Origin of the sequence: Bacteroides intestinalis (genome assembly GCF_003464595.1) — a bacterium.
In the GTDB taxonomy this organism is placed as follows: Bacteria; Bacteroidota; Bacteroidia; order Bacteroidales; family Bacteroidaceae; genus Bacteroides; species Bacteroides intestinalis_A.
In genome coordinates this window covers 1-57,671 of the sequence record NZ_QRZF01000026.1, presented here as the reverse complement: position 1 = coordinate 57,671, position 57,671 = coordinate 1, and the positions used below count along the sequence as shown (strand labels likewise).

The window sequence follows — 57,671 nt, the reverse complement described above, 5'->3', positions numbered from 1 at the left end:
GGCTTCCCAGCTGGATGGAGTGCAGGAAAAAATTACTGGTGATTGGTACAACTTTCGTAACGCCTGTTTCGGTAATTCACTTGTACTCACTGCAGAAGAAGGCAAATATCTGAAAAACAAACTGGGAAGGATTGCCAATGTAGATGTCTTACCGCTGGAAATGTCCGTTCCGGCTTCTCCTTCCATTGTTTCTGATATTCGGAAAAAGCGGGCAATCTTGCTCTATAATGACGGAAGCCGGGCGGAGAAACGGGTGATATGGAATGAAGAGGACTTGAAATGTCTTGCTTCGGCAACTCCCGGCGTCTATACTATCCGTGGAAAGATATTCCAATATTCATTCAACTATCCGATATCGATGTCGAATCGTGCCGACCCAAATATCCTGTACTATCAAGGTAAATATTACCTGGTGTCTACTTACGATGTAGAGTGGAACCGTATCCCTATCCGCTGCTCGGACACTTTAGACGGTCTGACGGATGCCAACCACCGTTGGCAAGAAACTGTGCTGATCCAAGGGGAAGGACCTCACTGGGCACCGGAACTGCATGTCATCGGCTCTCGTCTTTATATGTTGTTTGCTATCATCAAAGGAGACAAAGGTGTTCAGGCTTATATGATGCAGCTGAAAGAAAACGGTAACCCGATGAAACCGGAAGACTGGAGCGCTCCTATCCGCGTGGTGAAATCTGATGGAAACCCTATCTATAATGATGGAAACACAGGCGGGTTATCGTTGGATATGACTTATTTTGAGGATGGTGGAAAGTCTTATGTTTGCTGGTCAGACCGGAAGAAGTTTTTCGTAAAAGGAAAAGATGTAGATCCAGGACCTGTACTATGCATTGCCACAGTTGATCCGAAAGAACCCTGGAAGTTGACAAGCGCTCCATTTGTCATTGGTTCGGAAGCCTATAGTTGGTCGTTCTGTATTAGGCCCTTGCAGCTTGCCGAAGGTCCTTTTGTACTGGAAAGTAAAGACGACACTATTTATATGGTATATTCCGGTGGAGGTGTTACCGGAGGCAATTATGAGGTAGGTATGCTCACAGCCCGCAAAGGTAGCAACCTGCTGGATCCGGCATCTTGGAGCAATTCGCCACGTTCCTGGATGAACAACGGTTCACCGGTTTCTCAGGTTGGACCTGGACACAATTCATTTGTTAAGGATGAGTACGGGGATTTGTATAATGTCTATCACAGTGGTCATCGGCCACGCCATACCAGTGTGTGCCCCGTTCACTTCCGTTTCGATGGCTCACCTGTCATTGATATGGCACCCTACGAGGAGGTAAATCCTAACCTCAAAGAAGTGGAGATGCATGTTCGTGTGACTTCATCTTCAAGATGAAGTGATAATAGCTCATTAAGTTCCTTTTAAACGAAAAATATTGGACGAGCTGTCTAAAAAGCTTAAATAGAACCATACTTAGACATAAGCTATGACAAGCTCGCTCAATATTTAAGTTTATAAATAGTGGGCTTTCTTTCACTTTTATTGTGGCGGGAGGGCTCCACGACTTTTTATGAAATCCTTTGGTAATATTCCGAATTGTTTTTGGAAAATTTTAGAGAAGTAAGATAGAGAACGGATCCCTATAAGCATACATATTTCGCTGACCTGATAATTGCCTTCTGCTAATAATTCTGCTGCTCTTTTCAATCGTATTATACGTATAAAGTCACCGGGAGTCATATCTGTCATTCCTTTGACTTTTCTATGCAGGCTGGTGCGGCTCATGCACATTTCTTCAGCCAAGTTATCTACATTGAAATTCTCATTTTCTATATTCTGTTTGATGATGTCCGTCATTTTATTTAGGAAATCTTCATCGGCTTTGTTCTGTGCCATGGTGCTGGTAGCAATGTAGGGGCTATTGGCAAAATTCTGTCTGAGCCTTATTCTACTTTCCAGTAAGTTTTCTATTTGTACCAATAGGTATGGCATGGCAAACGGTTTCTCGATATAGGCATCGGCTCCGATTTTCAATCCTTCAATCTTATTGTCCAAAGTTGTTTTGGCCGTTAGCATGATAAATGGTATGTGGCATGTTTCCAGATTTGTTTTAATTATCTTGCAAAATTCCAAACCATCCATCAGGGGCATCATGACGTCTGAAATGATGAGGCTGATGATTTCAGTCTTCAATATTTCCAAAGCTTCTATTCCATTTCCCGCTTTGAATACCTGGTAATATTTGCTCAATTGGTTAGTAAGGAATATTTGTAATTCTTCATTGTCCTCCACAATGAGTACGGTTCCTTTAGTAGTGGATGAGGTCTTTGACATCAGAAATAATTCATCATCTTCTGCTTTGATATTCTCTTCTATCGATGGGGTGGTGTCGATGATCTGTGTATCGGTAGAAATGTTAGTGGGTATTTGTACCACGAATGAAGTATCTTCTGCCTCTGCGTCAAGGTATAGCATTCCATTGTGTAGTTGCACCAGTGAAGTAGCCAGTGTGAGCCCGATTCCAGAACCCGGTTGTGCAGGTTGACTGGCATCTCTTATCTGGAAGAAGGCTTCAAAAATGCTTTCTCTCATGTCTTCCGGAATCGGTTTTCCATCGTTTTTCACTGTTATCCGGAAACTGCTTGTTTCTTCATCGACCGAGAGTATGACTTTGATGTAGGAGGCAGAATATTTGATGGCATTATTAAAGAGGTTACTGCACACTTTTGTGATAGCCTCTTCATCGACAGAGGCAACAATGTTCTGTTCGGGACACTCTAACGTCATGTCCAGATGCCTTTGTCTGGCAGCCGGCATAAAGCGATTATAGGTATTAATCACTATGCTATTTATGTTTTTCACTTTTAGTGATAAAGTGAATACTTTTGATTCGATTTTCCGGAAATCGAGCAATTGGTTAACCAAAACCAATAGTCGGTCTGTATTTCTTTCCATCGTTGTCAAGTTCTCTTTTACTTCCTGCTCGTTAAGTCGGGAGTTCAAAATATAGTCGAGTGGTGCCTTTATCAGCGTAATCGGCGTACGTATCTCATGTGCGATGTTCGTAAAGAAGTCTATCTTTGCCTTATAAATTTCTTCTTTTCTCATTTGTTCCTGGTGTGCCATCTTTTCTTCTACCTGCTTCTTCTTTCTATTGGTATACAATCGCAGAATGACGAAAAGGATACAGCTTATAATGAAGATATATAATGCATAAGCCCAAGATGTTTGCCATAATGGAGGGATTATGTTAATCTTGATTTGAGTTTCTTCTTTGTTCCATTGATGGCCGTCCTTGGAATATTTGATACGGAAAGTATAATTGCCCGGTGGTATACTGTTGTAGGATATCCGGCTAATGTTATCTATATAAATCCATTTAGGATCAACTCCTTCCAGTTTATAAGCGTATTTTTCGTTCCTTTCGGTCGAATAGTTTAATGAGGAGAAACTGAAGCTGAAAGTGGCTTGGTCATAGTTAAGTCGGATAGCTTTTGCGTAGGGCATTGCTTTATCCATAATTCTGTGAATACTATCCACTTTGACTTCCTTATTGAAAACATAAAAACCGGTCAGGACAACAGAATATTTATTCTTGTTAGGCCGGAAATTTTTGGGGTTGAATGCAACGAATCCGTTTATACTTCCAAAATAGAGTGTACCATCCTGGGTTTTGATTCCTGAGTTATAGTTAAACTGTTTGCTTTGTAGTCCATTGGTCAGGTTATAGAGGGCTTCTACTGTCATTGTTTGCGGATTAAAATCTACCAATCCGTTATTGGTACTTAGCCAGAGGTGATGATTGTCATCCTCCAGAATCGTATAAATAACGTTGCTGGGTAGTCCATGTTGAGTTGTAACGCGGGTAAAGCTTTCGGTGGTATCATCGTATCGGCAGAAGCCGCCATCCTCAGAACCAAACCACAAATGTTGTTTGCTGTCCTCGAAGATGCAAGTGACACGGTCGTAACAGAGACTGTATGGATTCTCTTCATCGTATCGGAATTCTTTAATCTTTCCGTCTTTAGGATTATATCTGATTGCTCCTCTGTTGTAAGTCGTAAACCAGATGTGTCCGTTCTTGTCCTCTAATATATCGCTGATAAATGTTCCTCTGATTCCTTCAAATATCTTAAAACCGTCAATCTCTGGTATATAAGTGTATATGCCACTACTTGAGCATATCCATACTGTATTCCTCTTATCAGTATAGATGGCAAATATATCATTATTGTCAATAGAATTGGGTTGGTCGCTTTTTTCGTAGTGTTTGTGTTGTTTGGTTTTCAAGTCCAATACATCGATTCCTTTACTGAAAGTACCGATCCATAGTTTATCCTGTGACAGATTCAGGCATTGAATATTTGTGAAAGAAATGCTCAATGGTTTGCTTTGGGGAGATATGTGAGTGAAAGTACCGTTACTTACGTCATAATAGTTCAATCCATTATCCTCTGTCGCTATCCATAAATTACCGTGTTCATCGCTGACAAACTCCCTGACCCGATTGCCACTAACAGAATTTTTATACGCTATGGGATAGAAATTCTCAAAATAAGAATAATGCGGTGGAATATAATCTATGCCGCCGAAATAGCTGCCTATCCATATTCCGCCTTCTCTATCCTTGAAAATAGAATATATGGCATTGTCCGAAAGTGACTGGTCGTTAAATTCTTCATGGGCGATGTGCTGTGTTATGTCACCTTTCAGGATGTATATACCGCTTTCCGTACCAATCCAGTATTCTGATTCGGTTATCTGTTTAATGTCCCTTACAAAAAGGTTCGAATCTATGATCTTCGGATCGATGTTTTCGTTGACATCTACTTTTCTTGAGATACCTGTCGTTTTATCTATAACATAAAGACCGTTGTTCATGGTACCTAAAAGGATAGAGTCATTCTTGTAATCACTGATGACAGTCGGGGTATTATTATTTTTATGAATAAAGGTAATCTTCTCTGTTTCGGCATTATAGCTGAAAACGCCGGTTCTTGGGAAACCGATATATGCCAGTCCCTCATTGTTGATGTATAGTGCAGAGGGATTATGCGCATGATGTGTTCTGAACTTATCACTTATCCTGTATAGTTTGTTTTCTTTTATCTGATAGAGGAATAAATCCGGTCCTGCCAGAATCCATGCCCTGTTGTTTTCTTTATCGATAATGATTTTACTGACACTGCCTTCTATTCCTTCCTGATTTTCCGTTTTGACCTTGAAACCGGAGAAATTCTCAGTGAAGGGATTATAAAGGAAGATTCCTTTGTCAGTAGCAATCCAAAGAGTCTGATCCGAGTCTTCGGCAATGGAGTAGATCATACTGTTCTTTAGATCTTTGGGCGAACTGCCTCTCTGGTAGATTTTGAAGTCATACCCGTCGAACCGGTTTAATCCGTTCTTAGTTCCCAGCCAGATAAAACCTTTGCTATCCTGAAAAATACTCATAATCGTATTTTGAGATAACTTAGAATTAATGTTATAATGCTTGAAGTAGTAAGTGGTCTGTTGCGAAACAGCATTCTCAAGATAAAGTACTGAGAACAGCAGTATAAATGTGATGTACTTCATAGATATAAGTTTTTTTGTTACGCAAATCTATAGAAATTAAGCCAGATATTTTATGAATTGAATGGATTTAATGTGCTGAAATTCTGGATATAACGAATTATGAGAGAAAAAAGCTAAAAAGGATAGAATAGAGTTTTTAAAATAATAGATAATATTGATAAGTAAATAGATGAAAAAGGGCGAAAGGATAGGAAAGTGCTATTTTTTGACTCTAAAGTGTTAATTGTTTAGCTAAAAACCTGCATACATTTGCGATGTCAACCAGATAAGATTTTATAAGTTTGTCTTTTGGAAAGCAATTTCTAGGTAAAATAAAAAAGAAAGTTTCCTTGAAAATTACCCGATAGAATAAATATAATTTTTTTTGAAATAGATTCATTGAAAATCTTTATACGTATGAGAAAAAGTATTTTATTATTTCTGTTACTTGCGGTTCCTGTCCTGCTACAGGCACAAATGATGTTTGGGGATACTACTCGGATAGGCATCCCTTTCAGTAAAGATCCCCATGTTGTCAACTTTAAAGGGAGATATCTGATGTATTATTCAATTCCTCCTTATAAAGATAATCCTGCTTCCGGTTGGAATATAGGCATTGCTGAAAGTCATGATCTTATTCGCTGGAATAAGGTCGGGGAGATCACTCCGGTACCTGGAGAGGATTATGAAAAGAATGGGTTATGTGCTCCCGGAGCCTTGGTCAAGGATGGGAAAGTGAATCTGTTTTATCAGACTTATGGGAATGGAGCGAAAGATGCCATTTGTCATGCCGTATCTGAAGATGGGATTAACTTTAAGCGAAATCCGACCAATCCTATTTTTCGTCCTGATGGAGACTGGAATTGCGGGCGTGCCATTGATGCGGAGGTTTGCGAGTTCAAAGGTAAATACTATTTGTATTTTGCCACGCGTGACAAGGACTTTAAGATTCAGATGCAAGGAGTTGCCGTAGCGCCCGGAGATACAGATTTCAGTCGGGATGACTGGAAACTTGCAATAGATGAGGCAATACTATATCCCGAACTGACTTGGGAAGGAGAATGTATTGAAGGCGCTTCCATAGCGAAGAAAAATGGGAAACTTTTCATGTTTTATGCTGGAGCATACAACAATGCCCCCCAGCAGGTAGGAGTCGCTGTCAGCAAAGATGGTATACATTGGGAACGTTTGTTCGACAAGCCTTTCATGCCCAATGGCAAACCGGGTGAATGGAATTCTTGTGAATCCGGTCATCCTCATTTGTTTACTGACCTTGACGGACGAACTTATCTGTTTTATCAAGGTAATAATGACTATGGTAAAACGTGGCTCATAACCAATGTGGAGGTTTTCTGGAAGAAGGGGAAACCTTATCTGAAGAAGTGAAATAATCAATACTAAAAAAACAAGGACGAATGAAGAAGTTAGGTTTATGGTTGATTTGCATGATACTGCTTGTAATGATGGGTTATGTAAACACAAGAAATGCCGGTGGATACGTAGATATTGACTTTTTCCGTTATGATAAATAATACGACAGACTATGAAGAAATTAGTTCTTTGGATGTGTGTAGTCTTACTGGTTGCATGCACTACTGGCCAAAAAGAAGACTTGACGGCATCGGGCCTAAAACGAAGCCATTTTCAGACGGAAGTAAGCGGAAAGAAAACAGACCTGTTCGTTCTGAAAAATAAGAATGGCATGGAGGTATGCGTCACCAACTTCGGAGGACGTATCGTTTCTGTGCTGGTTCCGGATAAAGAAGGAATGATGCGTGATGTAGTATTAGGATTCGATTCGATACAGGATTATCTGAGATTCCCTTCTGATCTGGGTGCAACCATAGGCCGCTATGCCAATCGTATCAATCAGGGAAGGTTTGTTCTGGATGGTACAGAATATCAGTTGTCGCAGAATAATTACGGACATTGTCTGCATGGCGGTCCGAGAGGGTTTCAATATCGTGTTTTCGATGGTCTTCAGAAGAACGATCGGGAGTTGCAGTTGACTTATCTGGCAAAAGATGGTGAGGAAGGGTTTCCCGGTAACCTGAATTGCAAGGTAACCATGACGTTGACGGATGACAACTCTATTCATATTCAATATGAGGCTGATACGGATAAACCGACCATCATTAATATGACTAACCACTCTTATTTCAACCTTGACGGCGATCCTTCCAAGAACAATTCGGATTATCTGTTGACTGTAGATGCTGACTATTACACTCCGGTGGACAGCACGTTTATGACTACTGGTGAACTGGCAGCAGTAGACGGAACACCTATGGACTTTAGGACTCCTGCAGCGATTGGCAGTCGCATGAACCTGGATTTCGAACAATTGAAAAACGGACATGGCTTTGACCATAATTGGGTGCTGAATACAGAAGAAGATATTACTCGTTCCTGTGCTACACTTGAATCTCCTGCAACAGGTATTATACTGGATGTTTATACCAATGAACCGGGTATTCAGGTTTATAGTGGAAACTTCCTGGATGGAACACTGACCGGAAAGAAAGGTATAGTATATAATTTCCGTGCAGCAGTCTGCCTGGAGACGGATAAATATCCCGATACTCCCAATAAATCTGATTGGCCGTCGGCTATATTAAGACCGGGTGAGAAGTATAATACACAATGTATTTATAAATTCTCCGTGCGCAAATAAATTATTATGTACTTTTGATAAAATAGGAATCATGAAAGATATGAGATTTATAGGCTATATTATTTTGAGCATGCTTGCAGGAGTGTATACTGCTAAAGCGCAAACGGTCCCGAAGGTTCCGGAAGGGGAACAAGTGCTTTTTGCCGATCCTTTCATCTTTTATTACGATGGACTCTATTATGCCTATGGAACTTCTTCCTTCGATGGCATTGAAGCCCTGGTATCTACAGACCTGGAGCATTGGGAAGTGCCGGGAGGAGCTAAACGCCATTTGGCCCTGCACAAAGAAGATGTTTACGGTGAGACCTGGTTTTGGGCTCCTGAAGTCTACCAGGTGAATGGAAAGTTTTATATGTACTATTCGGGTGACGAACGTATTTGTGTGGCTATGTCCGATTCTCCGTTGGGGCCTTTTAAGCAAGTGGAGAAAAAGCCGATGTTCAATGAGAAAGCAATAGACCATACACTCTTCATAGATGACGATGGTAAAGCTTACCTTTTCTTTGTCCGTTTTAACGATGGATTGAATGTATGGGTCGCTGAACTCGAAAAAGACTTGGTAACTTTGAAAGAGAAAACACTGCATCCTTGCATTAAAACTACTCAGCCTTGGGAAAAGACGTGTGGAGGGGTTAATGAAGGGCCTTTCGTTATAAAGCATGATGGACGTTATTATATGACCTACTCAGCTAACAGTTTTGAATGCCAGGACTATGGAATAGGTTGTGCCACTGCTACTGATATTATGGGGATATGGATAAAGTATGGTGAGAACCCATTGTTGCAGAATGAAAAAGGACTGGTAGGAATAGGACATAATGCACTTTTTACTGATAAAGATGGTAAGCTGCGCATTGTTTATCATGCTCATAAAGACAAGAAAAATATTCATCCCCGGGCCATGTATATTGGTGATGTTTACTTCAAAAAAGTAAGAGGGGTGGATCGGTTGCGGATAAGTAAAGAACGTATTGTACCCAGAATATCCCGCACCGGTTCAAATCAATGATAGAGTCTCTGCTTTCCGAAAAATGAATTGCATGAATTACGCAAATCTTCTTTATGTTTTATAAAGTAAAGAGTATCTTTGCGTAATTCATGCAATTCTTTTTTTATAATTTATGGAAAGCAAGCAGACAGCAAAGGAAATCCAGCAAGAACTGGAGCAATACATTGATCCTGTAAAGCGGGAATTTCTTCCTAATTTCTTCAAAACCGGAAAGGGACAATACGGAGAAGGTGATAAGTTTCTGGGTATCGTGGTTCCTAACACCCGTATCGTGGCGAAGCGTCATAAAGATGCACCGTTCGAGGTAATGGTAGAATTGTTGCAAAGTGAATGGCACGAATGCCGCCTGTGTGCCTTGCTGATGTTGGTAGAACGCTTTAAAAAATGCGATGAAAAGGGCAAAAAAGAAATATTCAACTTTTATCTGACGCAGACTGCCCGCATCAATAACTGGGATTTGGTTGACTTATCCGCTCCGGGTATTGTGGGCGAATATCTGAAAGATAAGCCTCGTGATGTTCTCTATCGTTTGGCCGATAGCGATCTACTTTGGGATCAGCGCATAGCAGTGGTCTCTACCTATACATTAATCAAAAACGACGATTTCATCGAGATTATAGCTCTCTCTGAACACTTCTTGCACACTCGCCATGACCTGATGCAAAAGGCTGTAGGCTGGATGCTGCGGGAAATGGGGAAGCGGGACAAGGACTTATTGGTGCAGTTTCTTGAAAAGCATTGTAAAGTGATGCCCCGCACGACATTGCGCTATGCGATAGAAAAATTTCCGGAAGAAGAACGAAAAGAATTTATGAAGCGGTAATAGGCAGACATATACTGTTGGCCACACTTTCATCGTTTGCGCTGCAAAAACCCAGGTAGGCAATCAAAGTATCATCCTTCCAGTCTTTAGGAAGTTCCAGTTCGGCGTTGCCATCCGAGCGCATAGCTGCTGATGTATCATAAACAGCCACGGTTTTCTCTTTGTTGTATACTAATAGCATGGCTGCATCCGTAGTCATGGCATTCCCTTGTTCGCTATTGTCCTCCCAGGTGAAGAGAGCTTTGCTGTCTTCGGTGCTGACTGTTGCATTGGATGCTTGTGTCAGGCTTCCATGTGACACCAATACTTTGTTATAGTCAATTACTAATCCCTGCTCACTGTCTGCCAAGGCATTTTTCATCACATAAGACATGGCGGCGTTGAAAGCAGTCTGCCTTTCCGCAAATTCCCGGTATCCGATGCGTAGAAAAGGAGTGATTGTTCTGAGAAAGTTGAGTGCTACCTGAAATTTGCTGCGTTGTCCCTGTTGCTTTTCGGTGCGTGGGTTGGTCATGTTGGCAGGGCGGGTACGCATATAAGGTATCCCTTTCCATGTACATCCTACCAGATTTCCTACTTTTCCTGTGAATCCGCCGAAAGCTCCTTGTTTGATTTTTCCCATGATAGTTTAATTTTTAATAATTCATATTTTGTTGTTTGCGAAGGGAGAGAGAAGTCTGGGCATGGCTTTTCTGATTCTTCATGCATTGCTCTTTGAAAAGTGTTGCACTGCAAAGGTATGAATAAACTTTTTCTTTTAGCCTTTGATTTTGACGGTTTGTTTTCATGAATTTTAAATATATGTGGAACATTCTCAAAATGTGGTACTTCGTCATAATTAAGGCTGGTCTCGGACTTAGTTGTGTCTTACCTTCTCCTTGTATATAAGAAGGAGTAGGTAAGGAGTAGGTAGGGAGAAAGTAAGGAGAAGGTAGGGAGTAGGTCTGAACTGGATATGTCTTTTTCTGGTTTATCCGGATGGTTATGAGGGCCTAAGTGGGCACTATGTGATGAAAAATGAGAATTAAAAAAGATTTTGAATCGTTCATGCTAATCCGGAAAGAGAACGTTGCGTACAACATTCGTTTCGTGGGTAAGCCCCCATAGGATATTGACCAAACGTGTTTTTCACCGCATGCGGAAGTTTTTTCTCATGCGGTACTTTTTGCATTGATACGGTGAGGCTGTTTGTGAAAAGAGTTAACTTATAGGGATAATCTCAAAATAAATTAGTTATTTTGCAGAAAACAAAAGATTGCGGTATGAAGTCATTATACATCGAGAACTACAAGAACCTGAAAGAGTTGTCGCTTAAGTTGCTCGCTCCGGTTAATCTGATAGTGGGACGCAACAATGTAGGTAAGTCTACATTGCTGGAAGCTATTTCTATCTATATATCGAATGGAAGCGATGAATGGCTGAAAACAGTTCTGGATATTAGGGGAGAAATGGTGAATGTAGATTTCACAAAAAGTGAAACTGATGCCAATAAAATACTGCTGGAGCATTATAGTTCTCTATTTAGCGGTCATAAAAAAGATTTCCATAACTCTGCTGCTATTTTAATAGGTGAAGAAGATGATTTGTTGAATATCCGGTTAGTGCATGTTGCTGAAAGGACTATAAGGAATAAAGATGGGTTTGAAATACAAGAGTATGTATCATACAATGATTCTGATAGTATTTCTGAATTTTCTTCACTGCAATATCTGGGAGATGGATTGGAACTTACTTCTTCCTCTGCTCCTAAAGCACTTATCCCATTCTTTCAGCGTAGAACTTTAAGTAACGTGAAAGATAAAATGCCCTTTGAATATATCATGGTGCAGGATTTTCAACGAAAAAGGAATGTGATACTTTTCGATAAAATTTCATTGTCAGATAAGGAAAAGTATGTTGTGGAGGCCTTACAAATTATAGAGCCACAGATTGACAGACTCAATTTTCTGAATGAAAATGAGTACTCTAATGTGAGGGTACCTTTTGTGACTTTGAAAAATACTGGTCAGCGCTTTCGCTTAAGTTCTATGGGGGATGGCATCAACCGAATATTGAGCATTATCCTTGCTTTGGTTAACTGCAAAGGTGGAGTCTTTTTGCTGGATGAGTTTGAAACAGGACTTCACTATACAGTGCAGACTAAATTGTGGGAGATTATTTTCATGCTTTCTGAAAAACTGAATGTGCAAGTCTTTGTGACTTCTCATAGTCGTGATTGCATAAATAGCTTTGTGGTAGCCAATGAAAAAAAACAAGGACTGATTATTCGCTTGGATGATAGAGAAGGCAATATCGTTGCTGTGAGCTATAACAACGAAGAGGATATGCGGTTTATAGCACAAAGTAATGTTGAAATACGGTAAATATGAGTAATAAGATAACTTTCCCCTATAAATTGTTTGTTGAAGGAGTAAATGATTTACATGTGATAACTTCGTTATGTGCACATCACAAGGTGACGGAGAACTTTAATATAGAAGCTTGCGGAAGTGATGAGAGCGTTACCAGACGATTTAAAATAGCACTAACCAATCCGGCAGTTTATCAGCGTATCGGGATTGTGGTAGATGCAGATACTGATATAAAGGGGCGTTGGATGCAATTAATTGATATTCTTATAAAGAGTGGCAAATATAATTGCGAAAAGCTTGGATTGTCTGCTGATGGATTGATTATACATCCGCTGGAAAGATGCGATGCAGTGGTTGGCATATGGATTATGCCCAATAACAATCTGGAGGGAATGCTGGAAGACTTTGCTCTGAAGTTAGTTTCCCCAGAAAATGCTTTAATGCAAAAGGCGGAATCTGTATTAATTGAACTGGAAGCTGGAGGCATTCAACAGTATAAAGAAGTACATCGCTCAAAAGCTAAAGTACATACATTTCTGGCATGGCAGGATGAGCCAGGCAGACCCATGGGGCAGGCTATTGCCGCTCATGTATTGAATCCGGATGCCGAACAAGCGAAGGTATTTATTAATTGGTTGAACAAGTTGTATAATTAATGAATGGAACGAGAAGATTTTGATATACGTGATAATCAATTGACCAGTAGGGAACGCGATTTTGAAAACGCACTTCGTCCGTTGTCCTTTGAAGACTTCAGCGGACAGGATAAGGTGGTGGATAATCTGCGTATCTTCGTTAAAGCAGCTCGTCTGCGTGGCGAAGCGCTGGATCATGTATTGCTGCATGGACCTCCGGGATTGGGTAAAACGACACTTTCCAATATTATTGCGAATGAGCTGGGAGTGGGCTTTAAGGTAACTTCCGGTCCGGTGCTTGATAAGCCGGGCGATTTGGCGGGGGTGCTTACCAGTCTGGAACCGAATGATGTGCTGTTTATCGATGAAATTCACCGCCTTTCTCCGGTGGTGGAGGAGTATCTGTACTCCGCAATGGAGGATTACCGCATTGATATTATGATAGATAAAGGCCCGTCTGCACGGAGTATTCAGATTGATCTGAATCCGTTTACGATGGTGGGGGCTACTACCCGTAGCGGTTTGCTGACTGCGCCTTTGCGTGCCCGTTTTGGTATTAATCTGCATTTGGAATATTACGATGATGACGTGTTGAGTGGAATTATTCGCCGTTCGGCAGGAATATTGAATGTACCTTGCTCTACAAGAGCAGCGTCTGAGATAGCTTCCCGTAGTCGTGGAACGCCGCGTATTGCGAATGCATTGCTGCGCCGCGTGCGGGATTTTGCACAAGTGAAAGGGTCGGGGAGCATTGATACGGAGATTGCCAACTTTGCTTTGGAAGCACTGAATATCGATAAGTATGGGCTCGATGAAATCGACAATAAGATACTTTGTACCATTATCGATAAGTTCAAAGGTGGTCCGGTAGGGCTTACTACCATTGCTACGGCATTGGGTGAAGATGCCGGTACTTTAGAGGAGGTGTATGAACCGTTCCTGATTAAAGAGGGGTTCTTAAAACGTACCCCCCGTGGACGTGAAGTAACTGAACTGGCTTATAAGCATTTAGGACGTAGTCTTTACAATAGTCAGCGTACCTTATTTAACGACTGAGAACAAATACTATCTCTATTTTCTTCCCGGATTGGGAATATAGATAGTTCTGTTCATTAATTAAGAAAACATGGCGGGATTAAAAAGCTTAGCAAAAGAAACAGCTATTTACGGGGTGAGCAGTATTGTAGGACGTTTTCTCAATTATCTGTTAGTGCCTGTATATACGATAGCTTTACCTGCATCATCGGGTGGTTATGGTGTGGTTACGAATATATATGCCTGGGTGGCATTGATGCTGGTATTGCTGACGTGTGGTATGGAAACGGGGTTCTTCCGTTTTGCCAATAAAGGGCAAGATGATCCGATGCGGGTATATTCCACCACCTTGTTGAGCGTAAGTTTCGGTTCAGTGGTATTTGTAGCTTTGGGATTATTGTTTTTGGAACCTATTGCCGGATGGTTGGAATACGGAGAGCACCCCTGGTATATAGGTATGATGATGATTGTGGTGGCAATGGATGCTATTCAAAGTATTCCGTTCGCTTATTTGCGTTATAAGAAACGCCCCATTAAGTTTGCTGCACTGAAGTTGTTGTTTATCTTCCTCAATATTGCTCTCAATCTTTTCTATTACGTCGTTCTGAAAGGGAATGATGTAGGTTATGCTTTCCTCTTCAATCTGATATGTACTTCTGTTGTCATGTTGTGCATGATACCGGAACTGAGGGGATTTACCTATGTATTGGATAGAGAGTTACTGAAACGGATGCTTCGTTACTCTTTGCCATTGGTGATACTGGGTGTGGCAGGTATCTTGAATCAGGTGGCCGATAAGATTATTTTTCCCTTTGTTTATCCTGATGAGGCTGAGGCTACCATACAACTCGGCATTTACGGAGCTGCCAGTAAGATTGCCATGATTATGGCCATGTTTACTCAGGCATTCCGCTTTGCTTATGAACCTTTTGTATTTGGTAAGAGCAAGGAGAAAGATAGCCGTGAGATGTATGCCCAGGCTATGAAGTTCTTTATCATCTTTACTTTACTCGCCTTTCTGGCAGTAATGTTCTATCTGGACATTCTGCGCCATATCATCGGGCGTGATTATTGGGACGGATTACGGGTAGTACCTATCGTTATGGCGGCGGAAATCTTTATGGGCATTTATTTCAACCTGTCTTTCTGGTACAAGCTGATTGATGAAACCCGTTGGGGAGCTTACTTCTCATTGACAGGCTGCACTATCCTGATATTGATGAATGTCTTCCTGATTCCGAAGTATGGCTATATTGCTTGTGCTTGGGCTGGATTTACAGGATATGGCGTTGCTATGTTGCTTTCTTACTTTGTGGGTCAGAAGAAATATCCGATACAGTATGATTTGAAAGCAATCGGTATGTATGTGCTTCTTGCTGCTGTGCTTTATCTCGCTGCCGAATATGTGCCGATAGACAATATCTACCTGCGTATGGCATACCGTACAGTTCTGCTGATACTGTTTATCGCTTACATTGTGAAGCGTGATTTGCCGCTGAATCAAATACCAATTCTGAACCGTATCATAAGACATTAGAATAGTCCGCATGGCAAATTGTAAATTGTAAATCGTCAAATTGTAAATGATATGATGGAAACACCTGAACAAAACCGAAATGTCTTTGCCGTTAAAAAGTTCCTGAGCGAGTATCTTGATCTGAGGAAAGACAAGGACAATGAGCTGGAAACAGTAGACTCCATCCGCAAAGGAGTAGAGTTTAAAGGGGCTAACCTGTGGATTTTGATCTTTGCCATTTTTATGGCATCATTGGGACTGAATGTCAATTCCACGGCCGTAATCATCGGTGCCATGTTGATTTCTCCACTGATGGGACCTATCATGGGGGTGGGACTTTCTGTCGGTCTGAATGACTTTGAATTGATGAAACGTTCACTGAAGAGCTTTCTGATAACCACTCTGTTCAGTGTAACTACAGCTACTATCTTCTTTCTTGTAAGCCCTGTTGCCGAAGGACAGTCGGAGCTTCTGGCACGTACTTCACCTACGATTTATGACGTATTCATCGCATTGATGGGTGGTCTTGCCGGTGTGGTTGCCCTATCTACCAAGGAGAAAGGAAACGTAATTCCCGGTGTTGCCATTGCTACGGCTTTGATGCCTCCACTCTGTACGGCAGGTTACGGGTTGGCAACGGGTAACTTGGTTTATTTCCTCGGAGCATTTTATCTCTACTTCATTAATTCGGTATTTATCAGTCTTGCTACGTTTGCCGGGGTGCGTGTGATGCACTTCCAGCGTAAAGAGTTTGTGGATAAGAAGCGGGAGAAGAAAGTACGCCAATACATTATACTCATTGCTGTGCTGACTATGTGTCCGGCTGTTTACTTGACGGTAGGCATTATTCAGAGTACTTTTTATGAGAGTGCTGCCAACCGGTTTGTTGCCGAACAGCTTTCTTTTGAGAATACACAGGTATTGGATAAGAAAATCCATTATCATGGCAGCAAGGATAATGAGATACGCGTGGTACTGATCGGACAAGAAGTTCCCGAGGCTTCGATTGCCATTGCCCGTAGCAAGATGAAGGATTATAAGTTAGGTGAAACAAAGCTGATTGTTCTTCAGGGAATGAATAATGAAGCTGTGGATATTTCTTCTATCCGGGCTATGGTGATGGAAGACTTCTATAAGAACAGTGAAGAACGACTGGTGGAACAAACAAAGAAGATTACGGTGCTGGAACAGAGCCTGGCAAGATATAAGTCTTTCGATGAATTGGGCAAAAAGATTGTTCCGGAACTAAAAGTACTTTATCCATCAGTGAAAACAGTTTCTATCTCTCATGCCATAGAACTGACGGTTGATTCGGTACGAACAGATACCATTACACTTGCCGTACTGAAGTTTGGCAAGCATCCCGACGCCCACGAGAAACAGAAAATCACCGAATGGCTGAAAGCACGTACGGGAGCGAAACAACTAAGACTGATTGCAGAATAATTTAATACGAAATAGAATGAAGCTAAAGTATATACTGATTGCTGCTTGCAGCCTCTTCACGTTGACGGGACAGGCGGACGAAGGTATGTGGATGCTGGGAAACCTGAATAAACAGACCCGTAAAACGATGAAAGAACTCGGCCTGCAAATGCCTGCCGATAAACTATATAATCCGAAGAAACCCTCATTGAAAGATGCAGTAGTCAGCTTCGGAGGATTTTGTTCCGGTGTGGTAGTGTCGGAAGACGGGTTGGTGTTTACCAATCATCACTGCGGCTTCAGCAGTGTGCAGCAACATTCATCAGTGGAACATGATTACCTGAAAGATGGTTTCGTAGCCCGTAGCCGTGCAGAGGAATTGCCTAATCCGGAGCTTTACGTTCGCTTCCTGCTTCGTACAGAAGATGTGACCAAGCGTGTGCTGGGAGTTGTTAAGCCTTCGATGAACGAGATGGAACGTTCCAGTGCGGTAGACTCTATGATGATGGTAATAGGTGGTGAGGTATCCCTGAAAGACTCCACTTTGCTTGGCGTGGTAGATGCTTATTATGGAGGCAATGAATTCTGGCTTTCCGTTTACCGCGATTTCAACGATGTGCGGCTGGTGTTTGCACCTCCTTCCTCTGTCGGTAAGTTCGGCTGGGATACGGACAACTGGGTGTGGCCCCGGCATACAGGAGATTTTTGTGTATTTCGTATTTATGCAGATCGCAAGAATCGGCCTGCCGATTACTCCCCTGATAATGTCCCGTATCATCCTGAATATGTAGCTCCGATTTCACTGGATGGCTATAAGGAGGGCTCTTTCTGTATGACGATAGGTTATCCGGGAAGTACGGAACGTTACCTTTCTTCATTCGGCATCGAGGAAATGATGAATAACTCCAATCAGGCTCAGATTGATATTCGTGGTGTGAAGCAAGCCATCTGGAAGCGTGAAATGGACAGTAAAGACAGCATACGTATTAAGTATGCTTCCAAGTATGATGAAAGCTCCAACTATTGGAAGAACAGTATCGGCGTCAACCGTGCTATCCGTAAGTTGGGAATCTTAGATAAGAAGCGTGAAATGGAGCAAGAAATCCGTCGGTGGATACAGCAGAATCCGGAAGAACGTGAGAAGCTTCTTCAACTGTTTACGGATTTGGAACTGAACTACAAGAACCGCCGGGAGATAAACCGTGCGCAGGCTTACTTTATTGAGTCTTTCCTGTATGGACCGGAGCTCGTGCAGCTTGCCCTGAAGATTCTGAACTTTGACTTTGAAGGGGAACAGAAAACTGTTATTGCTGCCTTGAAGGATATCGTTGAACAATACTCTAATTTGGATCTGGATATAGACAAGGAAGTATTTACGGTACTGCTGAAGGAGTATCGCTCAAAAGTGGATACCACCTTCTTGCCGGAAATCTACCATACTATCGCACAGAAATATGATGGGGATGAGAAAGCTTTCGTAGATAGTCTTTATGCAAGTTCTGAGCTGACTACTCCCCGTGGATTGAAGCGCTTTCTCGAACGGGATACTACCTATCAGATTTTCGATGATCCGGCTATTTCACTGGGCATTGATATGCTGACAATGTTGTTCGATATGAATATGCAGACGCAGGCGCCTACTACGGAAATCATTCGTGGAGAACGCCTGTTGAATGGGGCTATCCGTAGGATGTATGCATCTCGTAATTTCTATCCGGATGCTAATTCCACCATGCGATTGAGCTTTGGGACGGTATGCGGCTATACTCCGTTTGACGGAGCGGAATATGATTATTATACAACGACAAAAGGTGTACTGGAGAAGGTGAAAGCCCATGTGGGAGATGTGGATTTTGCAGTACAGCCGGAGTTGGTATCTCTGCTTTCTTCCCGTAATTTTGGAAGATATGCCGATGAAAAGGGCGAAATGAAGGTTTGCTTTATCTCTAATAATGATATTACCGGTGGCAATAGCGGCAGTGCGATGTTCAATTCGAAAGGTGAATTGCTGGGATTAGCTTTCGATGGAAACTGGGAGGCTATGGGCAGTGATATTCTTTATGAACCGAAGATGCAGCGTACCATTGGAGTGGATGTGCGCTATATTTTATTTATGATTGAGAAATACGGGAAAGCTGGGAACCTGATTAAAGAATTGAATATTATCAATTAGTGGGCAGGTTCCCGCATTTCCTGAGGGAGACAATTATTTGTTTCCGGACAAAATACCTGTATCAGTATCCTTATTATTGATTCTTCTGCCTTGACTGTTGCGCTTCTTTCCGAAGTCCAGGTTGAAGGATACGTTTACCATGAACAGAAGCCTTAAGTTCTTGGAATATGCTAACTGGCGATAGGGAGCCGATTTTGAGAGGTTCTCTATTTCCTGTTCATACTTCTTGGTGAACGGGTTCAGCACCCCGACAGACAGGCTCCATTTCTCTGTATTATATCCTGCCATGATGGTGTGCAGTTTCTCCTCTTTAGTCAGCGTTTCACCCCACAGAGTGTGGTTGCTGGTATTCATTTCTGCCATCAGTACCCAGTTCTTGTACATTGCCATCAAGCTGCCTCGCAGCCCTGCATTGGTGTGTGTATGCGTGTAGGTATTGCCGTAACTGATATAGCGGTTCAGGAACGGAGTAAGCTTGATAGAGATATACTCTCTGTAAGGCCGTATCTGTATAGATGTCTCCAGATTGATCCGGTGGAAACCTTTATGATTCTCGGTAGTGCGGACAAAATACCCGTCTTCGTAGTAGGTGTTTTCCATAATCGGCTTACTGTCATAACTGTATCTTCCAAACAAATCGACAGATACATACTTGCTTTGCCAGCTGGCAGATAGTGTATTGGCATAGAATGTAACAGACTTTAAGTCGGGATTTCCTTTGCGTATCTGGTACTTATCCATTGCTTGTGAAATGTCGTTCAGGTCGGACAGGGAAGGAGCATAGCCCGACACGTATCCGTTGTATCTGAAAAACCACTTCCCATTTATAGAGTACGACAGGCTTAAAGAAGGCTTGACTATATACTTCTCGGAAGAATACTGCTCCTGGCTGTTATAAGTTCTCATAGCTCCAATCCCTACAGTGTAGTTCAGTGCTTTTATCTTGGATTGATACTCGGCAAATAAGTAAGTTTCGGTCGTATTCATCGTGATTCTATTTTCTATATTGCCCGAATATCTGTTTTGCAAATAGGCCTGTGTATGCTTGATACCTCCGGTAAACTTACCCGTATTGAATTGTTTTTCGTAGATACCTTCACCGATGATGGAGTACTTCTCACCTTTGGTTTCCGAATAGATATCCGTATCATTATTGTCATTATTAAGGGCTTTCTGCATAAAAGTCCGTTCATTCTTGCTGTCCAGATAAGAAGCCACTACATCCGCATAGATTGTCTGTTTGTTTTTCAGATTTCTCTGGTAATAGATATCCAAAGAGGGGATAAGTACTTTGGAGGCGGAAAGGTCGGATATGGAGTAGGAGGTATCTCCTTCATACAATGTACTGATTCTGTCCGACATGGAACTGGGGGTATCACTGTATTGGTTTCTGAGAGCAATGTTGAGAAGTTGCTTGTCATTATCCTGATAGCTGTAATTGAGGTTGAAGTTAAGGTTATCATACTTTACTTTAGTAGGTTCTCCTACTTCTCTATTCTCTTGATAAGCCTCCGGGAAGTGGAAACTTTCATAGTTTTCGCGCGTCCACTTCAGATCTCTCTGTCCCCAATATACGGTAGTGCTGAGTTCAGACTTGTTGAAGTGGTATTTGGCTGCGAGGTTATGTTCGCCGTATCCCGTATCGGATACTCCGTTGGTGAGATCAGCAGAGATACTTCCTCCCGATTCCCTTCTCTTTATAATGTAGTTTAATACGGCACCTGCATTTCCGTAGCGTGCGCCGGGATTGTCTATATACTCGATGCGGATCACATCTGCCGGGCGGATGGAAATTATTTCAGCTTGAGTCACTTCTACACCGTTAATCCTAAGTTGTACATTGTCTCCTCCGGGAACCGTGATGCTGTTGTCTATCGGATTGATCAGGATGCGTGACAGTTGCAGATTTCTCAGTAAGGAAACTCCGTTGGAAGCAGCTTTGGTTTGCATTTCGGTCGGGAGGATAATTTGCCGGTCGGTCTTTTTGATGATGGGGCTCGCTGTGACGGTAACGCCTTCCAACATTACATTATCGGGTGACAGGGGCAGTTCTCCCAGATTCAGATTGGCTTGCAGGTTATGGATGGAGAGGCAGGAATTCTCGTATCCGACGCATGAGATGCATAAGATATAATCTCCATTATTGACCTCTTTCAGTAAGAAGTGTCCGTCGTTGTCTGTGGCAGCTCCGGTGATGAATGCCGAGTCTTGAGTCATCAGGCTGACATTGGCATACTCGATGTTCTGATTGTTACTCTCATCGATGATTTTCCCTGTGATTTTGTTTGCAGCCATCAGGGAGGTGCATAGGAATAATACTTCTAAAATGATACTTAATCTTTTCATTTTTCTTATTATTTTTAGTGATTATTTCTGTTCTTTGAACATGACAAAGGTAGAGCGATAGAAACAGAAAAGCGGTTTATATGCGGTACTAAATAAAGTGCAATGACTTTTGCAACTATTTGAAAATTAAAGGGTTTTGAGCTGCGCTTTATGAAAAAGTTTATATCTTCCCATTTCAGGTTTATATATAAAGAAAAGTGCAAAAAAAGGGAGACCGTAACTTCCGTTAATTGATAAATATCTATCTTTGCAAAGACTTAAAGCAAGAAGGAAAAACGGCATGAAAGCATTGAAACATGGTTTGATAGGTTGGGTATGCGTGTTGGCATTAGCAGCATGTACGGAAGTCCTGTCATTGCAACGCATCCAAATAGAAAAGGCGGAGCGAATGTTACAGCAGAATGCAGAGGAGGCGATTGCTCTGCTTCGGTCGGTGAAAGATCCCGAAGTATTGCCGGACTCGTTGCGGGCACGGTTTGCGCTGGCTATGGGGCAAGCCCACTATAATGCGCATTGGGTGATGAATGAAGATTCTTTGCTGTTATACGCTCTGGATTATTATGGAAGACCGGATGTGGGTGACACATTGCGTTTGCTGCGTACCTACAAACTGGCGGCGCATTACTTCTACGATAGCGAGAGATATAAAGAAGCCACTGAGATGATGGTTGAAGGAAATCGCATTGCAACCCTGCGCGGCGATACGGCTGCCTGTCTTGATTTGCTGCGTTCTGTAGAGAATATAGGGGAAGGCAATGATGATTTTGAAGGCCTGATATGCCTACAGAAGCAATTGATAGCTATAGAGCCTGATTCCACCCGACAATATAATAACTACAACAGCCTGGCAATATCGTACTACTGTGCAAATCAGAATGATTCTGCACTGTTGGCTCTCCGTAAAGCTACTGAATGCCTGTATACCTCCACAGACTCTTTGAAGGCATTGTACTATGTGATGCGCAACTACGCTGATATACTGAGTGATTCCGGAAAGAATCAGGAAGCCATCAATTTGCAGCGCCATAGTTTACAAGAATATAAAGAAACTAAACACCCTTTCGAGTCCTTATCTTATTATGCTCTTTCGCGTTATTTTCTGAATATGGGTCAGATGGATTCCGCTCGCTACTATATACAAATGGGAGATAGCGTGCGTTCACCCTATATTGACCAGGACTTGTCGTTGGCTAACTTTTATCTGGTACAGAAAACGTTGATGAATTATACGGATAGCCGCTCTTTTACAATTCGGGATGTGGCGTTCTTCTCAAACCGGCTGTATAACAACTTTATCCGTGACCAGCGGGTGATAGCCCAAAAAGGAAAGGTACAACTGTTACTGCAACAGCAGAATATGAATCTCCAATTGGAAAAGCAGAAAGAACGGACCTTCTTTGTCGGATTGGTGGCTCTCTGTATTTTGTTGTTGCTGGCTGTTGCCTGGTATTTGCAGAGAAGAAAGCATTTGCTTGTAGAGAAAGAAGAAGAATTGGAAGCCTTGCGCCGTTTGTTGAATGAGACGGAAGGCGATGAAAGCGGCAATAATGATAAGTTTGTCAAGAAGATGCTGCTTCAGCAGTTAGGCCTGATACGTATTGTGGCTACGAATCCCAGTTCCGATCATCAGGAGCTATTGGTACAGATGGGACGGATAGCCAATAAAGATGTAGCGGTAGATGATTTGCTGGTTTGGAGTGATTTATATAAGACTATTGATATGGTGCATGATGGCTTTTATACCCGTATCAGTCAGAAGTATGGAAAGATCCTGAATGAAAAGGAACTGCAACTCTGCTGTTTGTTGAAGTCGGACTTTTCAACGAAAGAGATTAGCGTGGTTATTCAGCAAAGTATACGGACGGTGTATCAACGTAAGACGGTTATACGGCAGAAATTGGGCATGGAAGAAAAAGAGGATATTGCTGAATTTCTTTCTAAGAGATAGGTACGCGGACGACGCGGATTAGGCGGACGAACGTATCGTCCGCGTACCTATTTATGCAATTCCCCGGATGCGGTCATCAAATGCCGACAGTGCCGCCTTTGCACCTTCACCCATTGCAATTACTATCTGTTTGTAGGGAACGTTCGAAACATCTCCTGCCGCATAAACGCCCGGAAGCGTGGTGCGACAAAAAGCATCGATCTTGATTTCGCCTATTGGAGTCGTTTCCAGCATATCACGGAAAGGAGCACTATTGGCTGCCAGACCAATCTGTACGAAGATACCATCTAATGGGAAATCCCGTTCTTCACTACTTACACGATCTTTGACGCGGATAGCTGTTACCTTATCACCGTTTCCCACTACCTTTGTGGTCTGTGAAGAAGTGAAGATTTCTACATTCGGCAAGCTTTGTGCCTTTTCTTGCAGTACCTGGTCAGCTTTCAGCGTATCAGCAAATTCAAAGACAGTTACTTTCCGGCAGATACCTGCCAAGTCGATGGCTGCTTCTATACCGGAGTTTCCGCCACCGATAACAGCTACGTCTTTCCCCTGATAGAACGGTCCGTCGCAATGCGGACAAAAAGCAACTCCTCTGCCTATATACTCCGTTTCACCTTCCACATTCAGTTTGCGCCAGCTTGCGCCGGTGGCGATGATAATACTGGGAGATATGAATACTTCACCGCCCACTACTGAAATCCTCTTTTCTTTTCCTTGAAGCTCCGCCTTCTCTATCTTACGGTCTTCAAACAAGTCGATGGGGTAATGATTGATATGGCTTCTTAAATTGTCTGCCAACTGTGCACCTGTAGTCTGCGGCACGGAAATCAGATTCTCGATTCCTACGGTTTCCTTTACCTGACCACCGATCTTTTCAGCTACAATAGCTACCCGTAATCCCTTGCGGGCTGAATAAATCGCAGCAGAGGCACCTGCCGGTCCACCACCTAATACGAGAACATCATAAGTCCGTGAGATAGGTTCTGCATTTCCCACAGGTTCGGAGCCGAACATTTCTTCCAGCTTTTGCAGAAGTTCGCCTAAGGTGCCGCGTCCTACATGAAGCAATTTACCGTTGGCATAGACGGACGGTACGCCTTGTATTTTCAGTGCATCCACTTCTTTTTGGAAAAGAGCACCGTCTATCATTTCATGCGTGACCTGCCCGTTCAGCAGAGCCATTATATTCAGGGCCTGCACCACATCGGGGCAGTTGGTACATGTCAATGATACATAAGTCTGCAATGAAATAGGTCCTTTCAACGCCTGAATGCGTCGGCTGATAGCTTCATCAGGAAGATTTTTCCCCTTTCCATCGGCATTCAGTACTGCCAGAAGCAAAGATGTGAATTCATGACCGTTCGGTATTCCGCGGAATTTGACACCGGTTTCTTTTCCGTTTTTCAGCAAAGAGAATTCCAACTTCGGTTCTTCGGTTTCAGTTACCTCACAGGAGAGTTTATCGGAACATCCTGCTACATCTTTCAGCAACTCTGTCAGTTCCTGTGCGCTTTCGTGCCGGGGATGGCAGGTGATATGAAAAGTGTACTGTGCTTCCAGGTTTTGGAAGACACTGCGTACTTGATTTAAAATGCTTGTTTCTAACATAACAGTATATACTAATGTAAGATAAAAGAGGCCCCCTCTATGTGTGCAATGGATAAAGGGGACCTCGCTAATAAAAAAGGGATGTGAACTTAAATTTTACCAACCAAATCTATACTTGGTTTCAGTGTTTCGCCGCCTTTCTTCCATTTTGCGGGACATACTTCACCGTCGTGTGTTGCAACGAACTGTGCTGCTTCTACCTTGCGGAGAAGTTCGTCGGCATTACGTCCGATGTTATTGTCCTGTATTTCGGCAATCTTGATTTTGCCTTCGGGGTTCACGACAAATGTGCCGCGGTAAGCCATACCTTCTTCTTCAATCATTACACCGAATGCACGTGTCAGCACGCCTGTAGGGTCTGCCAGCATCGGATACTTGATCTTGCGGATACTTTCGGATGCATCGTGCCATGCTTTGTGCACGAAGTGAGAGTCGGTACTTACCGAGTATACCTCTACACCCATTGCCTGGAATTGCTCGTATTTTTCAGCGATGTCCACCAGTTCGGTAGGGCATACAAACGTAAAGTCTGCGGGATAGAAGAAGAAAATAGCCCACTTGCCTTTTACATCTTCGTTAGTTACTGTTTTGAAACTTCCGTTCTGGAATGCCTGAACTTTGAATTCAGGAAGCTGAGAATTGATAATTGGTTCCATAATCTTTTTTGTTTTAAAAGGTTTAGTACTTTGTTTTTTCGATGATGCAAAAATATAGCATCTTTTGCCGATAGAACAAAAAAAACGATTGAAAAGATTTATGGGCCGATAGACGAAATCTATACAACGCACTGAGTTGCCCGCAGGGACAGCATTTCGCGGGGTACAGACGCTTGTATTTCTTTTGTGAGTACCTCCAATAAAGTGGTTCGTATGAAGTGCTCATTGGTGATAAGAATGATCTGCCGGGTAGGAGTGGGAATGGCAAAGGGGCGCACCAACTCCTTCTGTGTATCGTTAAGCTGATCGATGGCAAGTTCGGGAATGAAGGTAACACCTTTACCGCTTTCTACCATACGCATGAATGTCTCCATACTACCTAGATGATAAGCGATCTGGCTGGCTTGCGCCGCTTTCATCTGGCAGAAGCGAACTAACTGGTCGCGGAAGCAATGTCCCTCGTCCAGCATCCAAAGCTGTTCGTCGCTGAGATCGGAGGTACGGATAATCTTATTATCGAACAGATTACTTTCGCGCGCGATATAAGCATAGAATTGTTCGTAGAATAAAGGTATCTGGCGGAAGTCATCCTTCTCGGGCAGGGTGGCGATAATGCCGGCATCTATGTCTCCTTTTATAAGGGCTTGTTTGATGTCCTTCGTTTTCATCTCCGTTACGCGGATATCCAGTTTAGGATATTTCTTCATCAGTTGCGGAAAGAAGCGGGGCAACAGATAAGGGGCAATGGTGGGGAGTATACCTAATTTAAAAACACCCGACAAGGAGTGCTTTTCTTCTTCAATAATATCCTTTATATGGCCTGCCTGTTCCAATACGATACGGGCTTGCTCTATTACGAGTTGTCCGACGGGAGTAGGGCAGATGGGTTGTTGGCTACGGTCGAATATCTTGGTGTCTAACTCGTCTTCCAGTTTCTGTATCATGGCACTCAGGGTGGGTTGAGTTACACGGCAATGTTCCGCGGCTTTGGCGAAATGACGGAACTGATTAACGGCAAGAATGTATTCCAGTTGTTGTAAAGTCATGATAAATAAGGGGTTTGAACGGGTTATATAGATTCTGTCTATGCAAAGATAGAAATTATCTGTTTGACAAGCATTGGTTTCCGCCTTATCTTTGTACAAAAAACGAAGAAAGGCTGCATCTCAACATAATCAAGCAAGCTTGCTTCTGCTTTCGATTTGCACTTTCTTTGCAACAGAAAAAAGAAAAACAGTATAAATTATTAAAACCATAAAATTATGAAGACTTTAAATTATATCAAGTTAAATGAATCGGGAGTAGCTAACGTAGTATCAGCATTGCATCAGCTTTTGGCAGATTTCCAGGTGTACTACACGAATCTGCGCGGTTTCCACTGGAACATCAAGGGACATGGTTTCTTCGTATTGCACGAGAAGTTTGAAAGTATGTATGACGACGCAGCCGAGAAGGTGGACGAAATTGCAGAACGTATCCTGATGTTGGGTGGTGTACCCGAAAACAAGTTCAGCGAATACCTGAAAGTTGCAAAGGTCAAAGAAGTATCTGACGTAGCTTGTGGTAGCGATGCAGTCAGCAATATTCTTGAAACTTACGGATACCTCATTGGTGAGGAAAGAAAGATCATTGAACTGGCTAATGAAGCTGGTGACGACGTTACTGCCGACCTGATGACAGGCTATCTGAAAGAACAGGAAAAGATGGTTTGGATGCTGGTTGCTTTCAGCACAAAAGGATGCACAGACAAATAATATATAGGTTTAGGTGATAAATGATGGAAAGGTGATAGAGTGGTGGAAACACTGCTTTATCACCTTTTCAGTATGATAACCGTAACCGCCGAAATAATCAGCATAATTCCTAAGGCAATACTTTGAGTGAAAGGTTCTCCAAAGACGAGAATTCCGACGCAAACAGCAGTTACAGGCTCCATAGCTCCCAACACCGAGGTGAGCGTGGAGCCTATGTTTTTAATAGCGCGTACCAGCGCAAGATTGGAAATAACAGTCGGTACTAATGCCAGCATCACCAGATTTCCCAAAGTTATCCGGTCCGGGATGGCTTGTACGCCGATGCCTGTTGCTGTCATCCCGATGAAAAGGAGAATTCCGCCAAACAGAAAGACATAAAATGTCATTTTCAGCCCTTTCATTTCAAGAGATTTTAGTTGACTGACGGTAACCAGATAGAGAGCATAACCCAATGCAGAGAGTAAAACAATAAAAATGCCCCATAAAGTAACAGTTCCCGTAGTGTCGCCATGCGAGAGGAAGAAAACACCGCTTACTGCTAAAAGAATTGCCGCTATACGCCAGATGGATTTCTTTTCGCGGAAGAAAAGCATCATGATAAGTGTAGTCAGTACAGGATACATGAAGTGAATGGTAGTAGCTACTCCGCTCGACATGAATTTGTATCCCCAGAATAGAAATACAGCGGAACAATCGTACAGAAATGCCAGTAGTAAAAGTGGAAGTATCTCTTTCCTGCGGATGCGGAAAGATTGTTTATCGAGTAACAGGATACCTGCCAATGCCAGCATGGCAAAGAAAAAACGGTAAAGCAGAATGGACCAGAATTGCATGCCTTGATGCATGGCAGGAATGGTGAACAGCGGAATAAGCCCGAAGCTCGCCGAAGAAAGAAGTCCATATAAGAATCCGTTTACTTTATTCACGTTAATAAGTGATTAGTGGTTAGTGATAAGTGACTAGCAGTTGTACTAATCACTCATCACTAACCACTAATCACTATGAATCATTTCTTCTTGGGTGCCCGTCTTGCCCAACCTTCTTCACTGAAGTCAGGTTCCTTATCGCGGAATTCTTTGTTGTCCTGAAAGAACTGTCTCCAGTCATCCTTCTTGCCGCGTGCTTGGGAGTATCCACGGTCTTCACGACTTGGCTTGCTTTTCTTTTTGTCAGCCGGGGCACTCTCAGATTTACTTCTGTTACTTCTGGGAGCATCGCTACGCTTTTCATCTTTGAAACTACGCTTCTTGCCATCAAACTCCTTTTTGCCATAACTGCTTCCTTCGCTTTTACGTCTGCCTTTAGGAGCTTCCTTGCCTTCTTCGCCTGCAATTTCTACAGATACCTTACGACCGTTCCAGTTGGCACGATTCAGGGCTTTTACTACGTTGTTGGCTTCTTTTTCATCCACTTCGAAGAATGAAAAGTTTTTCATCAGGTCAATGCGTCCCAATTCCACCCGTCCACGGGTATTACCATTCAACAATCCTATCAGTTCATTCGGGAAGAAATTATCCATCTTACCCAGATTGATGAACAGGCGGGTAAATCCAGGCTCTGCTGTGCGATTGCTACTTCTACGGTCACCACTGCGCTCATTGCCACTTCTACTGTTGCGTTCGCCACGGCTATCGGTAGGCATTTCTATTTCTTCGCGATTGCGGTAGTATTCTGAGAAACGGTTGAACTCGTGGGAAACCATACGTTTGATAAGGTCTTCTTTGCTCAACCAGTCCAGTTTACGGTATATTTCAGGCATAAAGTCAGCCATATCTTCTTCGTTCACTTTCACCTTTTCCAGGTCGTCGATCACTTTCAGAAGCTGTTTCTCGCAAATCTGTTTGCCGGTAGGCATTTCACCAATAATAAACTTCTTGCTGATGATACGTTCTATTTCGCGCATCTTACCTTTCTCGCGCAAGTTGATGATGGCAATAGAAGTACCGGTTTTTCCGGCGCGTCCCGTACGTCCGCTACGGTGAGTGTAACTTTCGGTATCATCCGGCAGACCATAGTTGATGACATGTGTCAAGTCGTCTACGTCCAGTCCGCGGGCGGCAACGTCCGTGGCAACCAGGATCTGTATATTGCGAATGCGGAATTTTTGCATAACGGTATCACGTTGTGCCTGACTTAATTCGCCGTGCAGTGAATCGGCATTGTAGCCGTCCTGCATCAGCTTGTCGGCAATCTCCTGCGTTTCTTTGCGCGTACGGCAGAAAATGATACCGTATATCTGCGGATAATAGTCTACAATACGTTTCAGAGCCGCGTATTTATCTTTGGCATGAACAGTGAAGACTACATGCTTCACGTTGCTTGTACTTTCATTTTTCCGTCCGATAGTGATTTCTTTGGCGTCACGTAAGTACTTCTTTGAAATACGTGCAATCTCCGGGCTCATAGTGGCGGAGAATAATAACGTATTACGTTCTTGAGGCACATCGGCAAGAATGGCGTTAATGCTGTCTGTGAATCCCATATTCAGCATTTCGTCCGCCTCGTCCATCACTACATTCTGGATAGTGGTGAGCGATACTGTTTTACGTTCCATCAGGTCGAGTAGTCGTCCCGGGGTGGCAACGATGATATGTACACCTTGTTTCAAGGCACGTATCTGGCTATCTATGGATGAACCACCATATACGGGCAATACCCGCAATCCGGTGATGTATTTGGAATAGTCATTCAAATCACCTGCAATCTGCAAGCAAAGTTCGCGTGTAGGGCAAAGTATAAGGGATTGTGGAATCCGGTTCTTTACATTAATTTTCTGGATAAGTGGCAGGCCGAATGCGGCGGTTTTCCCCGTTCCTGTTTGTGCAAGTGCTACAACATCATTATTTTCTCCTAAAAGGTAAGGAATCACTTCCTCTTGTACCGGCATGGGACACTCATATCCCATTTCTTCAATGGCGCGGCGTATCTCCGGCGACAGACCGAGCTCTTCAAAATTCTTCATTAAATCTTTGTATATCTTTATATTCGGGCACAAAGATAGAACAAATTTAGTGATTAGTGATTAGTTATCAGCGATAAAATTAAATATCAGGCTTATTTTTTTGTCAATGATTTAAGTTTCGTATGTAGTCTGACAAACTACATGCGAAACATCACTGATTGTCTTTCACCAGCAAAATACTTTGCAACTTCTTAATTTCTTCTTTCTTGAGTCCGATAGCCCTTTCCAGATAGGTATCCACATCGCCGTACCGACGTTCTATTTCTTCTTTGGCAGCATTCAGGAAGTCTTCTCTGGCTGAATAAACAGTCGTGATGGCTTCTTGTGAACGTGCAGGCAGATTATAGGCATAACGTGAAGCGCTGGGAATATTGAAATAATCATTGCTGAGGCGATAATCTTCCATGATAATATCGCTGTTCACACCAAGAGAAGCGAGTATCAGTGCCGAAGCAATGCCGGTGCGTCCCTTACCGGAGGAGCAATGAATGACGACAGGATAGTTGGCACTGTCCAACAGGATATCGAATATCTGTCGGTATTCATGGTGGTAGTTCATCACTAACTCGCGATTCATCCGTTCCACCATGCGGTATACGGTGTCACTCTTTATTTTTTGTTCCTGAATACCTTTCAGAATATCTTCCATATCTCCCGTTTTTATAGGAATATGTACGACATTAAATCCTTTTTGTAATGGGGTATGTCCTTTTAACTCTGATTCGGAGCGCAGGTCTACAATAGTCTTGATGCCTATATTCTTTAGCTCCCTGCGTGAGTAACATTCCAGACTGTCTATCTGCGCCGACCGGTAAAGCATGCCCCAGCGCAATCGTTTCTGGGCAGGATATGACGGATACCCTCCCATGTCGCGGAAGTTCTGTATACCAGGGATATTGACATTGCGGGTAGCAATCTTTACACGGTATTTATCATTGAATACGAGGGTATAGTAATATCGCCTGGTAGGGTCCGTGGTAACAATTGTCATTCGCTGGTCGGCAATATTTGCCATGGCTACCGGGGAGTCTTCGGGAATATAGTTCGGATCGGTAGAGGCGTATACCTTTACGTTTCCTTTAATAAGGGGAGCTATTTCCCATTTGACGATACTATTTCCAACGTTGTTTTCTTCACAAACAACGGAAATATGAGGAGCTGTGCCGCTACAAGCCGGTAGCAGCAATACACATGTTAGCAAGTTCAACAGATTTCTATACATAGTTTTTTTGTCTGAGCGTATAATGCAAAGATATGTATTCTGCTGACTTTTGTTACTTCAAGGCGCAGAGTTTCACAGAGTTTTTTCTCCTTTAACGGGGATTTAGTTAATGGGAGGCAACTGTCGGGCAAACTCGGGTGATATAGAATTGTTAAAACTCCGGCATACATCTGCCGAGAACTCAATGCCGCAACGGATAATCTTGTCCCAGGTGGCTTCGTCTATTTGTCCCAGATCACTGTGGCGTACATTGTACTTCAGCAGGCCATAGATGATACCGGCATTGAAGTTATCACCCGCTCCAATAGTACTGACTGCCTCCAATGGCGGAATAGCATACTCTTTGGTAATGCTTTTCGTACGCAGTGAAATCTCTTTGGCTCCGGCAGTACAAAGAAAGTTAGAGCAATAGAAGCGAATCTTATCTTTGTAGACCTTGTCCACTTCCTTTTGATTATACATATAGAAGAAATCTTCTATAGAACCGCGTACAATGTCGGCATATTCCAGATTCTCGATGATGGTTGATGTCAGTTTTATGGCTTCATCTTTATGCGAGGAGCGGAAGTTAGGATCGTAATAGACAATTGCTTTCTTCTCACGTGCCTGCTCCAACAGATCCTGAACCTTATCGCGCAGCACCGGATTCAGGGCGAAGTATGAACCGAAAACTACGATGTCGTCTTCTTCCAGTTTTGGGAAGACTACATCCAGCCGTTGCTTGGGATAATCCTTATAGAAAATATATTCCGCATCACCATGTTCGTTCAGGTAAGCCAGTGATACGGGAGATTTGCCATCGGGGAACACATTGACATATTCGGTAGACATGCCGCTATCCTGCATGAATTGCAGAATTGTGTTGCCCACCCGGTCGTTTCCCGTTTCGCTGATGAAGCTCACAGGTACGCCTGTCCGTGCCAATGACACGATGCCGTTAAATACTGAGCCACCCGGTACAGCTGCTGTCGGCTGCCCGTTGCGGAAAATGATGTCAAGGATAGTTTCTCCTATACCGATTACTTTTCGCATAATTTTCTTGATTTTTCACCCAAATACCCACCGTGATGACGTTTGGAGTAGTCTCCAATCGTAAAGCCAGTCTGTTGCATTACCTGTACTACAAGAATATCACCGATAACGGTCATTACAGTAGTCGAGGTGGTGGGCGTCATTCCCAGAGCGCAGACTTCGTTAGGCTTTCCTGTGCTGAGACATACATCAGACTCATGAGCCAACGGACTATCCGGATTTCCGGTAATAACAATAAATTTAAGCTCTGGGTTCAAATTATGAGCTAATTGTGTGAGTTCTACGATTTCGCGTGTTTTGCCGGAGTTAGAAATCAATAGCAGTAAATCGTTTTCCTGCAAGATACCTAAGTCGCCGTGTTGAGCTTCGCTGGGATGCAGAAATACGGAAGGGATTCCGGTAGAACAGAACGTAGTTGCAATGTTCATGGCAATCTGTCCTGCTTTTCCCATACCCGAAGTTACCAGTTTCCCTTTCCGCCGGTGAATTTGTTCCACGATAAGTTCTACTGCACGCTCGTAAGCGTCTGTCACGGGGATGTTTAGAACAGCTTGTGCCTCTTTCTGCAAAAGCTCTTGAATGGATTCAATCATTATACTATTTTTGTTAGTAGTTAGGTTATAGCCTACAAATATCTGCAATTTTCCATAAATGGCAATAAGTTTTATTGTATTTTTGCTTTGCGAAGATAGGGGGAGCTCATCAAATTGAGTTATCTTTGCGCCTTCAATCAGTTTTGAACGTAAGAATGAAGAAGTTAGCACTTTTCCCTTTACCGGGACATAACGAATATACACTTGCCAACGGTTTGCGTATTATCCATCAACCGGCCTATTCCAATGTAGCTTATTGTGGTTTTGCTGTTGATGCCGGAACCCGTGATGAGCTTGAGAATGAACAAGGCATGGCGCACTTTGTGGAACATCTTATTTTTAAAGGTACACAGAAGCGGAAAGCCTGGCATATTCTCAATCGTATGGAGAATGTAGGTGGTGACCTGAATGCTTACACCAATAAAGAAGAGACGGTTATCTATTCTGCTTTCCTTACCGAGCACTTCGGCCGGGCCTTTGAATTGCTGGCGGATATTGTATTTCACTCCACCTTTCCGCAACGTGAGATTGAGAAGGAAACGGAGGTAATCATTGATGAAATCCAGTCTTACGAAGACACGCCTTCCGAACTTATTTTCGATGACTTCGAGGATTTGATCTTCCGCGGACATCCGTTGGGACGTAATATTTTGGGTAATCCTGAGTTGCTGAAAACCTTCCGGAGTGAAGATGCTGCTGCTTTCACTTCCCGCTTTTACCATCCGGGAAATATGGTTTTCTTTGTTTGGGGCGATTTGGATTTCAAGCAAGTTATCCGTTGGGCAGAGAAACTCCTTATAGATGTTCCTGCGGTATCGGTGGATAATCGTCGTATGCCTCCTCCTCTTTATACGCCCGAGAAGCTTACTATACATAAAGATACGCATCAGGCTCATGTCATGATTGGTAGTCGTGGATACAATGCCTATGATGATAAACGTACAGCCCTTTATCTGCTGAACAATATTCTTGGAGGCCCCGGTATGAATAGTCGTCTGAACGTTTCTCTGCGTGAACGCCGGGGATTAGTTTATAATGTGGAGTCCAATCTGACTTCTTATACGGATACAGGCGTCTTCTGCACCTATTTCGGATGCGATCCTGAAGATGTGGATACATGTATGCGGTTGGTAATGAAGGAACTTAAAAGCTTGCGTGATAACAAGATGACTTCCCAGCAACTGGCTGCTGCCAAGAAACAACTCATCGGACAGATAGGTGTAGCTTCGGATAATAATGAGAACAATGCCCTCGGTATGGCAAAGACCTTCCTGCATTATCATAAATATGAAACCTCCGAAGCGGTTTATCAACGTATTGAACAACTTACTCCGGAGATTCTATTGGAAGTGGCGAATGAAATGTTTGCGGAAGATTATCTGTCGACGTTAATCTATCGCTGAGTATCCTTTATTGATTGGCATAAGGCAACGTCTGCAACCACAACTCCATAAACCGGTCGTAGATGCAATAACCTTTGTCGGATTTGAATACATATTCCTTGTTTATTAATGTTTTTAGAGCCGTGTTTATGCTACTGGTACCTTTCAAGCCATACTTTTTGATGAAAGCCGCACTATTGATGGCTGCTACTACTTTTTCTCGTGCAATGGCACGTAGCAGGGTGGATTGATTTTCGGTCAACATTCCATATAGTTGCTGGTAAGAATCTATTTCGGAATGAACGATATCCGCTATACACACTTCAATCAGTTTCTCATCAATGATTGATTGAGGTTGCTCGTAAAGTCGATTCAAGATATATTGCATGTACCAGGTATGTCCTCCGAAGCGTTGATAAATTTGCTGAAACAAGTTTTCTTCCAGTTGTTTGCCTCCCTGCTCCATCCAAGAGCGGGTAAAAAGGAAGTATTCCGCTGGAGGTATAGGTTGTAAGGCCATTTTCTCCGTACTCCGGTAGAAAGGACGTTTGGCAGAAGTGAAGATTTCATCCATAAGATGTTGTTTGCTCCCGGAAAAGATGAAATGCACATGAGGCAGGAACTGAATGTAAGAACGCAGTAATCCTTCTACGCCTTTTTCCGGATAATCCGTAATTTGCTGGAATTCATCAATAGCTATGTAGCATTCTTTACCTGAATGTTCCAGATATTCGAATATTTCTTTCAAGGTGGCCTGCGCTTGGGAGGGTTGGAAATCAAGTGTAGCCTGTGGAGTCCCGTTCAGTGGGTCGGAAGAGAATACAATGCGACAACTTCTGAAGAATCCTGTAAGTGTAGTCAATGCTTTCTGTGACAGTGTATCCAGCTTTCCAATAACTGTTTGGCCGAAAAGAATGATAAAATCATTCAGGCAAGTTGTGGAAAAGATATCCATGTAGAAACAAGCTGCTTCCGGCTCTTCCTGGTTAATTTGATAGAAAGCATTCTTTATCAGTCCGGTTTTCCCCATGCGGCGTGGACTCATCAAAGTGATGTTGCGTCCATTCCTTAAGGCAGAAATTAATTTCTGTGTGTCCTCTTTCCGGTCACAAAAATAGTCTGGTCCGGCATAACCGTAAACCAGAAAAGGATTCGTTATTCTATTCATAAGCAAAAGTTTATGTGCAGCATAAAAAGTGTAGCACTTTTTGTGCTACACAAATTACGCAATAACTTTCGACTTCTGCAAATGTTTCAGAGTGAATTATGAGAATTCGTGTGAATCTGACTCTTTTTATTTAAATACCTGCTTCATCGGTCTTCCAATCCAAACTTGCGGTTGTTTCAGTCCGAAGATGTAGGCAATGGTAGAAGCAACGTCATATTGCATCATACTTTCGTGGAATTCACCGCTCTTCTTCACATTCTTACCGGAGATGATGAAAGGCGTCTGCATCTCGTTCATGGTTTTGCCACCATGTCCTTTTTCAATGCCACCGTGGTCGGCAGTGACGATAAAGATGGTTTCTTTCAGCATGCCGGCATCTTTTACGGCTTGAATAATACGGGCTACATAGGTATCCAGTTCTTTCAGTTTGGCATAATACTCAGGAGTGTCGTGTCCGGCTTGGTGTCCTACGTGGTCAGGATTATCAAAACAGACGGCGAGTAGGGCTGGCTGTTTCTCTTTGATATAAGTTTCCGCCATTGTGCACAGAGCCTCGGGATGCTTGTTGTAATCGGGAGCCTGCGCATAGTGGCTCAAAGAAAGTGTATCCACCAGATATTTGATACCGTCCCATTCGTACAGGCAACCGATTTCGGCTTCGGGCTGTGCATCGCGCAATAATTGGAAGATAGTGGGGAAAATGCCATGCTGATTGAGTTCGCGCGAAGGTAATTCGGGTGTTTTAGATCCCCATTGCGTGTACCCGTGCAGTTCAGGACCGGCTCCCATAAACATGGAAGCCCAGTTGATGGCACTTGAAGAGGGGAGTGTGGACCGTTTTTCGAGCGTATAGGCTCCGTCAGCCATCAGTTGCTTGATAGTAGGAATATCTGCCTTGGGAACACTATAGGCTCCCCAGCCATCCAAACCGATTAATACGACATGTTTTGCTTTTCCTTTAGCGTTACAAGGAGTGGCAACCAGCAGCACTGCAAGGATAGAGAGTGCCAATGTGATAGTAAATTTCTTCATGTTTTTCTACTTTTTACGTTAACTGCCGGCAAAGTTACGGAAATTATTACGCTGTATCTGCCAGTTTTATACGCGAAAGATGCCTCTATTGTCCGTACATCCCGATTATTATGAATATGATTATCGTATTTATAATAATCTAAAGTTGCATGATTATGGACAGAATGTGGTGTCATCTGGAATTACCCACTTCTATACGATCTGTCTTGAAAGCCCTTTGGGGAAAAAGAATGGTGAATGAGGTTTTTGATGAATATGGCATTATCTGGTGTTGTTGCTTTTGACATTCTTTCAGTCATTGTTACAGTCAGGCGAATGCTGTTGGCTACACAACTTCCATCGGCACTGCAAAAGCTGAGATAAGCAATTAGTTCATCGTTCTGCCAGTCAGCCGGAAGTTGCAGCACGGCGTGACAACCGGAACGTAGGGCGGCTTCCGTATTGTAAACGGCTGTTTCTTTATTTTTGTTGTACACCAGTAGCATGGCTATATCCGTATCTTCTGCATTTCCCATGCCGCTATTATCCTGCCAGTTAAAGTACATTTGATCCTCATACTGTGTGGCTGTTCCCTCGAATACGGGCATCAAGGTTCCCATGGAAACCAATGCCCGGTTAAAGTCAATCGAGGTTTCTTTCCCGTTGCCCGTCACGGCTCTTTTCAGTATATAGGACATGGCAGCATTGAATGCGGACTTTTCCTGTGTAAATTCCTTATAGCCGATACGAATAAAAGGTTTTATGGCTTTCAGGAAACCGAATGCCGTGGCAAACTTACCTCTCTGTTCCTGCTGTTTCGGCGTGCGCGGATTGCTGACTTTGGCTGCCCGTGCACGTATGTAGTATTTTGATTTCCAGTGAAACCCTACTACCGGTCCCACTTTGCCGGAGAAGCCTCCGAGTATGCCTTGATTGATAATTCCCATGATGTCGCATTTTAAATTGGCTATTCTGTTTCTGACGTAAAGGTATATATTTATATTTCCTTCCGCCAAACGATTTTAGCGGTTTGTCTTCACGAATGTGATTTTTGCGTCCGTTTGCAGCGATTTGCTTAGTTGGCTATTCTTGCTTGGGGTTGATGGCTTAAAATATCTGCTTCTTACTTGGCATACACTTGCTCCGTATCAAATCCATACTTTCTCCACATAGAGGTACCTCTGAGTGGAGATTGTACGGAGCAAGTATAGTCCGGATGTGGTTCGGATAGGGGGAAAAGAAGACTGTTACAAATTTTATTATTTAATTCTCTCTTTGCTTGTGATTTGCAACAATCATCTTTTGAATTTGCTTGTGATTTGGAACAAATAAAGGTTGAATTTGCTTGTGATTTGCAACATAATTCCTACCTTTGATGTTCTAATTACCTATGTATATGTTTGAAAGAGATATATTTATACGGTTACGGGAGTGGGCTTCGGGAGAGAAGCATAAGCCGTTAATACTTCGTGGTGCACGCCAGGTGGGTAAAACGACTGTGGTACATGAGTTCGGAAAAGAATTTGATGATTATTTGTATCTTAATTTGGAACGTGAGAAAGATGCGGCTATATTCGATGGTACGGGAGATGTACAAGAAATTATGCAAGCCATTTATTTTTTGAAACGTAAACAGAAGCGTGAAGGGCGTACATTGCTTTTTATTGATGAAATACAATGTGTGCCTCGGGCAGTGGCATTACTGCGTTACTTTTATGAAGATATGCCGGAAATCTATGTGATAGCTGCGGGTTCAGTGCTGCAAAGTCTTCTGAGGCAACGTATTTCTTTTCCGGTAGGTCGTGTCGAGTATATGTCGTTGCGTCCCTGCTCGTTTGGTGAGTTTTTAGGGGCGATAGGTGAAGGACAGATACGGGATGCCGTGTCCCAGTGTGCTTTGCCATCGTTGCTTCATGAAGAAGTGATGCGCCTTTTTCGCCAATATACACTTATTGGAGGAATGCCCGAAGTGGTGGCTGCCTATGCTGAACACCGGGATATTGTCCGTCTGGAAAGTATATATAATTCATTGTTGACAGGTTACAATGAAGATGTGGAGAAATATGCGGTCAATCGCACCCAAGTAGAAGTAATCCGTTTAATTTTAGAGCGAGGCTGGCAAATGGCAGGACAGACTATAAAGCTGGGAGGGTTTGGAGCTTCTTCCTATAAAGCACGTGAAGTTGGTGAGGCTTTCGAGGCTATGGAGAAGGCTTTTCTGCTTGAGTTGGTTTATCCGGTAGTAAGTACTGAAATTCCCTTAGTACCTGCTTTGCGACGGGCGCCGAAATTGATTTGGCTGGATGGCGGATTGGTGAATTATGCAGCAAAGATACAGCAAGAGGTTTTCGATGCAAAGGATTTGCTCGACGCTTGGCGCGGACATATTGCCGAACAATGGGTAGCTCAAGAATTGGCTTCTTTTTCCGGCAATATAGGTTATGCAAAGCGTAACTTCTGGGTGCGGAATACTCCCAGCTCGATTGCTGAAGTTGATTTTGTTTTTCAATATGGAACGCGTGTGGTACCGATCGAAGTGAAGGCCGGTCATAATGCTCATTTGCGTTCGCTACATCAATATATGGAAGAGGCTTCACACGACATAGCGGTCAGGGTATGGTCCGGTAATTACTCTGTGGATGAAGTAAAGACAAATTCAGGTAAGATATTCCGTCTGGTGAATCTTCCTTTTTATTATGTAGGGATATTGCCGGAAGTTTTGAAAAGATTGTCGTGAAACCTCCTGTTTTAACTTTCTACTTGTCTATAAAGAATCTTTTTCTTCCAGTCTTCGCATACTGAATTCGCAACCGCAATATTGCTGGTTATAGAAATCATGCTCTTTGAGAAGTTGGTTTCGTCGGTCTTGTAATCCTCCTTTTCGCCAGTTTTGTTCCCAGAAAGTGGTTCCGGGGTAAAGGGCGGCGGCTCTACGTCCCGCTTCGTTGATCTGATCGAGGCTTTTCCAGCGGGAAGAGGCGAGGGTAGTGGTGAACAGGGTGAAACCGTGCTCGGAGGCATAACGGGCAGTTTCTGCCAGACGAAGGTTGAAACATTTCAGGCAACGGCCACCTCGTTCGGGCTCATCCTCCATTCCTTGCATGGAGGTGCGCCAGAATGAGTAATCGTAGTCGCCATCTATAAAGTCAAGTCCTAACCCCTGAACATAGCGAATAGCCTCGGCTTTCCGTATTTCATATTCGGCCTGAGGGTAGATATTGGGGTTGTAATAAAACACGGTGGGGCGGATGCCGTTGGCAAGCAGGCATTCGATAATGGCAGAAGAACAAGGTGCGCAACAAGAGTGGAGCAGCACCTTGTCTTCATGGTTAGGAGTTTGAAGCTTTAACATCATCTTTTCGTCTTTTTAGGTACGTATTTATACCTTCAGTTTTATTTTAGCCTTCACCAATAGTCCGGTCAGTTGGACGATGATGAGGGAGAATATGAGTGATCTTAATAGACCCGGAGCACCTGCATTCAGGAGTTCGGGGTAGTGCCAGCCCAACAATTGCTGTGCGGCGTACCATATATATGGAATGATATAACACGTAAGCGTGGCAGTCCCGGCAGGTTTGATAATATCGAACCAGGGTGTTTTACCTTTTACATCCGTCAGCCAATAGAACAGGCCGAACAATGGGAAGAATGCAGCAAGGCAATAGAACAGCCAGCTCGGAGTGGCCTGTATCTTTGAGATAATCCAGTGGGGGTGCGAGCAAAGTGCAGCGATGAGCATGATGACACCTAACGCACAAAGGATAACAATGAATTTACGCGGATGTTCCCGGTCGGCATATTTCTGCATCAACAGGGAAGTGAGTACCCCCGACATACCGAATGCATGCAGCGTCCAGTCACTGGGGATGAAAGGCAGAAGGATGATACGTAAACCATATTCCTGTGGGATTAGGTTAGAGTGACTGATCACCGCAAGGAGCACGACGACCAGCCATGCTATGACATTTTTACGTAAACTTTCGCGGGTAAATAGATAAATACCGGCACATACGACATACGTCCAACCGATAAGCCCCAGGATGCCCCACCAACCTTGATGGAAAGGTTTCCCGTTTAAATCTTTATATAGAACGAGGAATGCCAACAAGGCAACGCCAAGCACTTTCATTGCGATGAATAGGTACTTTTTTGACCCTTCAGCCTTCGGATAAACGGCCCAGACCAGAAAAAAGCCGATAACCATCAGGATGCAGAACCACTGGTGGGAAATGCCACCTGCTATGCCACCCGAATTAAGTGAAAATAGCCCCATAGCGATGAGCGCCACCGTACGCCAGAAGATATGGGCAATGACCTGAAGTGTAGTATCTCCTTTCCGGTAACGGTTCTGGATGGCAAAAGAGACAGACATGCCCATGCAAAACAGGAATGCGGGAAAAATGGTGTCGGAGAATCCCATCATATCTTCGTTGATGTTGGCATGTTCGAGCCAGTGGGGGATGTTCTTCAGACCGGGGATGTCATTCACAAAGAGCATGAGAAACATGGTGAGTGCGCGGAATACATCAACCGCGGCCACTCGTTGAGGTGCTAAGTTTTTCATTATAGAATACATTTGGGGGTTAATACTGCAAATATAGGAAACTAATTTTTTATATTTGTCCCCATGAAGGTAAAACTGCTGATATTTCTCGGACTGGCTTTAGTGGGCATTCATGGAATGTCTGCTCCGGTTGATGTCCCTGCGATGGATGGATGGCCTGCTGCCTTGGATGAGGCTATCGGTGCACATCAGGAATATGTGGCAGTGAGGGAAGCTCGCATTGAAGCTTTGAGGTGGCAATTATCGCAGACAGACACGGAGACGCAGGAGTATTTCCGTCTGAATGGAGAAATGTTTCAGGAATACAAGGCATATATATGCGATTCAGCCCTCCTTTATCTAAGTCGTAACCTGCACTGGGCACAGCGTCATGGCGAACAGGAAGCGGCGGATGAAACCCGTATCCGGCGGGCGCATCTGATGTCTTCGGCGGGTATGTATAAGGAAGCCTCCGAGGATTTGGAACAGATAAATCCTTCCAGACTCTCTTCCCGTCTGTTGCCCGACTATTACGAAAGTTATCGTCATTTATACGGTGAATTGGGGGCATATACGCAAGATGCTTTCCGTCGTCGCCGTTATTATGGTTTGTCTGCCGCTTATGAGGACTCACTGATGCAGGTACTTTCCCCAGCCTCCGCCTTTTATCCGGAACGCAGAGAGATGCAGGCAGCTGCCGCCGGTCGGTTGGAGGAAGCTTTGAAGATAAATGATGACCGCCTGGCAAGTGTGCGCCCCGATACTCCGGAGTATGCGTTGGTAACGTATCACCGTTCTTTGCTGTATCATCGCCTGGGAGACTTGGAGAAAGCAAAATATTATCTGGCTTTGTCCGCTTTGACGGATATCCGCCTTGCGATTACAGACCATGCCTCCTTGTGGACTTTGGCACAATTGCTTTATGAGGAAGGAGACATCGAACGTGCTTATCGCTATATCCGTTTTTCATGGAATGAAACCAATCATTACAATGCCCGTAGCCGCAGTTTGCAGACAGCTGGCATTCTGTCGCTTATAGATCTTACCTATCAGGCTATGCAGGAGAAACAGAATGAACGTCTTCGTTTTTATCTCTGGATGATTAGTATTCTATCTCTGCTGTTGGTCGTGGCTGTTGTCTGGATTTACAGGCAGATGAAGCATCTCTCTGTTGCCCGGGCCCATTTGGAGCAGGCGAATGAACAGTTGCAAATGTCTAATCATATCAAAGAAGAATATATCGGGCGCTTCCTGAAACTCTGTTCTACCTACATCGACCGACTGGATGCTTACCGGCGTATGGTGAACAAGAAGCTTACCGGCGGGCAGATGGAAGAACTTCTGAAAATGGTACGTTCACGAGATGTGCTTGATACGGATCTGAAAGAGTTATATGAGAACTTTGATACGGCTTTCCTACATCTTTTCCCTGATTTTGTGGGAAAATTCAATGAACTGCTTCAACCGGAAGAACGGATCATACTCCGCAAAGGCGAACTTCTGAATACGGAATTACGTATTTTTGCTTTAATCCGATTGGGTATTGACGATAGTTCGCAGATTGCCGAATTTCTCCGTTACTCCGTCAATACAATCTATAATTACCGCGCCAAGGTGAAAAACAAAGCTTGTGTTTCGCGCGATGACTTTGAAACATGCGTTATGAAGATACGCTAAGCATACGTCATTACCTTATTTCCTATCCACTTTTTCACTTTCTCTATTGATTTTTATCTACTTGTTATTTAGAGAGTTATCTTCGCTGTATATTTCATCTTATCCACATATTCATAATGCGGAGGTACGTAGTGCCTTTATCTTGCCTACCTTTGGGGGAGATTAATTAACCCTTGAAAAACATACCATGAATTTGAAATTACCTCTTTTATTAGGATGCTGTTTGTTGGTTGCTACTACCACCTGTGCCGGGACTTCCGGTTCATTGGGTGAGGATGCTCCGGGAAAAAACAAAGCGGAAGTTTACATTACGACTGCCGACCGGCAACAAAGCTTTAACCACACTACTCAGAAGCTTTCCAAAGTCTCTGCATCTGAGTCCGTAATCACTATAAATCCTACGGTGCGGTATCAGGAGATGGATGGTTTCGGAGCTGCTGTTACAGGTTCTACCTGCTATAATCTGATGCAGATGACCCCGACTGATCGTGCGAAATTCCTGACTGAAACGTTTTCTGATAAAGACGGGCTGGGATTTAGTTATATCCGCATTTCTATTGGTTGTTCCGACTTCTCACTGAGCGAGTATACCTGTTGCGATACAAAAGGAATTGAGAATTTCGCTCTGCAAACTGAAGAGAAAGAATATGTAATACCTATTTTAAAAGATATTCTGGCCCTTAATCCCGCTATCAAAATATTAGGTTCTCCGTGGACATGCCCCAAGTGGATGAAGGTGAATAACCTGGAAGAAAGGAAGCCATTTGATTCCTGGACAAGCGGACAACTGAATCCGGATTATTATTCTGATTATGCTACTTACTTTGTGAAGTGGATACAGGCATTCCGTGAAGAAGGTATTGAAATCTACTCCGTCACTCCACAGAATGAACCGTTGAATAGGGGCAATTCTGCTTCTTTGTTCATGGGTTGGAAAGAAGAACTGGCTTTTGTACGCGATGCCCTCGGTCCTGCTTTCAAGGCTGCCGGACTGGATACAAAGATTTATGCTTTCGACCATAATTACAACTATGATAATATGGCCGATCAGCAGGAATATCCCGTTAAAATGTATGATGATGAAGTGGCTGCTGCCTTCCTTACCGGAGCTGCTTACCACAACTATGGTGGCAGACGTGAGGAATTGAATAACATTCAGCAGAAACGTCCCGATAAAGAACTTATCTTTACGGAAACTTCTATCGGTATGTGGAATGACGGACGCAACCTGGAAAGGCGTTTGATGGAGGATATGCGCGAGGTGGCTCTTGGTACGGTAAACAATTGGTGTAAAGGCGTCATTGTCTGGAATCTGATGCTGGACGATGAACGTGGTCCCTGGCGTGAAGGTGGTTGTAAAACTTGCTACGGAGCTGTTGATATTAATCGTGGGGACTATAAGACGATGACTTACAATTCTCATTATTATATTATCGGGCATCTGTCATCCGTGGTAAAACCGGGTGCGGTCCGTGTGGAAAGTAAAGGTGTTGACGGGAAAGGATTAATGTACTCTGCATTTGAAAATCCCGATGGAACCGTTGCTTTTGTACTCTTGAACGAGGGAAATGAGGAAACTCGCCTGACTGTAACGGATGGAAAGAATTATGTGGATTGTGTGGTGCCTGCCAAAGCAGTAGCCTCTTATCGTTGGAAGAAATAATCTTATAGTATTAGAATACCATGTTGAAATCGATTTTAGTGGGTACATCCCTCTTGGTAGCTTCCCTTATGTTGGGCAGTTGCGGTGAAAAGGCAGAAAAAATACAGGATTCTGCTGCGTTTATAACCATTCAGGGGCAAGACCTGATAAAGCCTGATGGTACGAAACTCTTTATCATGGGTACCAATCTGGGCAATTGGCTGAATCCGGAAGGTTATATGTTTAAGTTTAGCAAAACGAACTCTCCCCGGTTTATCAATGAGATGTTCTGTCAGTTGGTGGGACCCGACTTTACTGCTGAGTTCTGGAAAGCATTCAAAGACAATTATATCACTCGTGAAGATATTCAGTTTATTAAGAATACAGGTGCGAATACCATCCGTCTTCCATTCCATTATAAGCTTTTTACGGATGAGGACTTTATGGGACTGACTGCCGATCAGGATGGTTTTGCCCGTGTAGACAGCGTTGTGGAATGGTGTCGTGAAGCCGATCTTTATCTGATTCTCGATATGCACGATGCTCCGGGGGGACAAACGGGTGATAATATAGATGATAGTTACGGGTATCCCTGGTTGTTTGAAAGTGAAACCAGCCAACAATTGTACTGCGATATTTGGCGTCGGATTGCAGACCGGTATAAGAATGAGCCGGTAATTCTGGGTTATGAGCTTTTTAATGAACCTATTGCTCCGTATTTCCCGAATATGGAAGAATTGAACGGTAAACTGGAAGATATTTATAAGAAAGGGGTAGCTGCTATCCGCGAAGTGGATAATAACCATATTATTCTGTTGGGTGGCGCTCAGTGGAATGGTAACTTCAAGCCGTTCAAGGATTCTAAGTTTGACGATAAGATAATGTATACTTGCCATCGCTATGGAGGTGATCCTACCAAAGATGCTATTCAAGCCATAATAAACTTCCGCGACAGTGTGAACCTACCGATGTATATGGGTGAGATTGGACATAATACGGACGAATGGCAAGCTGCTTTTTGCCAGACGATGCGTGAGAATAATATCGGTTATACCTTCTGGCCGTATAAGAAGATGGATGGTTCCAGCTTTGTAGGCATTACTCCGCCGGAAAATTGGGCGAATATCCTTTACTTCTCCGAATCTCCACGCACATCTTATAAAGAAATCCGGGATGCCCGTCCCGACCAGATGATGGTACGCAAGGCAATGATGGATTTCATTGAGGCTTGCAAGCTGAAGAACTGTGTGGTGCAGGAGGGGTATGTCCAGTCGTTGGGCATGAAATAATCACTAATAAACTAATTATTTATCCATATGAAAAAAGTATTATTCGGTTTGGCATTCACTGTTGCTCTTCCACTCTTGGCGCAGCAGAAACCTGTATATCTGGATGCTACCAAACCTATTGAAGAAAGAGTAGAAGATGCGTTGAAAAGGCTGACTTTGGAAGAAAAGGTAGCTATGGTACATGCACAAAGTAAATTCAGCAGTGCAGGAGTGTCCCGTTTAGGCATTCCGGAAAACTGGATGACGGATGGTCCTCATGGTATCCGTCCCGAAGTGCTTTGGGATGAGTGGGATCAGGCGGGATGGACCAATGACTCTTGTGTGGCTTATCCGGCATTGACTTGTCTGGCTGCTACATGGAACCCTGATATGTCCCTGCTTTATGGAAAAAGTATCGGTGAGGAGGCGCGTTATCGCAACAAGAATGTCCTTCTGGGTCCCGGTGTCAACATTTACCGTACTCCGCTGAATGGACGTAACTTTGAGTATATGGGCGAAGACCCGTATTTGGCTTCCCGCATGGTGGTTCCTTATGTACAGGGTGTGCAGCAAAATGGTGTAGCTGCCTGTGTAAAGCACTATGCGCTGAATAATCAGGAAATCAACCGTCACACCACCAATGTTATTGTGGACGACCGTGCTCTTTATGAAATCTATCTGCCCGCTTTCAAGGCTGCAGTTCAGGAAGGTAAGACATGGGCCATCATGGGGGCATACAATCTTTATAAAGGACAGCATGCTTGTCATAATCAGTATTTACTGAATGATATTCTGAAAGGTGAATGGGGCTTCGACGGTGTTGTTGTCTCTGACTGGGGTGGTGTGCATGATACGGATCAGTCCATTACGAACGGACTTGACATGGAATTCGGTAGTTGGACGGATGGTCTTGCCAATGGCAGCAGTAATGCTTATGATAACTATTATCTGGCTATGCCCTATCTGGAACGCATTAAATCCGGGAAAGTGGGTACGAAGGAGCTGGATGATAAGGTGCGTCGCATTTTGCGCCTGAGTTTCCGTACAACAATGGATGTGAACCGTCCTTTGGGTTCCATGCTTTCTCCCGAACATTATGAGGCTGCCCGCCGCATTGGTGAAGAGGGAATTGTGCTGTTGCAAAACAAGGGATCTCTGCTGCCCATCGACTTGAATAAAGCAAAGAAAATTGCTGTTATCGGTGAGAATGCTGTGAAGATGATGACTGTAGGTGGGGGTAGCTCTTCTTTGAAAGTGCAGCGTGAGTTATCTCCGTTGGATGGCATTAAGAAGCGTGTAGGCGATAAAGCAGAAGTGGTTTATGCTCGTGGTTACGTGGGAGATGCACGTGGTGAATATAATGGCGTAGTAACCGGTCAGAATTTGAAAGACGACCGTACACCGGAAGAATTGATTGCCGAAGCTGTAAAGGTAGCCGCAGATGCGGACTATGTGGTCTTTATCGGCGGATTGAATAAGAGTAATAACCAGGATTGTGAAGATACGGATCGTGCCGGTCTTGGTCTGCCTTACGGACAGGATGCTGTTATCACGGCTTTGGCAAAGGCAAATAAGAACCTGGTGGTTATTAATATTTCCGGTAATGCTGTAGCTATGCCTTGGATTGCAGAAGTTCCTTCTGTGATGCAAGCTTGGTTCCTGGGTTCGGAAGCCGGAAATTCTATTGCTGCTGTACTGGTGGGGGATGCCAATCCTTCCGGTAAATTGCCTTTCACCTTCCCTGTACGTCTGGAAGATGTTCCGGCTCACAGTGTAGGTGAGTATTTTGCTGAGCGTAGCAAGAAGGTGGTAGATATGAAGTACAATGAAGGCATCTTTGTTGGCTATCGCTGGGCAGATATGCAGAAGAAAGTGAAGCCGTTGTTCCCCTTCGGGCATGGACTGTCTTATACAACATTTGCTTATGGAAAGCCTGCTGCCGATAAGAAAGTAATGTCTGCCGATGATCAGATCAGTTTTACTGTAACTGTGAAGAATACGGGTGACCGTGAAGGACAGGAAGTGGTACAGTTATATATCAGTGATAAGAAATCTTCTTTGCCTCGTCCTGTTAAGGAACTGAAAGGTTTCAAGAAAGTGAAACTGGCTCCGGGAGAAGAGAAAGAAGTTACATTTACTGTAGATAAGGAAGCTTTGAGTTACTTTGATGATGCCCAACATGCTTGGGTAGCCGAGCCGGGTAAGTTTGAGGCTGTGATAGCTGCTTCGGCGGCAGATATAAAAGGTATAGTGCCGTTTGAATTGAAGTGAGACATTATTTAAAAAACCGCATCCATCCCGGATGCGGTTTTTTTCAGAGTAATTAATGTAAAAGTCACAAACCTAGTCTGTACTTTTTTCCAGATGAGTTTGCATAACAATGTCAGTAGCAGTACCATAGCCTCCCTTATATGTGCTATTTGAAGGAGTCCCGGTAAATTTGCCATAATAGAATCCATCCACATGTTGATCCTGCCATGTGCCATTATCAGCAAAGACAAAAGTCATATTATAATTTTCATCTGTAGCTATAGGAGCAACATATTGCACAGTTGTTCCCCATCCAAGTCTTCCGGCATTGTCATAAGCACACAAATAGACTTTATATGGATCAATATCTCCCAAATATTGTCCAAATGAGATGATGAAACTACCTTCACTATAAGTTGCCAGGAAAGAGGCATCCACTGGCATCCCGTTTGTTGTCAATTGATATACATTGGCGGTTTCTGTGGACTCAACTTTGCAGAGTGCGGCATATTGCTTGTTACCATTCGTATATAGCATATCATAAATACCATTCAGGTTCATTTGTGTGAACTCTGCAGTATATGCCACATCACCGTCATCAATGACCACCGTACTTGTTCTATATCCTCCATCCTGAATAGCGGGCGCAATAAATATTACCTGATCCTCATCCCTCCGGTAGGTAATCCATTGAGGAACTGTTATCTTGATGTCCCGCTTTGTATCCAAAGCAAAGGTGGCATCTCCCCCTGCAGGTGCAAATGTTACATCTTTCAGGGTACAAATAAAAGTATCACCCAATTGTGTAACAGGAACTTCTGTCTTTTCATTGGCAGAACGAATAGTAACCATCGTTGTACGACTTGAGATTGAATTGTTCAAGTCTACCGATAAGCTAATATCCTGTCCTGATACGGATATATGACACCATGAATCACGTGCTGTAGCCTCTATCGCCGAAGTAGCAAGTACTTTAATCAAGCCTGCGCCACCTTTATATGTAAACTGGGCTTCTGTACTTATCACAGTTAATTCGGAGCCTTTTACCGCATCATCATCGTCACTGCACCCTACAACCATTATGCAAAGTGCCAGAATTAATAAATTCATTAACTTTCTCATACAGCTTATCCTTTTACTCATTTTTTAATCATACTTAAATATCCGACATATCGTGAAGTTCCCCATTGCTTAAATTCACCGACATAATCATTGCCTTTCATTTCCCATACTATGAGTGAATTAACTTCATTGTCTTCCCATACACCATAACTTTCAAAATCGATTGTGACATCTTCCGTTCCTGAGCGCAGTTTGCTTGCAACCCCGAGTGCGGTATTTTTCCACAAGCTACCCGTATTGGCATCCCAGGCACACAACCACACCTCATTATTACCGGCATTACCTACTTTCTGTGTCATAATCCGGATTCTTCCGGCACTCTTATCGTAATTTACTACCAATTTGTAATTCGGATTAAATCCGTTCATCAGGAAAGATGTCTGACTTTCCTCCTCAAGCGTCACCGGTATTCTGCCTCCGGTATACACAAAGTCCCATGAACCCAGAAAGTCTTTATACTTCATATATCCCTCCGGCAGTTCATTTGCTGTGAGCTTGACGTCGGTAGCCCCCGTATCGATACAAGTAAACGTTTTAGTCGTACTATCCCACGTGAAGTTTTCCAATGTTTTCCCCATCACTTCTATCGGTTCATAGAACTTGATACCGGTAGCTGTGAAAATATAGGGACCCGATACCGACTCCGTTTCCTTGTTTTCGGTTTCATAACTGAAATGGAATACATGGTCTTCCATCGGAACGACAAACGTTTTCCCACCAATATGAGCCGTATATGTGGTCGTAAACGTTTCTTTCGACAACTTAACCGTTTTATCCAGAAGCACCGTTGGAGGTTCGGTCAGACGTGTCATCTTTATGATATTATTTGTCTTCTTTCCTCTAAGGATAATTTCATTATCAGTATGCGACCGGAATAGAAATTCATAGTCCCCCTCATAACCTTTACCTTTTCCACCTCCATCTATGATGTCCGGATCAGAAAAATGATGAAACAATTCATTGTATGTGTCGAAATTTAGTGTCGGACCTATATCTTTTTTCAAAGAATAAAGGCTGGTTACCTCTTTTTCTGCTTCCTCAAATGCATCCGTAGATACTGTAACTTGGTCACCATCTTTAAATTTCATAGTAAAAAGATATCCCCCATATGCTTGGGTAGCCGAGGGGTAATATTCCATGACCCATCCATGTTCTGCACTTTTCAATAAGGCCTGATACTCGGCTAAAGCTTTCTCTACGCGCACAGATGATGGTTCATCAAACACGTCATCCACATCCTGAACGCACGAACTCAGGAGTATGGAGAAAATAAACAATGTATATATTATTCTTTTCATATATCAATTATTAAATATTATCTAAATCAAGCTTACTTATCTCGGCACAACGCCTGCTAATTACACTACGCAGCAATTCGATGTCTATACCCCAGGACTCTTTCATATACTTCCTTACGATATCCAGCTTTTGGTAAATGATAGCACTGCCTTTTTCACCGGCAAGACTGATTACTTCATCCCATTGTTCAACAGGATAGGTCAGGTAACAAGCTGTTACCTCAGCGATGTCTTCACGGGGCTGGCTACCGGCATACGGAGTGACGAACCCCAGTGGGGCAACGGTCTCAAGACTACGATTTTGCCAACCTGTAGGTACATAGTTTCCAGCACTGATCTTATCAAACTCTACCGTATAGACCTTCTTCTGATGCAGGATATGCGCAAATTCATGGTGCATCACCTTAAAATAATATTCATTCAGTTCATTCACATTGGTTGGGTCAAGCCAGTTGCCCATATAGAGGGTGACTTTCAGTCCACCTTCTGCTGTTCCTAAAGTGAAAGTTGTTTTATCCCATGATGCCGAACCAATTAGATGGATTACCTTAGGGGCATTGGCACGTGTAAAGTCAATGCCTCCTACTTCATCATATACTTCCAGCCATGCATGTTTCACTATCTTAGCCAGTTTGACACTAAGTTTGAAGTCCGTAGGAACCAGATTGTGTGAATAATCTGATTCGATATGCTCCATCCTGTAAATAAAATTAATATTGTAGGTGTCTACATAGTTTTCTTTCAGCCATTTGTCAAAGGCATTACGTTCTATCTCCGAAGTATTAAAAATACTATTATCCTCATCCGGCTCATTGTCGTCACAGGCAGAGAAACCTATTCCGAACATAAGCATCAATATATATATATACCAATTTTTCATAAATCTTCGTTTTTTAGCGGTTTAATTATCTGGGATTTCTTTCCATGCCGGCTGATATAACTGCTGCCGGTATCTGTATAGCTTTTCTCAGGTCGTGAGATTCCAGTACAATAGGGGATTCTCCATATAGTTCACGCTTAATCTCCAACCCAAAACGCTTGATATCCAGCCACCGTTCACCTTCATGAACCGTTTCTATACGGCGGGCATGTATCACGGCTTTCAACAAATTGGTTTGCAATCCCGGTTCTATGTCGAATTTCGGGTTTAACGGCTTTCCGTTTGTGTTCGGGTTTACAGTTGATTCATAGAAAGTGTTCAGGCTTTCCATATCCGGTATTTGCGGTGCCATCTTTGTTTTGCACCAATATTGCAGGTCTCTCACTCCTTTATCATATTGTTTAGCCAATATATATGCTTCAGCACGGTTTAAAAGCGTTTTATCACTGGTAAAGGCAAATACAATCTGTCGGTAATATCCGATGCCCAGCACAGCATTAGTCGTCTCAAACATAGCGTCCATTTTGGGAACAAAGATGGACTGATCTCCAAATCCCAGAACTTTATCATAAGCCATAAGATGTCCCCATGCCGCAGGCGACCAGATTGTTTCCTCTTGGCACAATGTCCGGTTATGTCCATATCTTTGGTTTGTATACTGGTTTCCCCAGCCTGAAAGCGCTCCTATCAGCATCAGATTGGCCGGTTCATCTTTACTAATAAAAGCCAGCGTATACTCTTTGGAACTGGGGAACTGGCTATACCCATCCATGTCCCTTAATAAAGGACTTGGATCTTCGCCAATAGCTTCTGTTGCATATTTTATTGCTTTTTCGTACTGATTATAGAACAGATTAAACTGGGCTGCAAACGAGTATGCGGCTCTCTTGTTGAAATGATAAAGCGGAACATCATAAGCTTCATCGCTTATCAAAGGAAGAGCCTCTTCGATGTCTCTGTTTATTCTCTCATACGTTTCTTCTAAAGTCCCTCTTTCATACTTCACCCCGATGGAAGTTTCAGGGGCAGTTATATAAGGTATGCCCAAATCTTTACCAGCATCATCGCCATACGCCATGCAGAATACATTGCTCAATAGAAAATGCCCGTAAGCACGGCAAATCAGTGCTTCACCCCTATACGGCAGTGCCTCTTCCGGTTCGCCTAATTCCTGAATGGCAACTAAAGCCTGATTGGCTGCTGCAATTATCATATAACATCCATCCCACATGTAGTTAGGGGTGTCTTGATCGATATCAGTTATATCCTCCCAACGGAAGGATTGTATCATTTTGTTATTCGGCAAGCTATACTTGTCTCCATTATCCATCCGGTTATCCGACATCATTTCTTCCATCAGTAATGCAGAAGATTTCGGATAAGCAGATACCAAAAGGTCTTTTACTTTTTTCAAAGAATTTACTTCAGCACGTTTATCAGGCATTGTATCCAAAAAGCCATCACAAGAAGTGATGCTTCCTAAGAAAACAGCCAGCAAGGATATGATTATAATTTTTGTTTTCATAAGTTTCAATATTTAGAATCCTAATCTTAAAGTTAATGTAAATTGTTTGGGTACGGGAGCCGACACACCACCCGAACGGAAAAATTCAGGATCTTGTCCGTTCAACTTTGAGTCTGCATAAAGCAAGAATAAGTTGGTGGCTTGCAATTTCAGTGAAGCATTACTGATAGCTGTCCCTTTCAATAGAGAACGCGGGAAGTCATAAGAAAGGGAAACTTCCTTCAAGCGGATAAAATCTCCTTTGGCAATACGGGCAGTCGAATAATTATAGGCGTTATAACCCAGGTTCAGATTGCCATATTGTTTATTTTCAAATGTGCTGGCTATTACCGGGACATCGGTATGCATCTCGTCGCCCGATAGTCTCCAACGGTTCTTAAAATCTTTTTGTGTTGCATCCAGATCGCTGTATGAGCTCTTGAACGCAGGATCGAGCCGTACTTTGTTTCCTGCGGAATAAGTGATGAATACGTTCAAGCGGAAATTCTTATACGTGAAAATGTTACCAAAACTACCCGTTATAGTAGGGTCTGACGGACCTTCGTATTTCAGGAAATCTACATCTTCCGACTCCTGGAAATTCAAAGTACCATAATTCTTTTTGGTTACCTTCGTATCGCCGAACATGAAAGTGGGGAATCCGTCTTCGTCAAGTCCTTCAAAAGGAATGGAGAACAACCCTCTTGCCGGATAGCCTTCGCGTGCAAAACCTACTCCGGCAATAAGTGAAAATACAGTTGAACGGGATTTAAAGTCTGTTACCTCCGTCTTATTATACCCGAAGATAAAATCAGTGGACCATTTAAAGTCTTTTGTCTCAATGTTTCTGGTTGACAAAGATGCTTCAAATCCATGAGATTTCATAGAAGCCACATTTGCATAGCGTTCTGTCTGTCCTCCCACTCCTTGCGTGGTAGTGATGCCAATCAAATCGTAGTTGTCACGCTTATACCAAGCTGCTTCCACATTAATCCGGTTGTCAAGAAATCCCATATCCACACCGATATTCAGCTCATGCTTCTTCTCATAAGTAAGATCTGCATTTTCCAAATCATCAATTTTCAACCCTGACTCCGCTACACCTGCCGACGGACGCCAGGGGGTATAATTCTGGATGATTACTAAAGAATTGGAGACATTGCTCGGACCGACATCTGCCGTTAAACTATAAGACGCTTTCAGTGTAAAATGTGATAAAGCAGGTTCTAAATCCTTAAAGAATTCTTCTTCGTGCATGTTCCATGCACCTGCTATGTTCCAAGTGGGCAACCAGCGGGCCGAACGAGATTTACCTAAGCGATTGGAGCCTTCATAACGTCCTGTAACCCGTCAGGGTATAACGTCCTTTATAAGAATAAGTTGCTGTCCCGAAGAAAGCTACATTTCTCTTTTTGGTATTGCTCAAGCTATAATAGTCGGAATTACCTTCACGCATCTTCTTAAAGGCAAGATAATCAAAAAACGGAATTTCTCCATTATCATATTGCATGCCCCAGCCATCAAAGCTGTTACTGGAACGGTCTTGGGCATTTGCTTCCATACCACCATATACATTTACGATATGGGTGTCTTTGAAGACATCATTCCATGATACGGCAGCACGGAAGTCATAACTTAGCATTTTATACTGAGTGGTATTATAGAAACCACCCTTGGGGAGAATACTTACAGGTAATGAATAAGGATCATCAGGGTCTTTATAAAGCCATGAATTGCTATTGATAATAGTGGCATCACTCATAGCACGGTAAGCCAAAGCCTGGTTTGAATTCTCGCGGATCTTGTGTTCTTGTGAAGTCGAAGAATATTTTAATGCACCTAAAGCACTGACTTCCAGTTTTGGCAAAATCTTCCATTTCATTTCGCCCTGAAATTTCAGGTCTACTACATCCAATGAGATGTTGTTTGTGTTCAGTTCATTGAAGATATTAAAATCCGAATAGTTACGCATATAGTAGGTATTGGCATCCAATGTTCTGGAGGTGTTCAATGCGTAACTGTAAGGATTGATGTCAAATCCGCGGGTAACTTCACCACGGACTGCATCCATGCTTTGTCCCAATGTTCCGGGAGCTTCCTGCTTGCGATAAGATGCATTGGCAATCACATTAAGAGAAAGATTCTTTAGTATGTTATAGCTATTATTCAGATTGGCTGTATAACGCTGTACTTTGTTTTTAACCATCCACCCCGGATCATTCATGGCACTCACCGACACATAAGAGGTTGACTTCTCATTTCCCATTGCATAACTGATAGAATGGTTCATCATAATAGAATTGCTGAAAAGCATGTCAAACCAGTCGGTATTCCTCATTTCAGCCTTACGCAGATATTCATTCTGTGCTTCAATGGTATGAGCCAGGCCAAACTGCCCGTTCGTTTTGTCATACCAGTTATTTAATTGGAACATTTTACCATACACGCCACTGTTTGACGCCCGGTATACACTTGCGAAGTTAAGCCATCCTTTATCTCTCATTTCCTGATAAATGCCCATCTGATCTTGAGAATTCATCAAATTAAATTCACGGTAAGAGGGCTTCATTCTCATTGTAAACTCACCCGTATAGCTTAACTTACTGGTCCCGACTTTACCTCTTTTGGTAGTAACAACAATTACACCAGCCATAGCACGCGCCCCGTAAATAGAAGTGGCCGAACCATCTTTTAATATTTGGAAGCTTTCAATGTCATCGGCATTTAATCCAGCTATAGCGGAACTGATTAGAGTCACAGCATCACCCGATGAAAGTTGGTCGGCACTCACCTCCACAACGTCATCCATAATAACGCCATCTACCACCCACAGGGGCTTTGAATTACCATAGATTGATGTAGCTCCACGTACACGGATTTTGGGTGCAGTACCGAATGTACCCGAAACGTTTTGTACCGATACTCCCGCAGAACGCCCTTCCAAACCACGGCTAATATCAGCTAAACCATCCAGCTTAACATCTGCTGCGGTCAACCTATCAGCAGCACCTGTAAACAAGCGCTTATCGACTTTGGTCATACCTGTAATAACGACCTCGTCAAGCACTTCTGCATCCGGCTTCATTAGAACTTTAATCAGTCCGGTTTTAATAGGGATTTCCTGTGTTTGCATGCCTACAAAAGATATCTGCAAAGTTCTCGCAGAACTTTGCAGATTGCATTTACAAAATATGATAAATACCTCAGTTTTGCATTTCAATTTGATTCAATCTTCTTCTTTTTCTTTTATTAAATTTATACCATAATATCTGGTTTTTAAATGAAAAATTATACCCATGCCTAAATGTGAATAAGCATATTGTTATTAATTTATGATAAATAGCAGATATTTGAGATAATATCTGCGTGTGGAAAAGATTAATAACATGATTAATGTTTTACTATTTGCGTTTATTAATTGTGACGCAATTAATATATTTTAATGATAATTATTTTGCGTCAGTAAAAATATGTTTATCTTTGCAAACTATTGAAAATACGATTAAACACGCTATTATACACGCTATTTAAAAACGCAATAAAAACGCGAATTGATAACGCAGACTAATAACGCCATTAATAACCTTATTTTAAATTTAATACTGAGAGAGGTAAGTATGAGAAGAAAATTAATGTTACTATTCGTCTACCTGTTTACGGGGGTAGGCTTGCTCACTGCACAAACATTAAAAGTGACAGGAGTCGTCATTTTTGAAGAAGACAATGAGCCTGTTGTAGGTGCTACTGTATTGGTCAAAGGAACCAAAACGGGCATTACCACTGATCTGGATGGTAAATTTACCATTCTGAATGTTCCGAGTTCTGCGAGAACTAATACTTACCCGATGTAAAAAGCTGAAGTCTGAAATTATATGGCATAAGCATCGCTCTACATATAAATTTTTCTTCCTTCTTGTTTTAGATAATAATCTTTATTGCCGCATGAACTGCTTATCTGTTCTTTCCTCCGGTTTTCTTTTCAATCTTTATATATTATAGTAATCGCGTGCGTACCTTATAATATCTCCTTTTCTTTTTTCTTTATGCTCTCTCTCAAATGAAAAAACTGAATAAATGGTTATGCATAAATGCGACATTCAGCCATTGGTTTACTAATTTTGTATTCGATATGTTATCATATCATAAATAAACAATTTCCAAATAGTACAATTATGGCTAAAAAAATCCTATTTGGAAGGTAAAGCTTTTTTGTGGTAAAGGTTTCCATGCTGTTTAGAGAAAGAGATTGAAGACTTGAATCGTATAGTGGAGTACTTGTTGCAGTGTCACAGTTGTTTACGTGTGGAATATGAAGAGCGTATACCTTTCTTGACCCCATTCGTGCATATGCTGGTCAGCAACAATGAGGGGTAAGACTGTATGGATTTCGCGCATTTGCCAATACCCTGCATCTGCTTATAGACTTCATGGATGCGGATGGAAATAGACATGTGATAAGCTTTAAAGCATTGAAAAACAGTTGTTCATGGTGCAAATCAAGTTGTATCCGAAGGACTAATTCCTGTTTCCTTTTTTGATTTCCAAATAATACAAAAACGGCTTTTTTTGCGAAAAGTCGTTTTTGGTATATTGGTGTATATATCGGATCTTTGCAGAGTCAAAAAGATAAATTATTTAAAACAGAATTA

The 57,671-nt window shown here is 42.8% G+C and carries 40 protein-coding genes and 2 pseudogenes (1 of these 42 running past the window's edge); 20 read left to right on the top strand and 22 right to left on the bottom strand.

What is annotated here, in order from left to right:
* Nucleotides 1-1,354 carry the 3' portion of a family 43 glycosylhydrolase gene (locus DWW10_RS23240; protein ID WP_259320528.1) on the top strand. 593 nt of this gene lie to the left of the window's left edge, so the window shows 1,354 of its 1,947 coding nt (coding positions 594-1,947); its start codon lies beyond the left edge, outside the window; it ends in the stop codon at nt 1,352-1,354.
* 144 nt (nt 1,355-1,498) lie between these two features.
* Here DWW10_RS23240 and DWW10_RS23235 read toward each other — a convergent pair whose 3' ends face one another.
* Nucleotides 1,499-5,533 (bottom strand): hybrid sensor histidine kinase/response regulator transcription factor, encoded by a 4,035-nt coding sequence (locus DWW10_RS23235; protein ID WP_118422251.1) that lies wholly within the window; start codon nt 5,531-5,533, stop codon nt 1,499-1,501.
* A gap of 396 nt (nt 5,534-5,929) precedes the next feature.
* On the opposite strand from DWW10_RS23235, the gene DWW10_RS23230 reads away from it, so the two are divergent.
* From DWW10_RS23230 to DWW10_RS23215, 4 genes are all read left to right on the top strand, one after another.
* Entirely contained in the window at nt 5,930-6,898 is a 969-nt protein-coding gene (locus DWW10_RS23230; protein WP_118422252.1) for a family 43 glycosylhydrolase, read from the top strand.
* 157 nt (nt 6,899-7,055) lie between these two features.
* Entirely contained in the window at nt 7,056-8,186 is a 1,131-nt protein-coding gene (locus tag DWW10_RS23225; RefSeq protein WP_118422253.1) for an aldose epimerase family protein, read from the top strand.
* Nucleotides 8,187-8,217: 31 nt separating this feature from the next.
* Entirely contained in the window at nt 8,218-9,195 is a 978-nt protein-coding gene (locus DWW10_RS23220) for a glycoside hydrolase family 43 protein (RefSeq protein WP_118422254.1), read from the top strand.
* Nucleotides 9,196-9,307: 112 nt separating this feature from the next.
* Nucleotides 9,308-10,018, top strand: a complete 711-nt coding sequence (locus tag DWW10_RS23215) for a DNA alkylation repair protein (RefSeq protein ID WP_118422255.1) — start codon at nt 9,308-9,310, stop codon at nt 10,016-10,018.
* Here the strand turns inward: DWW10_RS23215 and DWW10_RS23210 are convergent.
* Nucleotides 10,005-10,640 (bottom strand): DUF6266 family protein, encoded by a 636-nt coding sequence (locus DWW10_RS23210; RefSeq protein WP_118422256.1) that lies wholly within the window; start codon nt 10,638-10,640, stop codon nt 10,005-10,007. The two genes, DWW10_RS23215 and DWW10_RS23210, sit on opposite strands and share 14 nt — an antisense overlap.
* A 640-nt stretch (nt 10,641-11,280) precedes the next feature.
* On the opposite strand from DWW10_RS23210, the gene DWW10_RS23205 reads away from it, so the two are divergent.
* The 6 genes from DWW10_RS23205 (at nt 11,281) to DWW10_RS23180 (ending at nt 19,153) form a co-directional block, all read left to right on the top strand.
* Nucleotides 11,281-12,381: an AAA family ATPase gene (locus DWW10_RS23205; RefSeq protein WP_118422274.1), complete on the top strand. Its 1,101-nt coding sequence runs from the start codon at nt 11,281-11,283 to the stop codon at nt 12,379-12,381.
* 2 nt (nt 12,382-12,383) lie between these two features.
* Nucleotides 12,384-13,025, top strand: coding sequence for a DUF3226 domain-containing protein (locus DWW10_RS23200; RefSeq protein WP_118422257.1), 642 nt, complete (start codon nt 12,384-12,386; stop codon nt 13,023-13,025).
* 3 nt (nt 13,026-13,028) lie between these two features.
* Entirely contained in the window at nt 13,029-14,060 is a 1,032-nt protein-coding gene (ruvB, locus tag DWW10_RS23195; protein WP_007216674.1) for a Holliday junction branch migration DNA helicase RuvB, read from the top strand.
* A gap of 70 nt (nt 14,061-14,130) precedes the next feature.
* On the top strand, nt 14,131-15,576 hold the full coding sequence (locus DWW10_RS23190) for a lipopolysaccharide biosynthesis protein (RefSeq protein WP_022392914.1): 1,446 nt from the start codon (nt 14,131-14,133) through the stop codon (nt 15,574-15,576).
* Between the two features lie 54 nt (nt 15,577-15,630).
* Nucleotides 15,631-17,001 (top strand): TIGR00341 family protein, encoded by a 1,371-nt coding sequence (locus tag DWW10_RS23185; RefSeq protein WP_022392915.1) that lies wholly within the window; start codon nt 15,631-15,633, stop codon nt 16,999-17,001.
* 16 nt (nt 17,002-17,017) lie between these two features.
* Nucleotides 17,018-19,153 carry a S46 family peptidase gene (locus DWW10_RS23180; RefSeq protein WP_022392916.1) on the top strand — a complete coding sequence of 712 codons (2,136 nt, stop codon included), beginning with the start codon at nt 17,018-17,020 and terminating at the stop codon, nt 19,151-19,153.
* A gap of 33 nt (nt 19,154-19,186) precedes the next feature.
* Here DWW10_RS23180 and DWW10_RS23175 read toward each other — a convergent pair whose 3' ends face one another.
* Entirely contained in the window at nt 19,187-21,499 is a 2,313-nt protein-coding gene (locus tag DWW10_RS23175) for a TonB-dependent receptor (protein WP_118422258.1), read from the bottom strand.
* A 280-nt stretch (nt 21,500-21,779) separates the two neighbouring features.
* Here DWW10_RS23175 and DWW10_RS23170 point away from each other — a divergent pair, with 280 nt between their 5' ends.
* A complete protein-coding gene (locus tag DWW10_RS23170; RefSeq protein WP_022392919.1) occupies nt 21,780-23,447 on the top strand; it encodes a tetratricopeptide repeat protein in 1,668 nt (555 codons plus the stop codon).
* A 51-nt stretch (nt 23,448-23,498) separates the two neighbouring features.
* Here DWW10_RS23170 and ahpF read toward each other — a convergent pair whose 3' ends face one another.
* The 3 genes from ahpF to DWW10_RS23155 all read right to left on the bottom strand — a co-directional run bounded on the left by ahpF (nt 23,499) and on the right by DWW10_RS23155 (nt 26,760).
* Nucleotides 23,499-25,058: an alkyl hydroperoxide reductase subunit F gene (ahpF, locus tag DWW10_RS23165; RefSeq protein ID WP_022392920.1), complete on the bottom strand. Its 1,560-nt coding sequence runs from the start codon at nt 25,056-25,058 to the stop codon at nt 23,499-23,501.
* A gap of 89 nt (nt 25,059-25,147) precedes the next feature.
* On the bottom strand, nt 25,148-25,714 hold the full coding sequence (gene ahpC, locus DWW10_RS23160) for an alkyl hydroperoxide reductase subunit C (protein WP_007211096.1): 567 nt from the start codon (nt 25,712-25,714) through the stop codon (nt 25,148-25,150).
* A gap of 119 nt (nt 25,715-25,833) precedes the next feature.
* Nucleotides 25,834-26,760, bottom strand: coding sequence for a hydrogen peroxide-inducible genes activator (locus tag DWW10_RS23155; protein WP_022392921.1), 927 nt, complete (start codon nt 26,758-26,760; stop codon nt 25,834-25,836).
* Nucleotides 26,761-26,976: 216 nt separating this feature from the next.
* Here DWW10_RS23155 and DWW10_RS23150 point away from each other — a divergent pair, with 216 nt between their 5' ends.
* The gene (locus tag DWW10_RS23150; RefSeq protein ID WP_022392922.1) at nt 26,977-27,468 is read left to right on the top strand and encodes a Dps family protein; all 492 of its coding nucleotides are present in this window, start codon (nt 26,977-26,979) and stop codon (nt 27,466-27,468) included.
* 59 nt (nt 27,469-27,527) lie between these two features.
* Here DWW10_RS23150 and DWW10_RS23145 read toward each other — a convergent pair whose 3' ends face one another.
* From DWW10_RS23145 to DWW10_RS23125, 5 genes are all read right to left on the bottom strand, one after another.
* The gene (locus tag DWW10_RS23145) at nt 27,528-28,394 is read right to left on the bottom strand and encodes a DMT family transporter (RefSeq protein ID WP_118422259.1); all 867 of its coding nucleotides are present in this window, start codon (nt 28,392-28,394) and stop codon (nt 27,528-27,530) included.
* An 80-nt stretch (nt 28,395-28,474) separates the two neighbouring features.
* Nucleotides 28,475-30,430, bottom strand: a complete 1,956-nt coding sequence (locus tag DWW10_RS23140; protein ID WP_118221475.1) for a DEAD/DEAH box helicase — start codon at nt 30,428-30,430, stop codon at nt 28,475-28,477.
* A 151-nt stretch (nt 30,431-30,581) separates the two neighbouring features.
* Nucleotides 30,582-31,652, bottom strand: coding sequence for a tyrosine-protein phosphatase (locus DWW10_RS23135; protein ID WP_022391764.1), 1,071 nt, complete (start codon nt 31,650-31,652; stop codon nt 30,582-30,584).
* A gap of 102 nt (nt 31,653-31,754) precedes the next feature.
* On the bottom strand, nt 31,755-32,684 hold the full coding sequence (locus DWW10_RS23130; RefSeq protein ID WP_022391763.1) for a carbohydrate kinase family protein: 930 nt from the start codon (nt 32,682-32,684) through the stop codon (nt 31,755-31,757).
* Complete coding sequence (locus DWW10_RS23125) at nt 32,672-33,277, bottom strand: SIS domain-containing protein (protein ID WP_022391762.1); 606 nt, start codon at nt 33,275-33,277, stop codon at nt 32,672-32,674. Before DWW10_RS23125 ends, DWW10_RS23130 begins: the two co-directional genes overlap by 13 nt.
* A 155-nt stretch (nt 33,278-33,432) precedes the next feature.
* Between DWW10_RS23125 and DWW10_RS23120 the strand changes: the two genes are divergently transcribed.
* On the top strand, nt 33,433-34,680 hold the full coding sequence (locus DWW10_RS23120; protein ID WP_118221478.1) for a M16 family metallopeptidase: 1,248 nt from the start codon (nt 33,433-33,435) through the stop codon (nt 34,678-34,680).
* Nucleotides 34,681-34,687: 7 nt separating this feature from the next.
* Here the strand turns inward: DWW10_RS23120 and DWW10_RS23115 are convergent, their stop codons facing one another.
* The 3 genes from DWW10_RS23115 to DWW10_RS23105 form a co-directional block, all read right to left on the bottom strand.
* Nucleotides 34,688-35,827 carry an AAA family ATPase gene (locus tag DWW10_RS23115; RefSeq protein WP_118422260.1) on the bottom strand — a complete coding sequence of 380 codons (1,140 nt, stop codon included), beginning with the start codon at nt 35,825-35,827 and terminating at the stop codon, nt 34,688-34,690.
* Nucleotides 35,828-35,953: 126 nt separating this feature from the next.
* Nucleotides 35,954-36,859, bottom strand: coding sequence for an alkaline phosphatase family protein (locus DWW10_RS23110; protein WP_022393208.1), 906 nt, complete (start codon nt 36,857-36,859; stop codon nt 35,954-35,956).
* 182 nt (nt 36,860-37,041) lie between these two features.
* Nucleotides 37,042-37,785, bottom strand: coding sequence for a DUF6266 family protein (locus DWW10_RS23105; RefSeq protein WP_118422261.1), 744 nt, complete (start codon nt 37,783-37,785; stop codon nt 37,042-37,044).
* Between the two features lie 449 nt (nt 37,786-38,234).
* Here DWW10_RS23105 and DWW10_RS23100 point away from each other — a divergent pair, with 449 nt between their 5' ends.
* Entirely contained in the window at nt 38,235-39,575 is a 1,341-nt protein-coding gene (locus DWW10_RS23100) for an ATP-binding protein (protein ID WP_118422275.1), read from the top strand.
* Between the two features lie 27 nt (nt 39,576-39,602).
* On the opposite strand, the gene DWW10_RS23095 is transcribed toward DWW10_RS23100, so the two are convergent.
* Nucleotides 39,603-40,190: an epoxyqueuosine reductase QueH gene (locus DWW10_RS23095; protein WP_022392171.1), complete on the bottom strand. Its 588-nt coding sequence runs from the start codon at nt 40,188-40,190 to the stop codon at nt 39,603-39,605.
* A 27-nt stretch (nt 40,191-40,217) separates the two neighbouring features.
* On the bottom strand, nt 40,218-41,402 hold the full coding sequence (locus DWW10_RS23090; RefSeq protein ID WP_118422276.1) for a DUF5009 domain-containing protein: 1,185 nt from the start codon (nt 41,400-41,402) through the stop codon (nt 40,218-40,220).
* A 63-nt stretch (nt 41,403-41,465) separates the two neighbouring features.
* Between DWW10_RS23090 and DWW10_RS23085 the strand changes: the two genes are divergently transcribed.
* From DWW10_RS23085 to DWW10_RS23070, 4 genes are all read left to right on the top strand, one after another.
* Entirely contained in the window at nt 41,466-43,058 is a 1,593-nt protein-coding gene (locus DWW10_RS23085; RefSeq protein ID WP_118422262.1) for a DUF6377 domain-containing protein, read from the top strand.
* Nucleotides 43,059-43,245: 187 nt separating this feature from the next.
* On the top strand, nt 43,246-44,721 hold the full coding sequence (locus tag DWW10_RS23080; RefSeq protein WP_118422263.1) for a glycoside hydrolase family 30 protein: 1,476 nt from the start codon (nt 43,246-43,248) through the stop codon (nt 44,719-44,721).
* A gap of 20 nt (nt 44,722-44,741) precedes the next feature.
* Nucleotides 44,742-45,989: a glycoside hydrolase family 5 protein gene (locus DWW10_RS23075; RefSeq protein ID WP_118422264.1), complete on the top strand. Its 1,248-nt coding sequence runs from the start codon at nt 44,742-44,744 to the stop codon at nt 45,987-45,989.
* A 27-nt stretch (nt 45,990-46,016) separates the two neighbouring features.
* A complete protein-coding gene (locus DWW10_RS23070; protein ID WP_118422265.1) occupies nt 46,017-48,239 on the top strand; it encodes a glycoside hydrolase family 3 C-terminal domain-containing protein in 2,223 nt (740 codons plus the stop codon).
* Between the two features lie 72 nt (nt 48,240-48,311).
* On the opposite strand, the gene DWW10_RS23065 is transcribed toward DWW10_RS23070, so the two are convergent.
* The 5 genes and pseudogenes from DWW10_RS23065 to DWW10_RS23045 form a co-directional block, all read right to left on the bottom strand.
* Nucleotides 48,312-49,340 carry a BACON domain-containing protein gene (locus DWW10_RS23065; protein WP_147350490.1) on the bottom strand — a complete coding sequence of 343 codons (1,029 nt, stop codon included), beginning with the start codon at nt 49,338-49,340 and terminating at the stop codon, nt 48,312-48,314.
* A gap of 17 nt (nt 49,341-49,357) precedes the next feature.
* A complete protein-coding gene (locus DWW10_RS23060; RefSeq protein WP_118422267.1) occupies nt 49,358-50,638 on the bottom strand; it encodes a DUF4302 domain-containing protein in 1,281 nt (426 codons plus the stop codon).
* Nucleotides 50,639-50,648: 10 nt separating this feature from the next.
* Nucleotides 50,649-51,518, bottom strand: a complete 870-nt coding sequence (locus DWW10_RS23055; RefSeq protein WP_118422268.1) for a zinc-binding metallopeptidase — start codon at nt 51,516-51,518, stop codon at nt 50,649-50,651.
* A 25-nt stretch (nt 51,519-51,543) separates the two neighbouring features.
* Nucleotides 51,544-53,043 (bottom strand): RagB/SusD family nutrient uptake outer membrane protein, encoded by a 1,500-nt coding sequence (locus DWW10_RS23050; protein ID WP_118422269.1) that lies wholly within the window; start codon nt 53,041-53,043, stop codon nt 51,544-51,546.
* Between the two features lie 12 nt (nt 53,044-53,055).
* Nucleotides 53,056-56,155 (bottom strand): annotated as a pseudogene (locus DWW10_RS23045) (SusC/RagA family TonB-linked outer membrane protein).
* Nucleotides 56,156-56,639: 484 nt separating this feature from the next.
* On the opposite strand from DWW10_RS23045, the pseudogene DWW10_RS23040 reads away from it, so the two are divergent.
* Nucleotides 56,640-56,855 (top strand): annotated as a pseudogene (locus DWW10_RS23040) (carboxypeptidase-like regulatory domain-containing protein); the annotation flags it as partial.
* Between the two features lie 453 nt (nt 56,856-57,308).
* On the opposite strand, the gene DWW10_RS26155 reads toward DWW10_RS23040, so the two are convergent.
* Entirely contained in the window at nt 57,309-57,473 is a 165-nt protein-coding gene (locus DWW10_RS26155) for a hypothetical protein (RefSeq protein ID WP_182021527.1), read from the bottom strand.
* Between the last annotated feature and the right edge of the window lie 198 nt (nt 57,474-57,671).

Excerpts from the sequence above, each read along its gene's own strand:
- DWW10_RS23235 (WP_118422251.1), bottom strand. The coding sequence starts at position 5,533 with ATGAAGTACATCACATTTATACTGCTGTTCTCAGTACTTTATCTTGAG.
- DWW10_RS23230 (WP_118422252.1), top strand. The coding sequence starts at position 5,930 with ATGAGAAAAAGTATTTTATTATTTCTGTTACTTGCGGTTCCTGTCCTG.
- DWW10_RS23225 (WP_118422253.1), top strand. The coding sequence starts at position 7,056 with ATGAAGAAATTAGTTCTTTGGATGTGTGTAGTCTTACTGGTTGCATGC.
- DWW10_RS23220 (WP_118422254.1), top strand. The coding sequence starts at position 8,218 with ATGAAAGATATGAGATTTATAGGCTATATTATTTTGAGCATGCTTGCA.
- DWW10_RS23215 (WP_118422255.1), top strand. The coding sequence starts at position 9,308 with ATGGAAAGCAAGCAGACAGCAAAGGAAATCCAGCAAGAACTGGAGCAA.
- DWW10_RS23210 (WP_118422256.1), bottom strand. The coding sequence starts at position 10,640 with ATGGGAAAAATCAAACAAGGAGCTTTCGGCGGATTCACAGGAAAAGTA.
- DWW10_RS23205 (WP_118422274.1), top strand. The coding sequence starts at position 11,281 with ATGAAGTCATTATACATCGAGAACTACAAGAACCTGAAAGAGTTGTCG.
- DWW10_RS23200 (WP_118422257.1), top strand. The coding sequence starts at position 12,384 with ATGAGTAATAAGATAACTTTCCCCTATAAATTGTTTGTTGAAGGAGTA.
- ruvB (WP_007216674.1), top strand. The coding sequence starts at position 13,029 with ATGGAACGAGAAGATTTTGATATACGTGATAATCAATTGACCAGTAGG.
- DWW10_RS23190 (WP_022392914.1), top strand. The coding sequence starts at position 14,131 with ATGGCGGGATTAAAAAGCTTAGCAAAAGAAACAGCTATTTACGGGGTG.
- DWW10_RS23185 (WP_022392915.1), top strand. The coding sequence starts at position 15,631 with ATGGAAACACCTGAACAAAACCGAAATGTCTTTGCCGTTAAAAAGTTC.
- DWW10_RS23180 (WP_022392916.1), top strand. The coding sequence starts at position 17,018 with ATGAAGCTAAAGTATATACTGATTGCTGCTTGCAGCCTCTTCACGTTG.
- DWW10_RS23175 (WP_118422258.1), bottom strand. The coding sequence starts at position 21,499 with ATGAAAAGATTAAGTATCATTTTAGAAGTATTATTCCTATGCACCTCC.
- DWW10_RS23170 (WP_022392919.1), top strand. The coding sequence starts at position 21,780 with ATGAAAGCATTGAAACATGGTTTGATAGGTTGGGTATGCGTGTTGGCA.
- ahpF (WP_022392920.1), bottom strand. The coding sequence starts at position 25,058 with ATGTTAGAAACAAGCATTTTAAATCAAGTACGCAGTGTCTTCCAAAAC.
- ahpC (WP_007211096.1), bottom strand. The coding sequence starts at position 25,714 with ATGGAACCAATTATCAATTCTCAGCTTCCTGAATTCAAAGTTCAGGCA.
- DWW10_RS23155 (WP_022392921.1), bottom strand. The coding sequence starts at position 26,760 with ATGACTTTACAACAACTGGAATACATTCTTGCCGTTAATCAGTTCCGT.
- DWW10_RS23150 (WP_022392922.1), top strand. The coding sequence starts at position 26,977 with ATGAAGACTTTAAATTATATCAAGTTAAATGAATCGGGAGTAGCTAAC.
- DWW10_RS23140 (WP_118221475.1), bottom strand. The coding sequence starts at position 30,430 with ATGAAGAATTTTGAAGAGCTCGGTCTGTCGCCGGAGATACGCCGCGCC.
- DWW10_RS23135 (WP_022391764.1), bottom strand. The coding sequence starts at position 31,652 with ATGTATAGAAATCTGTTGAACTTGCTAACATGTGTATTGCTGCTACCG.
- DWW10_RS23130 (WP_022391763.1), bottom strand. The coding sequence starts at position 32,684 with ATGCGAAAAGTAATCGGTATAGGAGAAACTATCCTTGACATCATTTTC.
- DWW10_RS23125 (WP_022391762.1), bottom strand. The coding sequence starts at position 33,277 with ATGATTGAATCCATTCAAGAGCTTTTGCAGAAAGAGGCACAAGCTGTT.
- DWW10_RS23120 (WP_118221478.1), top strand. The coding sequence starts at position 33,433 with ATGAAGAAGTTAGCACTTTTCCCTTTACCGGGACATAACGAATATACA.
- DWW10_RS23115 (WP_118422260.1), bottom strand. The coding sequence starts at position 35,827 with ATGAATAGAATAACGAATCCTTTTCTGGTTTACGGTTATGCCGGACCA.
- DWW10_RS23110 (WP_022393208.1), bottom strand. The coding sequence starts at position 36,859 with ATGAAGAAATTTACTATCACATTGGCACTCTCTATCCTTGCAGTGCTG.
- DWW10_RS23105 (WP_118422261.1), bottom strand. The coding sequence starts at position 37,785 with ATGGGAATTATCAATCAAGGCATACTCGGAGGCTTCTCCGGCAAAGTG.
- DWW10_RS23100 (WP_118422275.1), top strand. The coding sequence starts at position 38,235 with ATGTTTGAAAGAGATATATTTATACGGTTACGGGAGTGGGCTTCGGGA.
- DWW10_RS23095 (WP_022392171.1), bottom strand. The coding sequence starts at position 40,190 with ATGTTAAAGCTTCAAACTCCTAACCATGAAGACAAGGTGCTGCTCCAC.
- DWW10_RS23090 (WP_118422276.1), bottom strand. The coding sequence starts at position 41,402 with ATGAAAAACTTAGCACCTCAACGAGTGGCCGCGGTTGATGTATTCCGC.
- DWW10_RS23085 (WP_118422262.1), top strand. The coding sequence starts at position 41,466 with ATGAAGGTAAAACTGCTGATATTTCTCGGACTGGCTTTAGTGGGCATT.
- DWW10_RS23080 (WP_118422263.1), top strand. The coding sequence starts at position 43,246 with ATGAATTTGAAATTACCTCTTTTATTAGGATGCTGTTTGTTGGTTGCT.
- DWW10_RS23075 (WP_118422264.1), top strand. The coding sequence starts at position 44,742 with ATGTTGAAATCGATTTTAGTGGGTACATCCCTCTTGGTAGCTTCCCTT.
- DWW10_RS23070 (WP_118422265.1), top strand. The coding sequence starts at position 46,017 with ATGAAAAAAGTATTATTCGGTTTGGCATTCACTGTTGCTCTTCCACTC.
- DWW10_RS23065 (WP_147350490.1), bottom strand. The coding sequence starts at position 49,340 with ATGAGAAAGTTAATGAATTTATTAATTCTGGCACTTTGCATAATGGTT.
- DWW10_RS23060 (WP_118422267.1), bottom strand. The coding sequence starts at position 50,638 with ATGAAAAGAATAATATATACATTGTTTATTTTCTCCATACTCCTGAGT.
- DWW10_RS23055 (WP_118422268.1), bottom strand. The coding sequence starts at position 51,518 with ATGAAAAATTGGTATATATATATATTGATGCTTATGTTCGGAATAGGT.
- DWW10_RS23050 (WP_118422269.1), bottom strand. The coding sequence starts at position 53,043 with ATGAAAACAAAAATTATAATCATATCCTTGCTGGCTGTTTTCTTAGGA.
- DWW10_RS26155 (WP_182021527.1), bottom strand. The coding sequence starts at position 57,473 with ATGTCTATTTCCATCCGCATCCATGAAGTCTATAAGCAGATGCAGGGT.